We start from the raw sequence: 57,671 nt of genomic DNA, 5'->3' as shown, positions 1-57,671 counted from the left end.
TCAGGAGGCCGCGATTGGTGCGGGCCAAGTTGTGACGCTGCGCCATGAATACTTAGCCGGCAGCACCGGAACGGTCAGCTTTGCCTTAACGAATGTCACGACCCAATCTGCAGATGCCTTTGCCGCGACATTGTTCATCGACACGAACTGCGATGGCACACCGGACGCCGCGCTGAGCGGGCCGCAACTGGTGACGGTGGGTACCCAGCTTTGTGTGATCGCGCGGGTGGCGGCAAGCTCCAGCCTGGGCGACAACGCGGCTTATGCTTTCGATGTGTCGGCGGAAACGATCTATACCGGGATCGCGGTGCGGGAAACGGACGTGAATACCGACCGACTGACCAGCACATCGGGAAATGGTTACCTTGTGCTGACCAAGACCGTGCGCAACGAAACCGAAGGCACACCAGAGGACCAGTCCAACAAGGGGTGGGTCGGCGATGTGCTGGAATACCGCATCTACGTCACCAACCCTAGTCAGGAAATGGCCATGAATGTGGTGATCCACGACCATACCCCAGCCTATACCCAACTGGCCGAAGCCGTGCCATCGCCGCTGCTGCTGGGACTGTCGCTAAGCTGTACACTTGCCGCGCCTGCGGTGAACAACGCGGGCTATGTCGGTGCCTTGCGCTGGGACTGCACGGGGCCCTTTGCCCCGGGCGAGACAGGCTCGGTCAGCTTCAAAGTCGCAATCGCACCATGACCGCAAGACCTGCGTGCGGCATTCAATCCAAGCCTTTGGTGGATCGGGGTCAGCCTATCTAGGCTGGCCCCGATGTCGAGTTTGATCAAAAGCGCTGACGTGGGCAGCTGGAGCGTTAACCTGCAGCACATCTTTATCTTATACCGGTCTGTCGACCGTTGGGGCCAACGCAATTCCGATCATCAGTTGAAGTGGGATGACGGTGGTTCCGTTGACGTCCAGCGGGGATAGGCGTGCACCTTCTGGGGCAAGCACCGGGATACTGGGTCTTGCCCCATTGCGGCGGGCCTCGCAGTCGGGACACGTTTTAGGCGGTTTATGGATAAAGGCCCCGTTATTGTTGGCCTCTTCCGAAATCCGCAGAATGTCGCGCACAAGGTCCGCGCCCGGCTCGCCCCGCGCTTCCAGCTGTGCGGGCAACGCCGTCAGGTGCCGGATGATACGCGAAATGCGTATGCCTTCGTTGGCGACCCACTTGATCGTGCGGCCGTCAGGGTCGGTCTCTTCATTCCACACGGTTTCGTCCAAGGTGACGATCTGGCCGTTGCCATTCACCGCAGGCACGCCAGAGTGGTGCAGCGCAATCACCTCCCAACGATCGCTGAACACCGGCGATCCCGAGGACCCGGGTTGCGTATCGCCGGTATAATGGGCGACGTGATCGTCATCCTGCGGCAACGCGCTAAGAAGGCTTTCGCGGAAAACGACCTGTTTGCGCCCCCCTAGGGGATGCTGGACGATATTGACGGGCTGCCCCTTTCGGATTTTGCCCTCTGCACCAATCAGCGGCAACTGTCCGCAATCGCTCAGCAATGCGCCATCCAGCGCGACAGGCGCAACGGCGACGATGGCCATATCAAGGTCCGCGCTGGCATAGAACAGACGGTCCGGTTCAAGCTCGAAGACGTGGCCCGGCGCTTCGCGGCTGTCAACTTCCAGCTCGAACATGAATTGGACGGACGCCGCACGCGCCTCTTGCGCGGATCGCAAAACGTGTTGGTTCGTCATCAGGATACCCGGCGCAATCAGGAACCCGGTGCCAAAGCCGCGATGGGTGTCCCGCGTCACAATCCGCCCGACAGATGCCGCGGCGACCACCGCGCGTTTTACGAACATCACGCTTAGGAATTCCTCGGCCTCTCCGATGATCCGTTCTAAAAACGCCCTCTCTGCCGCTGGCAGCGCGTCGCTTTGGGGACTGACCTGTCCGGTTGTCCGCACCGCAGTTTCAAGGTCGGCCACGATGCCGGGATCGGGACTGCGCTGGGATGCCTTAACTTGGGTCAGCAGCCGCTCGGTATAGGCTTTCAGGCGCGGCGCGCTTTCCGTTTCAAGCGGTTTGGCGCTTGCCATTTTGGCCACGACGTTGTCGCGCTCTTCTTTCGATCCGTCCCAACGGATCCGTGCGGCCTTAATCACGCTGACCGGATAGCTGTATGACGGACCGGTTGCGGGTGCGGTGCCGATCACGGCGGTGCGCGGCGGCGCGTCATCGTCCGGTGCCCAATCGGACGACAGGAAAGAGCCTGCAAAATCCGTCTCGCGCACCGGCGGCTGCTGCATATCGCCGAACCTTTGCGCGGCAAGGCTTTCAGCGCTGATCTCGACTCCCGCTAGGCTTTCGGTTGTCACCAAAGGACGGGTCTGCGGCAGGTGCGCCGTCTGCCCCGTGCCGATCAGATCAATGGTCGCAGCGATGACATCGCCGCGGTTGCACAGACTGCCGTGGGTGCCCCGCGTGTAGTAGCGCGTGATACCGTCCGTTTCGGCCAGATCACGCGGCACGGTGCCGTCACCGTCACGCTTCATTTCAAAGACAAAGCCATCCGCGCCGCGCCGCGCGCCCACCACGGTGTCTTCTGACCAGCCGACGATCTGGGTAAAGCGGTCATCAGGGCGTTGCAGGCCGCCCGCCCCTGCCCGCGCCGCCGTCAGCGCCGCCTTAAGCGGCCTAACGGTCCCGCTGGGCCAGGTTGCCGGCGCAAAATAGTCCGCGTCAGGGCGCTTTGCATGATCAGGCAGCATTTCCAGCAGACCGGGCATATGGCGCAACACATCGCTTGCGATGTCGCGCGCAGTGCTGCCCAAATCGACCCCGGCGATGGAGCGCAACGTCCCGTGCGACAGAGCCAGGATCTCGAGTGGCGCGTAAGAGCCGTGGTTCGGTGTGCCGAAGGTGATGACCTGCGACACGACTGATTCGCCCGGATCGCCCGCGGCCATGGCGCGGGCCACCAGCCCGCCCATAGAGTGCCCCAAAAGAACGACATCACTATATCCTCTTGCCTGCATCTGCCCCAGCAGTGCGTTGCCGGTGTCGGCAGGCGATAGCCGCCAGTCGTAAGGCAGGAACGACGCGTCATAGCCCGCAAGGGTCAACCGCAACCGCATGCGCAAATAAGGCGCGAAAACGGTGCCTGTCGCGGCGATCACCGTGTCCGCCGTGGCGGGCCACAGCTTTCGCAGACCGCCGCCAAGGATATCGAAGGGATCGATCCAGATCAGATCCTGCAAGCCGTTGCTGACAGCACTCAGCCGCGACCCCATAATTCCGGGCAGAATGAACACCTTGCGCCGCGCGCGTTCCAGCGCGGGTGGCTGGCGGCCAATCGCATTCGCGAGCTGGGACAGATCCTCGTACAAGGCATCCCCGAACTCGCGGCGCAACTCGGGCTCTTTTTCGCCGCTCCGCAGATAGGTTTCGATTTCCGTGTCTGAATATTGCATGTTGAGAGCCTCTTGATTGCCGCGCACAAAGGAGTGGTGCGCCCGACCCGCACAGGGAGGGTGGCAGGTCAGGCGCTGTCATCGTCACTCCATGACGATTGCGAATTTCATCCACTTTTCGATGCTGTCGACGGGGCTGCCGTCGGGCATGCGAAGCGGACTTTGTGAAGGTGAAAAGTCGCGGGACAACGCCGATTCAGGGTCATCGAGCAAAACGCCGATAAACGTGCTGGCGACGATCCAACTGCCCAGCGGCCCCATCCGGTCGCCCGGCGTGCCTTCGGCTTCTGCCAGACAATAGAACCACAGCGGCGTGGCGGCGTTCAGGTTCGCGCCATCGTTGTGCAGGAAATCCACCAGCGGATCGTTGCCGCTGATCATGGCGGACACATCCGCAATCGGGTCCGTCGCAACGGCCCCAACCGCCTTAAGGTGGGCATGCAGCGCCTGCCCCGTCGGCAGCCGCAAGCTCAGACCGCGCCGCAGATTTCGGCGCGCAAGGTGGCGGAACATCTTGTGCAGGTCCGATCCCGCCGGATGCCCCCCGCCTTCGTTGACCATATCGCCCAGTGGCGGGGCAAGACTGGTGTCCACCGCGCGGGTGACGCGCTGGTTGCCCCCGTCGGTAAAAGAGGTATCGGCGGTCACAAAACGCGACCAGTCGATGATCCAGTTTTGCGGAATGGCGTTGTTGTTTAATCCAAATCCCGCGCCAAGCCCGCCGCCGCCAGTGAACGCAAAGATCTGATCGAATGGGGCCTCGCCGTTGGGGCGACCAAAGGTGTTGTTGTAGTCATAGGCCCTGCGCACCATCGAATGCCCGAACCGGTAGGCTGCGGCGGAAAATTCAATCGGTATCGCATTGCCAAGCGTGCGCGTGCCGTTGCGCGCGGCATAGGCTGCGCGAAATTCAAAGAAATGGCGCGCGCGGTTGGCGAGGATGGTATCGACGACATCCGGGTCGCACATCGTTTTCAGGAAGCCTTCAACCGCAAGCCATTGGTAATGCAGCGTCGTCAGGGTCTTGGCTGCATCGAAATCGGGAATCCAACCGGTGTCGTTCTCGGCTAGGAAATCGACGACTTTGTTGTGAAACCGCAGCACGCTGAGGTGGAATTGCGCGACGATGATGTTTTCATCGTTGCGCATGTCGCCAATAAGCGCGCGTTTCGGCAATCCAGCTTCGAATTTGGCAAAACCGGCATCATCCATTCGTGCGCGGGCGATGGCCAGCATCGCATCACGCACCCGTTGTGCGACTTGGTGAAAGCGCGGCAGATCGCGGTGGCGGTCTAGCCCGTCAGGCATGTTGCCTTGCTGCACCGCCGATCCGACGCGCATCTTGGCCGGGTTTGCGGGGTGACGCATGCCGCTGCTGACGGTCGCGGCGTGGCGTTGCAGATCGTCTGACGCGAACACCCCGATCGGCACACCGCCATAAACGCTATCAAGGTCGAACCGCGGCGTGCGCGCGTTTTTCAACAGACGCTCGATCTCCGCGCCGGTCCGCGTTGGTGCGGGGTTTTCGATGCGGGACAGATCGGTTTCACGATCTGTCCGCGCCGTCAGCTCGTGATCCAGAAACTGACCCCAATAGGTCATGACCGGCGGCATTTCCCCGTCCGGGGTGTCGACGCCGCGGGCGGGCACCATCAGATCGCCCAAGCGATCCAGATCATCAACCGCGCCGGGTGCCAAATAGTCCGAAGGATCGTCGCTCGGCGGCAAAAGAAAACCGAAGTCAGCCGCCTCGTCGACACCGATATCACCGTCGGCGGGCAGCAGCGCTTCAATCCGCACATCGCTGCGGGCGCGTGGCTGGGTCTTGCGGTCAGGGCCGCCATGAGACTGAAGAATGATTGCCATGTGAAATCTCCTTAATGAAGGGAAAGCGCGTCGTTTAAACAAGCGCCTGCCCCCCAAACGTTAGATCCCGGGGCGTCTGTGCTGTGAGTGAATAAGGTGTGAATTAAGTGTGAACGCCCAAAGCCGGGTATTCATCATGGAAAAATTGACGTAAGGTCAGCCTGTATTTAGATTGCAGAGTTTGAGGTTCCCGACAGCGAAAGAATTGTTCGGAAAGGCGAAACTTGCCCAATGCGAGATTCCACTTAACGCTCTTTGGTGCGGTCGAATTGCATGCACCATCAGGGGATGTCGTCACGCCGCGTCTGCGCAAGTCGCGGGCGCTATTGGCGTATCTGGCCTTGTCAGGTGGCCGCCGGATCGAACGCGCAGCGCTGGAACAATTGCTTTGGGCCGACCGGGCACCACGGCAGGCGCGCGATAGCCTAAAGCAATCGCTAAGTGATATTCGCCGCGCGTTTGGTGATGCCAGCCCCTGTCCCCTGCGGACCCAAGGGGGGGCTGTGCATTTATCGATGGATCGGATCACCGTCGATGCAATGCAAGGCGAGGTCGTCAATGCGCCGCAGCTTTTGGAAGGGATCGACATCGATTCCGTAGCGTTCAAGGGTTGGCTGGCCCAGCAGCGCCGCGCGCTTGACCCGGCACACAGCAATGGCGGCCCGGTCGCCGCGATTGACGAGACATGGCGCAGCACACCCCGCCGCTTTACGATCGAGATCGCAGCATCCTGCGGCGCGAACGGCGCGCCCCCCGATCCATGTCAGTCAGCCGTTAAGGGACTGATGACGATGACACGGGACTGTCTGGTGCGCGGATTGGATCAAACAGGGTTCTTTGAACCGGTGATCGCGGGATCCGTCGGCAGTGCTGCCCCCCCGGACCTGCGGTTAACGGCAAATGCCTACGTCATCGGCAACGATGTGATGATCTCCTTGGCGGTAACACGCATGGATCGCGGCACCCCGGTTTGGGGCTGGCTTGAAAACATCACCTTACCAATCCGCGATTCCTCTCGGATTTACACACTGATCGCGCGATCCATCGAACAATTGTGCGATGCGGTCTGGAAGGAAAACCAGAAATCACCCTTTGCCGCGACCAAAGGCCCCGCGCTTGCTGCATTGAATGCCATTCGGCTGATTTCCAGGCTGACACCGGAAAACATCGCCGCCGCAGAAGTCGCGTTAAATGACGCGATGGACGGCTCCACGGCGCCGTCCCTTTATGCATGGCGGGCCTACCTGACGGCCTATCAGCTGGAAAAGAATAGCGGTGCCAACCTTGATGGCCTGCGCGATATTGCGTTGCATTATTCGGCCCACGCAATGGAAATGGACTGCAATAGTCCGCTGACGCGCGCGCTGGTGGCGCATGTCTACGGATTTGTGCTGAAAGATTGCGACCGTGCACACGAACTACTGGGCCCTGTGCGCGGATTGGTCGGGCAGAATGCCATGCTGGCCGATACGGTCAGCCTCGCGCACTTTTATGCCGGTCGCTACGACGAAGCCGGCGCCCATGCACAACTGGCCGGCAAGCTGGGGCGGTGGAACCCGATGCAATATGCGTTCACGACAGTGCTGTCCGCCAGCCAGTTGATGCTTGGGAAATTCGATGACGCCATCCTGAATGGCAAACGCGCGCTTGCGCAGCATCCGCCGGGGATCGGGTTTCAATATGAGCCGACCCTGCGCACGCTTGCGGCCGCTTATTCCTTTGCGGGCCGGAAAACCGAAGGCCGCGCCGCGATTGATGTGTTGGAACGGCAGACCGGCACAGACACCAACGAGACGATGAAAGACCTGCCTGACACCTTATTCCCCAACCCGGACGTCTTTCACCGGGTCCGCGACGGCATCAGAGGATTGGGACTTTGACATGACATATGACATTCCAGAATTTCGCCTGACCGCGAAGGGGGACCTGTTTATGGGCGAAAGGGCGGCGCACACAGCGGCAGCATCAATCCCGGACGACACAAACCCCGACGACACCGCGGCCCCTGCCCTGCGGTCGTTCCAGCTGCAAGCAACTGCGGTCCAGATCAGCAACGGTGCCGCGCTGTCACGTTCGCGCAGCCGGTCACGGTCCCGTTCGCGGTCCAGATCACGCAGCCGCTCGACGACTTTTGTGCAGGCCCCGGGCACCGACACAGAAGGCGGCGTGACGCTTGGCAATGCGATTTGGGAAGAGCTTCGCGAATTAACGCTGTCGCGCTTTCCCTTTGACCGCCCCGGCGCGCTGCCTTGGGAAAACCTGCCGCTACCGCTGCCCCCAGGCCCCGAACACACGCAAAAAGAGGTCCTAGACCTGCTTTACAAAGAGGCGGCGCTGGCTAGTGATCCGTTACGGCAGGCCGAAATTGTCGATCAGGTCTCGTCCGCGCGCTATTCGGAAATCCTGCATCCGCTGGGCATCACGGACCCTGCGAATGCCCCCGCGACGGCAGCGCTGATCGACACGGTGCTGAACATGACCGAACGCGTGGGATACGTCTATAAACGCAAGTTCGGGCGCGCGCGTCCCAATCAGGTCGCGACACACTTACGGCCGTTTCTGGGGAACCCCGCGCACGAAAGCTATCCGTCCAATCACAGTTTCCAGATGTTTTCGGTGGCTGAGGTCATGACGCGTCTAATGCCCGAACTTCCGGCCACGGTAGAGCTGTTCCATGTTGCGCAGCGGGTCGCCGAAAACCGCGAGATGGCCGGCATTCACTACGCGTCGGACAGCATGGCGGGCCGAGAGCTGGCGCGCATGTTCGCGCCCTACCTGATTTATGCGTGCCGCCGTCTGATGCGCGACGCGCTGTCCGAATGGGGAGCTTGAGGCATGTCCGAACGTGACGTCTTTTATCTGTGGCATCTGGAACATCTTGGACTAATCACCCGCACGGCGGATGGCTGGTCTGCACCGCTGTGGGACGACGCAAGCTGCGGTGATGCCGTCACCGTCGCGATCATCGATAGCGGTCTTGATCCAAGGCATCCCAATCTAGAAGCGGCGCTGGTCGCGCCTCAGATCGACTTTGGTCCGCAGATCACCGGGGCCGTCTATCGCAGCGCGGTCCCGACCGTTTCTGCCCTGCGGCAGGCCCTTGCGACGTCGCAAAGCGACCTGAAAGAAATCGTGCAGCGCGTGCTGGCAGAGGTTCGCGCGCATACGGTGCGCGCTGGGCTGGATATCGAAAAACTTAACGTGTTGCACGACGCAGTACAGGCTGCGGGCAACCCGGCATCCGCGGCGCAAGCGTTCCTAGAGGCCCTCTCTGTCCAGCCACCCGGCCTTTCCATGGCTGATGCTGGCTTTGGCGACGCGGCGGCCAAGATTGCAGACCTTGACCTGGACGCCGATCACAGCGCCACCATCACGGCCATGGCGGGGCAGATGGCGCGCGGTTACGCGCAGATTGATATGCCAGACCCGGCTGCGTTTTTTGGCGCGCATGGTACGGCATGTGCCGGGCTTGTGGGGGGCCGCCCGCCACGTGATCGGCCGCATGAATTCTTTAGCGCGCTGCCATATTACGGCGTCAATCCGTTCTGCCAGATCGCATCCTATGCCACGCCGTACAGCCATGAAATCAAGCCCGTCATCAACGCGCTTCTGGCCGCATACTTCAGCGAAGCGCCGGTCATCCTGATGCCGCGCGGTCTGCCCGACGTTGCTGCCCGCGCAGAATTGCCACCCAGCGCACGCCGCCAGACCCGCATCGAGACATGCAATAGCGCGCATCCGGAAACGCTGGTCGACGATGATCAGGCCAATCTGATGGGCCTTCGACGCGACCAAGAGCTTATCGAGGCGCTGCTTCTTGCGATCGCAAAACGGCGCTATGTCGTGCTGGCCGCCGGGAACGAAGGCCGGGGCAACATGCTGGCCTATCCGGCCAGCGCCGCCGGGCTTGTGGACAGCGCTATCGTGGTGGCGGCTGTGACGCGTGACGGCTTGCGCGCGTCCTATTCCAATGGTGCGCCCGCGCCCGCAACATTGCTACATATGGTCAGCGATGACGCCGAAGTTTTGCACCGCGACGACCAAAGGATCGACGCGGGCACCTTTAACGGAAGCGACTATCAGTTCGGCGATGTCGATATGGCCGCGTCCACGGCAAAATACGTCCCTTGGGCGCCCCTTAGCCTTGATGTACGCGGACCCTACGGATTTACGGCATCGTCGCATCGAGACGTCCCAGACTATGAGGACGGCGTGGACATCGCGTCGCTTTATACCTTGTTCGGGGGCACTTCGGCTGCGGCGTCACAGGCTGCAGGGCTTGTGTCACTTCTGATCCAAGCTGGAAAATTACCCGTGACGCCGGCTGGTGGAGCTGAGCCCGTTATCACCGCCATGCAAGCGGAAGGACTGCGCCACGTCCGTCCGTTGCCGTGACCTCACAAAGAACAAGATGGCAGATCATACGCATCGACCAAGATGCTTCGAGCCGCACAAATGGTGCGTCTTGGCTTTGCCACACCGTGCAATGATGGTGTTCAGCCTGCGGATGCCCCGCAGGCACAGGTCCAAAGACAAGCCAAAGCGCGAGCTTGCAGCATCACCGCGCTGGATCTAGCGGTACAATCCGGGCGACTGGGGTCTGACATGCGAATGCCAGACGTCAGACGCTTCACTTCTTACGATTGCGTCTCGCTTGATAGCGCCGGTCACGTTCGGCTTTCTTCTCAGCTTCGGTGGCTTGATCCTGATCGATGATTTTATCAGCGGTGTTTTTGCGCTCTTCAATCAGTTCAGCCTCTTTGGCCGCAGCGGCTTCAGCAGCGCGTGCGTCAGCCTCGGACTTGATCCGCGCTTGCTCTTCCTGCTGCTTTTTAAGCTCGGCTGCTTTGGCCAATCGCTGCGTTTCGCGCACGGCGGCTTCAGCTTTTTTCTGAGCGATAGCAGCTAGGCGTTCGGGATCCTGCGCAGCCTTTTTGAACCGTTCAAGTTGGTCCCGCTTGGCCTGAGAAGCGTCTTTGATGCGCCCATCAAGGCTATTCCCATTGGAGTTCTTCATATTGTCGCTGCTTACCTGATTGTCGCCGTGGGCTATGAATGGTTCTCGGGCGCCCACGAGAAGCCAAAGTATGCCTTTCCGGTCATCCGAACGGGTTGGCAACTATCGTAGAGTTGCCCTTCTCGCAAGGGCCAAGCCGATCGAATGCGGGCAGAGCGGGTTTGTGACGACCGCGTTGCGCTCGGGTTGCCTTACTGCGGAACTTTTTTGTTGGTTCTGACAAGTGTTTGCCATCAAAGTAACCTGAACAGGTTATTCGAAAGCGAACATCATGCTCCAGACACTTGGACTTCTTCTAGGCTGCCAACTGCTGGGCGAAGTCACCGTACGGGGCTTTGGCCTGCCAGTGCCCGGTCCTGTGCTCGGTCTTACGCTGCTCGTGCTGTTGCTCGCCGCCATGCCGCGGCTTGCCGAACAGCTCCGGCCGACCACCACGGTCATCTTGGCGAACCTGTCTTTTCTGTTCGTGCCAGCGGGTGTCGGTGTGATCGGCAACCTTGGTGTCTTATCTGACGACGGGGTTGCCCTGCTGGCAATCCTGACGCTCTCAACCGTGCTCTCGATGTTGGCTGCTGTGGGAACGTTCATCGGCGTGCGGCGCGCAACCGAACGCTGGGCGGCATGACAGACGTCGCAACCCTGTGGAGCTACCTGTCCACAACGCCGCTGATCTGGCTGACCACCACAATCATCGGATATTTGATCGCTGATGGCGTGGCGCGGCGGCTCGGCAACCCACCTTGGGCCAATCCCGTGCTTTTGTCGGTGCTGCTGATTGCACCAGTACTTTGGCTGACACGCACAAACTACGCGACGTATTTCGAGGGTGCGCAATTCATTCACTTCCTGCTTGGTCCCGCGACGGTGGCTTTGGCCCTGCCGCTTTGGGACAACAGGGATACAATCCGAACCTCGATCGCGCCGATCGTGCTGGCTTTGCTTGCAGGCTCGATCGTCGCGGCAGGATCGGCCATTCTACTGGCCCGTGCGTTTGGTCTGCCCGTGGACATTTTGCTGTCGTTGGCACCGAAGTCCACGACCGCGCCAGTGGCCCTTGGTATTTCCGAAGCGATCGGAGGGATACCGGCGCTCACGGCCGTGTTGGTGATCATGACAGGGATCATCGGGGCCGTGACAGTCACCCCTTTGATGAACCTGCTGCGGATCACCGACTGGCGCGCGCGCGGTTTTGCAGTTGGCGTCGCCGCACATGGCATTGGAACGGCCCGAGCGTTTCAGGTGAACCCTGTGGCAGGGGCTTATGCCGGCATCGCCATGGCCCTCAACGCTTTGTTGACAAGCCTCATTGTGCCGCTGCTGGTGCGTTGGCTGATTTGAAAGCGCTTTACCGATTTTCGGCAACGCAGTTAATGTCAGCTATCCGGTGAGGGTCAAAAACCTTCAACAACGGCTTGAGTTTTGAGCGGTTTTTTTGAAGCGTCAATCGAGGTTGTTTGCGCCCATTCCAAAAACGAGGGTTTTTGGCGAGATGCTAAATTCAGTTCCACGAATTTTTCCACCGTTGCTTCGATTTGAAACGGTGCGGGAAGGGTCATACATTCGTCAGATTGTGGGTCACAAAAGAAGTATGGATATAATTAACCTTAAAGACCCTGACGCCCTCTAGCGGCATATATAAAACTCTCCGCCGAGATTCTGGGCAGGGGAGTTTCGGAGATCGAAATTGATGTTCGAGTGGATACTCTTTTTAGGAGGAACCGTGAGTGGCGGCAGTTTTCATATGCTCATTTGGCTCTCGCCCAGATTAGCGAAGTTGATGCTGAAGCGCTGATGAAGACCTCCACCTCCTATCATTAGGACAATGAACGCATTGCCGAGATTAAGTCACTTCAGATACTTTCTGCGTTCTCCAGCCTCGCGCATGAACTTTTAGAAAAGCGGCAAAAACGATTGGAGGTTCCGACACTCAGGTCGCTTGCGATGACCTACGCAAATCGAGCGTTCTCACCAAGCGGCATCACATAAGTGCCCTATCCGCCACGACTCAGAAAACTTGTGGTAGGTGCTGGAGCCTTGTTGACGATAACATTTCTTAGCCTTGCCGCGTTTGTCTAATGGTGGGATTGTAAAACTTCGGTTTGTCGACATCAAGCGTTTCTGCGGCAATTCATTTCCTTATCGCTGACCTTCGGACTTTGTTTTTCGCACTAATATCAGGAATCTATTTTGTGCGCGGAGCAAGAACACATCGGGTCGAGCAGGTCCGGCAAAGGTAAATATGGGCATAGTTCAGCTTTAAAACCGCCATAGGGTGGCCTTTCGCGCCTGCGCTACTGTTCCAAACACCACCTTTTGTTGAACGTCGCAAATGTGGCTAGGCCGATGCACCCTTCGTCGAAGCGGTGATTGAACCATTAAGGTCAAGTTCCGCAATACGCTATTTTAGATAATACGGTGGTTACTTTAACTAACGCGTCTGACAGTCCTGCATTCGTGTTTAGCCAGTAACACTGCTAAAATTCGATAGAGTGCTTCCACCTTGCCTTCACGCCGCGAGATTAAATCTTAAAATATACCACAGGGTGGCCGTTATTCCTCTATCATAGTACCAAATTTTACTCTCTGGAGTTGGATTGAATATACCCATTCAAACTGTACGCCATAAATATCGAAGGACGCAAACAGGAAAATTTACTCACTTTCTGATGCGTACCAATAACATATCGCGAAATAAGGATGTCATAAAGGGTGACGCCTAATGAATTAGCCTTCAGCATTTATATTACTTACAATAATTTGCCGAAATATATGTGAAGGACTAGTTCTCCCCCGGTTAGCTCCGTCATTCTTCTATCCTGCAGATGCCCCCTGCGCATATTGCAATCTTGGTTTGCCGTTGTTGCGCCGCATGCGTATCCCTAAATGTTCGGGCTGTATGCCCACGGTTTCAGACGATCGCAGCACTGGCCCAGGCTAAGTTTACGAGGATAGTGCCTTCGCCACGGGAACATCGACATCGGGGTATGTTCGCAACAGCAGGTTTTTGATCTCAGCCGCGGGAACCGGTCTGCTGAAAAGGTAACCCTGCATCTGGTTGCAACCCTGCTGGGTAAGATAGTCGCGCTGGCTAGCAGTTTCGACCCCTTCAGCTGTCGTGACCATCCCCAACGACCGCCCCAGATCCAGCACCGTTCTGACAATCGACGTCGCGCCAGAGCTTTTACCCAGTTCTTGCACAAAGCTTTGGTCAAGTTTGATTTTGTCGAAGGCAAACATTTGTAGATAGCTCAGACTCGAATAGCCGGTGCCGAAGTCGTCCATCGCGATTCGGACGCCAAGTTCTTGCAAACCCCGCAATGTCATCAAGGAATAGGCGGTTTGTTCAAGCAAGACGCCTTCGGTAATTTCCAACTCGAGCCGATTGGGAGTAAGGCCAGTGTCATGCAGAACTTGCTTCACTAACCCGATCAGATCTTGTTGCTTGAACTGTGTTGGTGACAGATTGACCGCCACGAACAAATTTGGCCATTCCGTGGCCTGCCGGCAGGATGTGCGCAAAATCCAATCACCAAGCGGGATGATCAGGCCAGTTTCTTCGGCCAATGGAATAAAGTCACCGGGCGGCACCATACCAAAGCCCGGCCTATTCCACCGCACAAGTGCCTCTACCCCTTGCATCGCGCGGCCATGGGTTTCGATCAAAGGCTGGTAGTACATTTCAAGTTCGTTGTTTTGAATCGCAACCCGCAGGTCTCGTTCCATCGCTTTGCGTTCTTGCAATTCAGCGTCCATCCCCGCCTCGAAGAATCGAAAGCTGTTTCGGCCGTCCTTCTTTGCGCGGTACATTGCGACATCGGCATTTTTCAGCAGTTGTTCGGGGTCCAGACTGTCGATTGGCGCAAGCGACACACCAAGGCTGGCACCGATGTATAGGTTCTGCCCCTCAACCTCGAAGGGCTCTGATATGACTTGCAAGATACGCCGGCAAAGCACTTCTGCGCCGCTAGGCTGGATCGCTTCCGACTGGACGATGACGAATTCATCGCCGCCAAGCCGCGTCAGCGTATCGGTGATCCGCAGCGTACTTTCGAGGCGCTTTGTAACTGATTTCAGCAAGGAATCACCCGCTGCGTGGCCAAGGGTGTCATTCACTTCCTTGAAGTGGTCCAGATCAAGACAGATCACGCTGACCGCCCCGCCGTGACGCAGGATTTTTGCAAGGTTTTGATCTAGTCGTTCCGCCATAAAGATCCGGTTCGGCAGTCCTGTCAGCGCATCGTGAAGCGCCAGATGTTCCGCGATATCCTGCGCTTCAACCTCGGCAGTGATGTCGCTGGCCGTCCCGCGGTAGCCCATGAAGGTGCCCGTCTTGTGGAACAGTGGCTTGCCAGACAAACGGCAGATGCGGGTTTGGTTTGTGATATCGCTGTAGCGACAGCGCATGTCGCGGATAGGTGCGAGGCCGTCCAGCTCTAGGTTTTCGAAACAGTCTGCAGTTGCGGTCCGATCTGGGGTCAAAAACTTGCTGATTGGCTGTCCGATCACAGCCCTGGCCGACAACCCGGTGACGTCAAAGAAACGCCCGGACACAAAGGTAATACGGTAGTCAGATCCAATTTCCCAAATCCAATCCGATGACGCTTCTGCCACGTCGCGAAAGCGCTGTTCACTGGCCAAGGCATTGTCCGTCGCCTCTTGATGGCGGCGGATCATATTTTGCAAATTTGATGACATATCGCTAAAGGCATTGGTCAACGCACCGATTTCATCGTTTTGCGTGACCTTGGGCAGTGGCGCAAAGTCACCTTTGGCGATGCGCACCGCAGCGGCCGTCAGCCGCTCGATCGGTTTGATAATGCGCAAGGACGACAGAATAACCAGCGCCGTAATGCCAAACGCAGCAAGTGCAGCACTGATCATCAGGTTATCAATTGCGTCGACTATGCCCTGTCGCAAGGCGGCCTGACGCAAGCGCAGCGCACGGCGTTCATCTGTAATCTGGCCAATGATAAGGGATAAAATGTCAGCTTCAGCGTCCTCCATCACCTCTTTCATCTCAAGAACTTCAGCAGTCGACGCATTGTTTTCTAACGCGGCCTCTAACCTTTGACTGATATCGGTTAAGGCAGTGCCATTGCTGCCAATCAGATCGCGAATTGCGCCATCTGCCGAATCGTACAGATCAACTTGGTTGCTATAAATCTCGAAGACGCGTTCAAAATCTGAAATGCCGATGGCAGTTTCATGGACTTCGTGGGCGTCCGGCGTGGGCATATCACTATCGACTGGGGCAACGTCCGAATTACGCTGCAGCGCCATAATCATCGCGTTTTCGCTGGTTGACGACACGATCCGCAGGGTCGCGAAACGCAGTTCCTCTAGCGAGAGGATGATAGGAAGCGTTTCGTCCACGGTGCGGGTATATTCCGATTCCAGCTGTTTCATTGTGCGATAGGACTGACCCAGTGTCCCCGCCCAGATGACCAGAACGCTGATCAGTCCAATTAGGATTTTATAGTTCAAACGCATGCAGCGGTGCCCTTTTCGGCGTCAATCAAAGCAAGCCATGCACCCCATATTTGGCGAAGGGCAAAAGACCACACCAGCGATCCCGCAACCGGCCTTGCAGCGTTAGGCATGGCCCAAAGACATTAATAAAAAGTGCCATCTCGCCCAGTTGCGGCGAAGATCATGGCAAATCGCGCCCCCAGCCTTGATCAGGCGGTAGCCGACAGCCGACAGCCGCCTTATACACGGCGCATGCCGTGATCCTGCCGTGCAGGCTGTCATGGACCCAATGGATTAGACACGAAAGAGAATACGATGAAGATAATTGTCGCTGCGCTTGCTGGATCTTTGCTACTGGGTGCCTGCGCGGCCCCCGTGCCGCCAGCGCCCGCCGCCCCGGCGCTGCCTAGCCCAGAGCAGCAGATTCAGGATCAGATCACCGCAATGGCCGCGCCGAACCAAAACCTGGCCACAGCGCGCGTGCACGATGATGATAACTGTTTCTGGTTCAGCTATGTCGGCCCGGTCGAGACGACAGAACTGCCGCTTCTGACCCGCGAAGGCCGCCATATTTGTGCGCCAAAGCCCGCCGCGGCCGAAGCCCCGGCAGAGCCTGTGACTGCAGCTTAACTTTGGGCGGTGACAGTGTTTTCGGTCGGGTACAACACGGCCGTCGACCCTGTCGCCACCTGGTCGTACAGACCAATGATATGCGCCATCACCATGCGCACACAGCCAGAGCTGGCGCGGCTACCGATGGACCGCGGCGACGGCGTGCCGTGGATGCGCAGATAGGTGTCGCGGTTGCCAGTATAAAGATACAGCGCGCGCGACCCCAGAGGGTTGCTCGGGCCGCCATCCATGCCGTCCTTGTGCTGCTCATATGATGCCGGGTCACGCTCGATCATCGCAGGGGTCGGTGTCCAAGTTGGCCACTTGGACTTGCGCTTGATCGCGTAGGAACCAGGTTCGTACAGGTTGCCCTTGGCAATCGCCACGCCGTAGCGCATCGCTGTGCCGTTGGGCTGGATGTGATAAAGGTAGCGCGCAACCGCATCGACGTGGATATCGCCTGATTTCAGACCGTCATTCGCCTGCACCAGCTGCGGCAAAAAGCGGTCGTGAAAACCCCAAGGGTTGGTGGTCGCGGGATCATAGTTCGCAGGTGTCACGCGCGAGTCCCAAGCGGACCACTGCGACTGCTGCGACGTCGGGGCGGCAAATGCGGGGCTGGCGATCGGAAGTGAAAATAGCGCTCCAGTCGTCTGGATAAAGTGGCGTCTGGTCAGCATTTCGAATTCCTTGGCAATTTGGGAGCAGCGATATTAAGTCGCGGAGACTTTAGGCACATATCTGCCATTATCCAATGCAACTTTTCGCTATAACCCTGACATCGGGCAAGATGAGCACAGTATCCGCGCGCCAGCGGCATACAAACCAAGCAATTCAAATAGAAAGGTTTGTGGCGGACAGACAGGGATTCGAACCCTGGAGACGGTTCCCCGCCTACACACTTTCCAGGCGTGCGCCTTCGACCACTCGGCCACCTGTCCACTGAGGGCGTCTTTAGCCAAGGGTGCGGGGGGGTGCAAGAGGCAGAAACGGAAAATTCGCGCCGATGCATTGAAACCTGCGCCCCGGCTGCGCATAAACATTGTAACCGCATAGAGTTAATACCCATGAAGCACGTCCCGCCCCCCGAAGACACCAACGCCCAGCGGTTCGAGCTGGCGCGCGTGCAGACCGCTGCGCTGGTGATCATCGCCTTTGCGGTGGTGCTGTTTTTGCTGGTGCAGGCGCAGTTCATTCTGATCAGCCTTGCCGTGGCGATCATCCTGTTTTCGCTGACAGCGGATGTGATCAGCTTTATCGCCCGCCAGCGGATCGGGCGGCTGCGGGTGCCCAATTGGCTGGCGTCGATTGTCGCGCTTTTGCTGATCGGCGCGGCGCTGCTGACCATGACATCGATTGTCGTAGCGCAGATCAACACGGTGCTGCAAATCACCCTCGCCTACGCCGAACGCGCGCCAGAGGCGATTGCCGCCCTGTTTTCATGGGCTGGCGACGATACAGAGGCCGCCGTGCTCAATTCCATGCGGTCAATAGAGCTGTCGGGCTATCTGCGCGGGGCAGCAGGCGGCGCGACAAGCCTGACGCAAGCCTCGGTGCTCGTGATCCTATTTGTCGGCTTTTTATTCGCGGAACGGGTCTGGTTCCAGACCAAGCTGCTGGCCTTTACCGGTAACCCAGCGCAGGCCAAGCGCATCGGTCTTATCATTTCGTCCATCATTCACCGGGTAAACTATTACCTGCTGGTCAAAACGGGAATCAGCCTTGTGACCGGGGTGATGACCTATGTAATGGCGCAGGCGTTTGGGATGGAAATTGCGATGCCCTTGGGGGTGATGACCTTTGTGCTGAACTTCATCCCGAATGTGGGGTCCATCGTCGCGACAGGGCTGGTCGCACTGGCGGCCTATGTGCAGTTTGGCGATCCGACCCTGACCGTGGTGATCTTTGTCATCTCGGGGGCCATTCAGTTCATGAACGGCTCTGTTATTGACCCGATGCTGATGGGGCGCGCCCTGCGGCTGTCGTCCTTTGGCATTCTTGTCAGCCTTGCGTTCTGGGGTGCTGTTTGGGGCATTCCCGGCATGTTCCTGTCGGTGCCGATCATGGTGATGATGCTTGTCGTGTGCAGCCATGTCCCCGCGCTGCGCCCCATCGCGATCCTGCTGTCCCGCGAAGGTCTGCCCGATAGCGAAGATCAGCTAGACAAGTCCTAACGCGCCAGCACAAAGGCCACGGCAATCGCAGCCTCGAACCCTGCTGCCACCAGAATCGCGAAACTGGCAGAGCCTGCGGCGTAGGACCAAATCCCCGACGCAGCGATGCCCGCAAAGGTCACAGCCGCGGCCAATGCGGTGCCGTCTTGCAATGGCCCCGGCCCTGCGTCCCGCAGCAGCCAAAAGAACACAGCCAACCCCAAGAATAAGGGTGACGCGCGGCGACCGATGAACACAGCGCTGGCGTCCGCCGTGACGCCGTACAGGCCCATATAAGCGCCCGGCGCGATCAGGAAGACGGCGAACAGCACGGCGCACAGGACTGCCGTTCCGATACAAAGCAGCGTAAACATCACGCGTCCTCTAGATGCAGATAGACCCGGCGATTTTGCCGGCCCTTCTTTTCGATCTTACCGATCCGCACGCGGCCAATTTCGCTGGTCCAGCCGACGTGGGTGCCGCCGCAGGGTTGCAGATCGACGGCTGTGTCACCCTCTCCAATCCGGATCAGGCGAATGGGGCCTTGGCCGCGCGGCGGCTTGACCGTCATCGTCTTGATCAGTTCTGGCTGTTGATCCAACACAGCCTCGGGGATCCATTCGGCGGTAACGGCCAGATCGCGCGCGATCATGTCGTTCAGCAGTCCGGTCAGCGCATCCTTGTCTTCGGGTGCGTTTTCCATATCGAAATCCAGCCGCCCCTTATCAGCCGCGATCTGCCCGCCGGTGACGGGGCGCGGGATAATAACTGACAGCAGGTGCAGCGCGGTGTGCACGCGCATCATGCGGTGGCGGCGATCCCAGACCAGCGATTGCTTCACATAGGTGCCAATCTCTGGCAGGCGCGCAGGCTCTGCCGGGACAAGGACGATATCGCCGCCCTGCCCCTTTACGGTCGTGCCAATGTCGATGCCGCCGCCGTCCCACACCAACCGCCCCGCGTCCCCCGGCTGCCCACCAGAGGTCGCGTAAAAGATCGACGCATCCAACACGATACCGCCTTCCAGCGTATGCCCGGTGACGCGGCCCGTCGCCTCGCGCAGGTAGGAATCGTGCAAGAAAAGCGGCTCGGTCATCAGGTAGGCCCATCTGGATCGGCATCGCCGTCCGTATCAGTGTCGTGCAGGTCGCTGGCGTCCATCATGCTGCTGGCCTCGCGCGCGGTGCTAGGACCGTCGCTGGGGGCTTCCACAGGCTTGGCCGGGGCGCTTGGCTGCGCGGGGTGCAGCTTTTCCGGATTACGCAGCCAGATATCGGTCTGGGCAAAGGGCACTTCGATCCCTTCGGCTACAAAGCGGGCGTTGATCTGGCGCAGGATTTCGTCGGTGGTGACGACCTTCCAGTTCACATCGCGCAGGATCATCCGCAGCTCAAAGTCCAAGCTGCTGGCACCGAAGGCGGCAAAAAGCGCCTGCGGGCCGGGATCGGCAATCACCATCGGATGCGCCTCGGCGATCTCAAGCAAAATCGCGCGGACCTTTTCCACGTCAGTGCCATAGGCCACGCCAATTGGCAAAATCAGGCGGCCCACAAGGTTGCCGCGCGTCCAGTTCGTGACCTGCCCGCTGACCAGATCAGCGTTGGGGATGATGACATCGGTGCGGTCAAACGTCTCGATCCGGGTGGACCGGACCGAGATATTGCGCACGAAACCAACGTTGCCATTCACCTCGATCATATCGCCTTCGCCGATGGGGCGTTCGATCAACAGGATGATGCCAGAGACAAAGTTCTGAACGATGGTTTGCAGGCCAAAACCGATACCAACCGACAGCGCACCGGCGACAATCGCAAGGCTTGATAAATCAATGCCCGCCGTCGTGATCGCGATCAGCGCGGCCAGAAAGATCCCGACATATCCCACCCCGGCCGAGACGGCATTCTGCCCGCCAAGGTCCATTTTCGTGCGCGGCAACACCGTTGTTTTCAACTGCCGCTTAACGAATTGCGTCAGCAAGTAGCCGCCGCCAAAGATCAGCACGAAGGTCAGGAAATCGCCGGGCGAAATCGTCGTCTCGCCGACTTGGAAACCGGCGCGGAACTGGGCCACGACCTCTGCCAAGTCGGTGACACTTGCGCCCCAGACCAGCGACAAAACCGGCACGGCCAGCAAAAACAGCCCAAAGCCGATGACGACGGGCATCAGCGGCCCTGCGCCTTCGGTTTCGCTGGACGGGGCGTAGATGTCATAGACCAGCTTTTGCAGCACAATGATCACGCCAAAAATCGCCAGCGTCATGACCGACGGCGCAAACAGCGACGCCGATGCCGCAGCAAAGCCGGCCGCCGCCAGCAGCGGCGACGCAATGGCCACGATAATGCAAAGCAGCCCGACGGACACACGAATGCGCCCGCTTGATCCCGCCTTGCCTGCCCGGTCCATCGGCGCGTGCCGCAGCAAATAGCCAAGGCGGAACAAGATCGCGGCCAGCAAGACCTGCAATGGCAGCGTCACCACCCCGGTTGATGCGTCAGAGGCCCCCGCATTCGCCATCAGCGCCGCAACAATCAAGATCGCGGCAAGGCCAATGCCAAGCGCCACACCGCTGCTGCGGATTTTGCTGCGCACATCAGCGGGATAGCCCAGCGGGCCGCCCTGTTCACCCTGCGGGAACAGCTGCCCGTTCAGCCAGCGCGCCACGATCACAATAAAGCCCGCGCCAAAGATCGCCTGCGACAGCGCATCCCCGGACCGGGCCAACACGCCAAGCTGGCGCAGACCCAAAATCAGCGCGGACAGGCCAAGCGTCGGCAGCACGATCTGCCACAGCGACAACAGGAACGACCAAATCGCACGCCCCCGCGCATGGCTGTTCTCCACCCGGTCCTGCAGCAACGACACCCAAGACCGTGACCGCGCCAGCAGCACAATGGCCACGGCCAGATACATGATCGACAGCGGCACGCCCGGCCAGATCGACCCGGATGAGAAGCGCGACGATATCCGCGCTGCTGCCGATGCGACCACAGTATTCAACGCCGCGTGCCCGCTTTGCAGTGCCTCGCCCCAGTTGGACGGGTTCAGCGGCGACGGGCCGCGTGTGGTCAGCCGTGCGGTATCGCGGGCGCGCAACTGGCTATCGACCTCAGATATCAGGCCATCGGCGCGGGCATAGGCTTCACGGGCCAACACGGCTGGGGCGCTAATCTCGTCCAATTGGCGGTTCAGCACGATACGGCGTTCCGCGATGGCGGGCTGTTCCTCGCCGCTTTCTGGCGGGGTTCCGAGCGCGCTAATCTGGCCTTGCACGGTGGCGATGCGGCCCGCGTTAAGTGATCCCAGCGCCTGAAAACGTTCTCGCCAACCAAACAGCGTCTCGCGCGTGCGCGACAGGGCCAGCGATGATCCGGTACCCGTGCCCAGCAGCGCCTCTGCTGCGGCAACGCGCGATTGCCAGTCGTCCAGATCAGGCACGGCATTAGCCAGCGCCTGCTCGGCTGCGTCCAACGCCTCTGGATCGGCAACCTCTGCCGCGGCCGCCTCGGCCTCGCCTTGCTGGGCGGTGGTTTCCGCATCAGCTGGCGCTGTCACTAACCCGTCAAGGGCCACCTGCGCGGTGGCACCCTGCCCGGCCAGCCAAAACGCCAGCGCAATCCCAAGACCAAGGCGCGGGGTCATGCGTCTTGGAAAACGCCGGGAATGGACTGCGGTCCGGTGGACAGCCAAGACGGCACTGGCAATCCTTTGGAGCGCAAGAACTCCGGGTTCCACAGCTTTGACTGATAGCGCGTGCCATAGTCACACAGGATGGTCACAATGGTGTGCCCCGGCCCCATGTCCCGCGCCATACGGATCGCGCCCGCAATGTTGATGCCGGACGATCCGCCAAGGCACAGCCCCTCGTGCTGCAGCAGATCAAAGACGATCGGCAGCGCTTCTGCGTCGGGGATGTTATAGTTCATATCGGGCGTGAACCCTTCAAGGTTCGCCGTAATCCGGCCCTGACCGATGCCTTCGGTGATGCTATCGCCCGACGATTTCATCTCGCCGTGCTCGTAGAAGTTATACAGCGCGGCACCGTCCGGATCAGCCAGACCGATTTTCACGCCTTTGGGCTGCAACGCCATGCCGACACCCGCAAGCGTGCCGCCGGACCCGACCGCGCAGATAAAGCCGTCAACCTTGCCGCCGGTTTGTTCCCAAATCTCTGGCCCGGTGGTTTCAATATGGGCCTGACGGTTGGCCACGTTATCGAACTGGTTCGCCCAGATCACGCCGCCGGGGGTGGTTTTCGCCAGCTCTTCGGCCAGACGGCCGGAATAGCGGACGTAGTTGTTAGGATTTTTGTAAGGCGCAGCAGGCACCTGCACCAATTCCGCACCCGCAAGGCGCAGCATGTCTTTCTTTTCCTCGGACTGGGTTTCCGGGATCACGATGACGGTCTTAAAGCCCATCGACGCACCCACAAGCGCAAGGCCAATGCCCGTATTGCCAGCGGTGCCTTCGACGATGGTGCCGCCGGGCTTCAGCAAGCCTTTGGCGACGGCATCTTTGATGATGTAAAGCGCGGCGCGGTCCTTAACGGACTGGCCGGGGTTCATGAATTCAGCCTTGCCCAGAATGGTGCAGCCGGTCAGCTCTGACGCGGCGCGCAGCTTGATCAGGGGCGTGTTCCCAACGGTATCGGCCAGATCGGATTTGATATGCATGGCAAAGCCCTTTCGAATGCGCGTGTTACGTACTGTCTAGGCGTCAGCGGGGGCGAACTCAAGACGCAGGGCGTCCCGGTTCAGCGCCAGCCAGTAAATCAACGTCACGCAAGGCCCAGCAGCGATTTCGCCGCTTTGGACAAAGGCCAGCGCGTCATCCAGCGGCAGCACATGCAGACGCAGGTCCTCTTGTTCTGATTCCAGCCCGCCAGCGTAGCGATTTACATCAGGAAGGTCGCATAAGCCGATGTAACAATAGAAGTAATCCGTCGCGTTACCCGGTGACGGATAAAAGGATGTGACATGGCGCAGGGTGACATCCAGCCCGGCTTCTTCTTGCGTCTCGCGCAAGGCGGCCTGCTCTGGCGTCTCGAAGGCGTCGATCATGCCTGCGACAGGTTCCAGCATCCACGGGTTCGGATCGCCCCGTTCCAGCGGGCCCATACGCATCTGTTCAACCAGCACAACGCGGCCGCGCACCGGATCATAGGGCAGCACAATCGCGGCATCGATGCCAACCAACACCTCTCGCGGTAGCGGGCCTTGATGGCCGCCGTCAAACCGGCGGTGGGACACATCGAAGCCCTGCATCTTGAAAAACCGCCCCACAGGCGCGGCGCGGTCAGACACGGTCACGTCGCCCGCCTGCGCCGCATAGCGCAGCGCATTTGGCCGATCCGTCACTGCCGCCTGCGCCTGCGCCCAAGCGCGTTTCAGGAACATCGGCCACTGCCAGCGCAGATCAGCGGGCGCGGGCAACGGGTCTTGCGCAAACACTGCGCGCGCCGCCTGCGCCGTGACAGCGCCGTAGTTTTCCTGCCAATCGGCGAGCGACCATTCCCCCTGTGCCGCTTGCAACTGCGCAGGCGGCAGCCACACTTGCGCGAGATGCGTTGTGCCATCTGTCAACGTCACGGGCACAGAGGTCAGGGTGTAGTCGTAAGCGTCCTCGAACAGAGTCATCCGCGCGATCTGGGCGGCGCTCAGGTTGCGCCATAGCAGCCCCTGCGCCGTGCACCCCGGGACCTGCGTGATCATTGGGGCCACGTCACCCACCGCAGGCTGCACACTGTAGCCGTCCAGCCGCGCAGGCGTCACATCACCTGCGATGCCAGACACAGCTATCCGCAACGCTTCGTCGCGCAAGGTGCCGTAAACAAAGATATTCATTAGCGGTAACGCGATCCGAATATGTCCGTCAGCAGCCCCGCGACCAATCCGCCGCCCAGCCAGACGAGCAGGTTCAGCGGGGAATAAAACACCTTGGCGTAATCCAGCATAATGGAGAACACGCCAATGACTGCCTCCATCGGGCCACCAAAGCGGCCGCGCATGGCCACCTGAATCATGTCATAACCCGACAAAAGCAGTAGCACCCAAAACGCAAGCGCCGCAGCGCCGGTCAAGGCGGTGCCCATTGCAGCCCCCGTGCCTTGCCCGCTGCGCGAGCCGACAATGATCCAACCGACCAACACGCCAACGATGATAACCAAAGGATACCAATACTTTGGCGCGCGCGCTTCATCAAAATACGGCACCAACAAAAAGGCGAGTACCGCCCCCAGAACCGCATAAAACACGGCCCCCGCAAGGCGTCCGGCAGTTGGCATGGTCGTTCCTTTCCGGCCCCTTAGGCGGGGCGCGCGATCGTAATTTGCGTTACGTCGCAGTTTTCACTGGCAAAGGTCGCAGCACAAGAGGTCAGATAAAAGTTCCACATCCGCCGAAACCGGTCGTCAAAGCCTAAGGCCGCGACTTTGTCCCATTTGGCGTTAAAGGTGTCATGCCAGCGGCGCAACGTCTGGTCGTAACTGTGGCCAAATTCGATAGAGGTTTCGACCAATAAACCATGCTTGGCAATGACCTCTCTCAGCTTGCTGGGGCTTGGCAGCATGCCGCCGGGAAAGATGTATTTCTGAATGAAATCGGGTCCGCGTTTGTAAACCTCCCACCGGCGGTCAGCGACAGTGATGATCTGCAATGTGGCCTTGCGACCGGGCTTCAGCCGCGCCCGAACGGTCTTGAAATAGGCCGGCCAATATTGCTCGCCGACGGCCTCGAACATCTCGATGCTGGCGATGCCGTCATAGGTGCCCGTTTCGTCGCGGTAGTCTTGGAGCTTGAAGGTGACCTTGTCGGAAAGCCCTGCCTTTTCAATGCGGTCGACGGCGTAGTTAAACTGCTCTTTGCTGATCGTCAGGCAGGTGACACGCAAGCCGCGCTCTGCTGCGGCGTATTCCGCAAACCCGCCCCAACCGCAGCCGATTTCCAGCACATGATCACCGGGCTGCACGCCCATCTGATCCACCATAGAGGCATACTTGGCCGTCTGCGCGCTCTCAAGGCTCTCTTGGCCGCTTTCAAACAGGGCAGAGGAATAGGTCATCGTGTCGTCGAGCCAAAGGCCGTAGAAATCGTTGCCAAGATCGTAGTGATATTCGATGTTCTTGCGGGCCTGCTTTTTGGAATTACTTTGCAACCAGAAGCGGATACGCTCGAAAGTTCGCACAAGATACTGGCCCGGAAACCCGTCATAAATCTCTTCTGCGTCGTCGTGAATCAGGTCCATGAACGCCATCAAATCGGGCGTTGACCACCAGCCATCAAGGTAAGCGTCACAAAACCCAAGGTCGCCTTCGCGCACGATACGGGCAAACAGATCAGCGTTATGCACAGTGATTTCAGCGACATGACCCGCTGCGGCCCCTTCAGAACGGAATTGGCGACCGTCAGGCAGAATCACATCGATCCGGCCCCGTTTCAGGGCGCCCATCATCTTGAAAACCGCAGTGAAATAACGTGGCAGCCCGGTTTGGCCGTCAGTGGTCGTCAAAATCATCTATTACCCTGTCTGTCGTTTTTGCCGGTTCTTAGGCCCGGTGTTGATCTAATTTTAAGGTGTCGCACCCGAAAGTCACGCGTCAGAGGCGAAATAGTTGCGACCTACCCGCGACAGGGTGCCGCGGTTTGCCTGTCTATTCGCCGGATGTCGCCGAATTTACTTGTTTATAACTACATCTCGTTTATCGCATGCAACACACCACAAAGGACTGATAACAGAATGCCTTCGACGACCCACCTACCGCCCGACACTCCTGCCGCGCGTGATTGGGTCCGCATTCTTGCGGCCTATCGCGATCCTAACACATCACGCAGTTTTTTCGAACTTGGCGTCACAGTCGCTGGTTTCGTCGCTTTGTGGGTCGCTGCCTGGTATGCAGTGCAGGTCAGCTGGTTGCTGGCGCTTGCGATTGGCGTTGTGAATGGTGGCTTTTTGGTGCGCCTTTTTGCAATCCAGCACGATTGCGGGCATGGGTCCTTCTTTAACAACCGTCATCTTAGCGACTGGGCCGGCCGGATCTTGGGCGTTGTGACGCTCACCCCATATGACGTCTGGCGCCGCACACACGCGCTGCACCATTCGCATGCGGGCAATCTGGATCGGCGCGGCATCGGCGATGTCACGACGCTGACTTTGGACGAATACAACGCGTTGCCGCCGCTGCGGCGTTTCATGTACCGCCTTTATCGTCACCCGCTGGTGATGTTCGGTCTTGGTCCGACATATTTGTTCTTTATCCAGAACCGCGTGCCACTGGGTCTGATGACCGCGGGCAAGGTCTACTGGATTTCCGCTATGGTAACTAATGTCGCACTGGCCGTGGCTGTGGCGCTGATCGCTTACTTTGGTGGCTGGCAGGCTGTTGCCTTTGTCTTTGTGCCGCCGGTCTTTGTCGCTGCATCCGCTGGCGTGTGGCTGTTCTATGTCCAGCACCAGTTCGAAACGACGATGTGGGAACATGACCCCGACTGGCAGTTGCACGAGGCGGCGCTGCACGGCAGCTCTCATTACGATTTGCCGCTGGTTCTGCGCTGGATGACCGCCAACATCGGCATTCACCATGTGCACCACCTGTACAGCCGCATCCCGTTCTATCGCCTGCCCGACGTGCTGCGCGATCACAAGGAACTGGTCGAAGTCAGCCGCATGACGATGCGCGAAAGCCTGAAATGCGCCTCGCTTGATCTGTGGGACGTCAAGCGGAACCGCCTGATTTCCTTCCGTCAGGCGCGCCTCGCCGCTTAAAAATCACGGTCCTTATAGGCGGCAAGCGCCGCCTTGCGGCCGTCTTCGGCGGTCACAACCGGATCGGGATAGGCATCATCAGGTGCCATATTCCAGCGCAGTGGAATGGCATCGTAAAAGGCCAGCGCGGTCTGTGACGGGTTCTTATAATCCTCTGCCAGCCACGCCTTGGCGTAGTCGCGATTTTTGTCGAACTTATCCAGCTGAGTAACCGGATTGAACACCCGGAAATAGGGCGTTGCATCCGGGCCAGATCCTGCGGACCACTGCCATCCCATCGCGTTTGATGCGGGGTCCCAGTCGATCAGTTGGTCCTCGAACCAATCCAAACCGATTTTCCAATGACACATCAGGTGCTTGGTCAAATAGCTGGCGACGATCATCCGGCCCCGGTTGTGCATCGTCCCGGTCACCTGCAATTCGCGCATCGCCGCATCAACAAATCGGATGCCGGTACGCCCTTGCTTCCAAGCCTTCACCTCGGCCAGCCGCTCGTCGGTTTTCCACGGGAAAGCATCCCAATCCTCGCGCCAGTTGCCCGTTGTGATGCGCGGCGTGTGGTGGGCCAGGTGGTAGGCAAACTCGCGCCAGACCAGCTCTTTCAGAAATACTTCGGCATCGCCCTTGCCGTCATGGAGCGCGCGCCATCCTGCGTGCCAGCAGGCCAGCGGGCTGATTTCGCCATAGGTCAGGTTTTCCGACAGGCCGGATGTCCCCTTGATCCCCGGAATATCGCGCGCGGCTTTATAATCTGCGACACGGTTTGCGATAAAGGCACCCAGCCGGTGGCTGGCAGCGGTTTCGCCAACGGTGCAATGCGGCAGCACAACGTCGTGGCCGCGCCGCATATCTGCGCCCATCGCCCAGTCGTCCAGCGCATCGCTTGCGGGCCAGCTATCAGGCGCAGGGATTTTGCCGGGCGCAGGCAGGGTATTGGGAAGTTCGCGGCTGCGGACAGATTTCCACATCGGGGTGTAGACTTTGTAAAAGCCACCGGTCTGCGTCTCCACGCTCCAAGGCTCGAACAGCAGATGACCGCGAAAACTGACGGCGTCGATGCCGTCATCTTTCAGCCCCGCCTTTACGGCGGTATCGCGGGCCTTGCTGATGGGATCGTACAGGCGCGACCAATAGACGGCCCCGGCCCCAGTCTCTTTGATCACGTCACGCAAAACGCTAAGCGCATCGCCGCGGCGCAGGATCAGCTTGGCCCCCTTGTCAGCCAAGGCATCCCGCAGCGACGCGACCGACAGCCCAAGGCGAAAGCGCGGTGCGGCGCCCTGCCCGGCCACCACATCGTCGTGGATGAAAAGCGGGATGACCGGGCGGCCGCTGTTGCAGGCTTCGGTGAGTGCGGGGTGGTCGCCAAGGCGCAGGTCGCGCCGGAACCACATAATGATGGGGGATTTATCAGTCATGTCCCGAACTTAGCGGGGTCCGGGCCGGGATCAACAGGCGGGTTGCAAAACAACCCGCCTGCCGCGTTTTTTTACGTATTCGCGCGTTCGGACTTCAGGCCGCGATAGATCGCGACACACATCACCAGCAGCACCACGGTGAACGGCAAGCCGGTCGAGATCACCATGGATTGCAATGACCCAAGGCCGCCAGCCGACAGCAGCAGCACGATGGCCACCGCGCCTTCAAAGATGCACCAAAAGACGCGCTGGGGCACCGGCGCGTCGACCTTGCCGCCTGCGGTGATCGTGTCGATCACCAGCGAGCCGGAGTCAGACGATGTCACGAAGAACACGATGACCAGCACGACGCCGATCAGCGATGTGATCGTGGTGAGCGGCAGGTCTTGCAGCACCTTGAACAGCTGCAATGGCAGCTCTGCGTCTTGGGCTGCGGTATAGCCTTCTTGGACGACCTGCGTGATCGCAATGCCGCCAAAGACCGACATCCACAGCACGCAGACCAGCGACGGAATCAACAGCACGCAGGTGATGAATTCACGCACGGTGCGGCCCCGGCTGACGCGGGCGATAAACATGCCGACGAAAGGCGACCAGCTGATCCACCACGCCCAATAGAAGGACGTCCAGCCTTGCAAAAAGTTGGTGTCATCGCGCCCGATGGGGTTCGCAAGTTGCGGCAGATATTCGACATAGGCCAGCAAGCTAGAGCCAAAGATGCCAAGGATCGACAGCGTCGGGCCGACCAACAGCACGAAGGCCAGCAGCAAGAACGCGAGGCCCATGTTGATTTCGGACAGGATCTTTACGCCGCCATCAAGGCCGCGCAGCACAGAGATCAGCGCGACTGCGGTGATGCCAGAGATCAGCAACACTTCGGTCGTGTTGCCCATGGGCAGGCCGAAGACTTCGTTCAGGCCAGCGTTTGCCTGCGTTGCGCCAAAGCCAAGGGATGTCGCTAGACCGAACAGCGTGGCAAAAACCGCCAAGATGTCGATGATGTGACCCGGCCAGCCCCAGATCCGCTCTCCGAGCAGGGGGTAGAAGGCAGAGCGCATGGTCAGGGGCAAGCCCTTGTTATAGCTGAATAAGGCCAAGGCCAGACCCACTACAGCATAGATCGCCCAAGGGTGCAGACCCCAGTGAAAGATCGTCGCCGCCATGCCAAGGCGCATCGCCTCTGACGCGTCACCGCCGGCCGCGCCAAGCGGGGCCCAATCCGTACGCATGCCGTTTTCAACGGTCGTGCCGCCCAAAGAGCTGGTGAAATGCGACAGCGGTTCGGACACGCCATAGAACATCAGGCCAATGCCCATGCCCGCTGCAAACAGCATCGAAAACCACCCCATATAGGTGTAATCCGCCGTTGCATCCTTGCCGCCCAGACGCACCTTGCCCAAGGGCGAGACGATCAGGAACAGGCAGAACAACACAAAGATGTTCGCCGCGGTCACAAAGAACCAGTCAAAGCCCTTTGTCACCGTGCTGAACAGCCAAGTGAAAACCGAGCCGGATTGTTCCGGCAAGGCCAGCGTGTAAAACACAAAGGCAACCACTGCGGTGGCCGAAATGCCGAACACCGGATTGTGTATGTCGAAGCCGACACTCAGCACCGAGCCTTCGATATTGTCCTGGCCGATTTCGTAGTCCGTATCGATCAGGTCGGCTTTACCGTCCGGGGGCGGAATCCCCTCGTTTGCCGCGTCGCTCATGCGCACGTCCTTTATTGCTATGTTTTGATTAACAAAAACTTAGCACGAATGACGCGGTTTTCACACCGATGTGATCAGAACATTTCGCCAAATCCATTAAACTACTGTTGTAAAATGAAAAAAGGCCCCCGCAATTTCAGCGGGGGCCTTTCTGAGTATCCAAAAGTGATAGGATTACGCGGCAGTCTTGCTCCGCGCTGCTGCGGCTTCTGCATGCGCTTCACGCTTGCCGTCGCGGTACAGCGCCTTGATCAGCGCGATACACATCAGCACCATCACGACGCTGAACGGCAGTGCCCCGATGATCATCGCCGTGTTGATCGCGTCCAATCCGCCCGCCATCAGCAGCGCACCGATCACAATGCCAAGGATGCAGCCCCAGACAATAATGTGGATGCGGCCCTTCTCGCTCTCGTCACCAGCGGCGGCAATCGTGTTGATGATCAAAATCGCCGAGTCCGCCGAGGTGACCAGATAGGTCAGCAATAGAACAACGATCACGATGCTCATCAGTTTGGCCAGTAGCGGCGACAGCATAAAGTTGATCATCGCAAACAACTGGCTGGAAATGCCCGCACCGGTGATTTGATCGCCCGCGCCGCCATTCAGCGTCAGGTCAATCGCCGTGCCGCCGGCAAAGGCGAACCAGACGAAACACATCACCGACGGCACAATCATCGCGCCCAGCACGTATTCCCGCACCGACCGGCCCCGGCTGATCCGCGCCAAGAACAGGCCGACGAAAGGTGCAAATGCAATCCACCATGCCCAATAGAACACGGTCCAACCACCCTGCCATCCGGCCAGTTGGTTGGTCACGTTATCCGCGCCCGTGCCATCGGGGCTAAAGATATGAACAGACATATAAGGCAGCGCGGTGATGTAGTCCCAGATGCCGACGAACAGCGCCTTGAACGCAAACAAGGTCGAACCGAAGACCAAAAAGAACGCGAGGATAAAGAACGACAGCCCCATGTTCAGGTTGGACAACCACTTGATGCCCTTGCCAACACCGGACAGCGCCGACAGCACCGAACACAGCATCACAATCACCAAGGCAGCCAACATGGCCGCGACCGTGGGGGCCCCGTCTTCGGTCATCAACCACTGGGCACCGGTGATGTTAAACACGCCCGATGCGAACTGCGACACGCCGTAGCCGATGGTCACAGCGACGCCAAGAATGGTGGCGACGACCGACACGATATCAATGACATGGCCCAAAGGCCCTTCCAGCGTTTTGCCAAACAGCGGCGTCAGGCCCGACCGGATCGTCAGCGGCAAGCCGCGCGCGTAGGAAAAGAACGCCAGCGCAAGGCCGACGATCGCGTAGCACGCCCAAGCCGACAGGCCCCAGTGCAGAAACGACCACTTGAACGCATCGCGCACATTGTCCGCCGCGCCGCCTGTGGTCAGGCCTTGGATCGTCTCTGGGTTGGTGCCGAAGTGATAGATGGGCTCTGCCGTGGCATAGGTCAGCATGCCGATGCCGATGCCTGCGCCGAACATCATGGAAAACCACGAAAAGCTGTCGAATTCAGGCGTATCGCCGGGCTTGCCCAGCATCAGCTTGCCTGTGCGCGGATACAGCGCAAGGCCAAAGCAGGTCACGATAAACAGCGCGACGACATACATGTACCAAGGGCCGGTATAGGCATCGATGGTCGACCGGATCGCACCCAGGGTGCTGCCTGCGTTTTCAGACCAAACGGCGGCCCAGATGATCAGCAGGACGATGATGACCTTGGCACCCAAGGTCACGTAGGTGTTGTAACCTTCGTAAAACCCGGTGTCAGCGGTATCGATATCAAGTTTCCGCAATGGCGGTTTAAAGGGCATCTGTCAGAGTCTCCCATGCTTTTATTAATTATGAAGCACGCCACCTAACGCGGTCAGAGGTACCGGCAACCTTATGCCGATACCTCTTTTCACCACCGTTGCCTTAATACCCTATGAATTGACGTCCACAACGACCCGTCCGCGGACTTGGCCTTGCAGAATATCGGCACCTAAACGCGGCAAATCAGACAAGGTTGCGGGGGTGATCATCGCCTGCAGCTTGTCCATCGGCAGATCACTTGCGACCCGCTTCCATGCCCGCAAGCGGTTGTCATAGGGCTGCATCACGCTGTCGATGCCCAGCAGGTTCACGCCGCGAAGCAAGAACGGAATGACCGTCGCAGGCAGACCCGCGCCCCCCGCCAGACCGACTGCCGCGACAGAGGCACCGTATTCCATCTGCCCCAGCACCCGCGCCAACATCGCGCCGCCCACCGCATCAACGCAGCCGCCCCAGCGCTCGCCCTCAAGCGGGCGCTTGACGGTCTCGGCTAACTCTTCGCGGGCGATAATCTCGGTTGCGCCCAGATCGCGCAGATAATCCGCCCCCTCTGGCCGCCCGGTGACCGCGGCCACCTTATACCCTAAATGCGACAAGATTGCCGTCGCAACAGAGCCGACGCCGCCAGAGGCGCCGGTCACCAGAACCGGCCCCGCCTTGATACCATGATCCTCCAGCGCCATCACCGCCAACATCGCCGTCAATCCAGCAGTGCCAACAGCCATCGCATCACGCGTGCTCAGCCCCTCTGGCAGCGGCACCAGCCAATCGGCCTTCACCCGCGCCTTTTGGGCGTAGCCGCCCCAATGCGCCTCGCCAACGCGCCATCCAGTCAGCACGACCTTGTCGCCGGGTTTGTACCGCGCGTCATCCGATGCCTCGACCGTGCCGGCAAAGTCGATGCCCGGGATATGCGGATAATTCCGCACCAGCCCGCCGCCCGGCCCAAGGCACAGCCCGTCCTTATAATTCACAGTCGAATAATCGACCGCAACCGTCACCTCGCCTGCGGGCAAACGATCCAGATCAATCTGCTGCACCGATGCGCTGGTCTGGCCTGCGTCATCCTTCTCCACGATCATCGCATTGAACATTCGGTTTCCTTTCTGCACAGCGAGGCTTTCACCTTGCCAAATAAACTCCCGCCGGAGGCTCCGCCCCCCGCATGACACCTTAGACCTTAGCCCCGGCAACGCTCCACTCGCCGCAATCCATCAGTCCCGCGGCATCAAAAACAGCGCCGTCGGCGGCAACGCCTGCCCCATCCCAACCAGCACAAGGCGCACCTGCGCGCGCAAATCAGCCTGCTGGTTAAACATATGCATCACGCAGATGTCGCGCGGCGCGATGACGTCGCTTTGGCTGGTCAGCGACCAAAACGCCAAATCCCCATGCAGATCGACACTGGCCAGCGTATCCGCCCACATCCGCAGCGCACCGTCCGCCCGGAACCGTTCGGCCCACCATGCGGCGGTGGTCGGTGTCATCTGTGCGGTCTTGTCGTGTGCCACATCGGGCGTTTTGACCTTGAACAATCGCGACAGCCACATCTGATCCAGCCACAGCAAATGGTTCAGCGTGCCCAGCACCGACCCCTGCGGCAAACCGCGATCCGCGGCCAGATCAGCCTCGTCCATTTGCTTCAGGACGTCCCATAAGCCTTTGTTCTGCCATGCATTATAACGGGACATGGTACGGCAATAGGTACGATCGGTCACGGCTTTGGTCCTTTCCAGTCAATCGGGCAAATCTCGGCGGATTTCCCGCCAAAGTCCCAGACCCGGCCGTAATCACGCACCTTGGATTTCACGCCCGTCGCGGCAATGATATCCGGCCCCATCCAGTACTTCGAATTGCTGACCATGACGGGATGATCGGGGTCGGCCCCTTTCATCATCTCGATCTCGCCTTGGATTTTCCGCCCGATATAAATGCCCCGCTTGGTGCCATCGCGCACAATCTCGACCTTTTCCCGTTCAGCCCCGATGATCTCGGACACCAGCATGGTGAACAGCCCCGTCGTGCCGCCCGCCTGACCCGAAAAGATCTTGAGCAGCCCGTTATACGCCTTCTGAGACGAGCGATCATCGACGTAGGCCGCGACCTTCCAGTTCCCCTCGGCCATGCGGCCCGGAATATCGACCAGCAGACCAACGTTCAGGCCGGACAAATCCTCGCCCTCAAAATGTCCCTCATCAATCGCGATGGCCATCCAAGCGTGGCAATGCCCTTCGGTCGGGGGATGCGCGCCAAGCGATACCACGCAGGGGCAAAACACCGTGCAAGAGCAGTTCAAAAATAGCTCGCCTTTGATCGCCCAATTGGTCGGCTGCATCTTGGCGCGGCGCGGATTGGCGACACGGCTGTCGATGCGCTGTGATACCGGAATGCGGTCGGCGGTGGTTTCTGTCATAACAGGCTCCTTCAAAGTATCGACATGGCGGCGGCCCCGCAGCCCGCCACGATTAAAATAACGCCCGCAGGCTTGATCAGGCGGTGTCCGATGGCAGGCAGCTTTTCCAGCACCATGAAAAGTGTCGCAGCGCCCATCCACAGCAGTGACATGGTGCCGGCCGCAAACCCCAGCGCCATAAAGCCCCAGCAACACAGGGTGCAAAAGCCGCCCATCCGCAGCCCCATATCCAGCCCGCCGCCAAAGCCGGTGCGCCAACGGCCCAGAAAGAACGTCATCGGCGCATGGCAGCGGCCATGACACACCGCCTTCGTCCGGCTGAACTGGAACGCACCGACGGCGATCAACAATGCGGCGGTCAACAGGCGCGATGTCAGCGCCCCCAAATCATTCACCCAACCTGCCGCAATCAGGGCAGCCTGCACCGCCGCGATCATGGCGGCAAATACGGCCCATGCGACGCTGTACCCCAGCAAGACGCCAAACCAGCCCGCGCGCGTGCCATCAGCGGACACCATCAACCGCTCATAGGTGCTCAGCGTTGGCACCATGGTCGGCAACATCATCGCCGCCATCATGATCGCCCACATCCCAAACAGCGCGCCGAACTGCGTCATCGGCATCATGTTCATGCCAACGGGCCGGCCCCACACATCGATCCCAGACATCCGCGCCATCATGAACATCGCCGCCCAAGCCACCAGAATGACGGCGAAAACCGCAATCCACGACAGGCTGCGTAAATCTAGGCGTAATGCGGCCGGTGTCATGGTGTGCGGTGTCCTCCCAAACATATGCTGCAGGTATGCTGGCACGATGGTGCCTGCATGCCAAGCCGCTAAGCGACGCTATCGCCTGCATTTTCGGCGCGGCCTGCGCGAAAGGGCGCGCCCGTGCGTTTCCACCTTGCCCGATGCAAAGGTGCACAATAACGTCACGGGCAAAGCAACATCACGGGAGTTTTCGATCATGAATACCAAGACCTTGCTGGGCGGCACCGCCCTTGCCCTTTTCGCCACCGCTGCCATGGCGCAGGACGGCGGCCTGCTGGTGCTAGACTATCCCGGCTTCGAGCTGCCCGAGTATCACACCGCCTATCTGGAAAAGCACGGCGCAGAGCCGACGTTCAGCTTTTTCGGCGACGAAGAAGAAGCGTTCCAGAAAATCCGGTCCGGCTTTCAGGCCGATGTGGCGCATATCTGCGCTGGCTCTGTGACCAAATGGGTCGAAAGCGGAATTCTGGACGAATGGGACACCGACCTGATCGAAGCCTATGACACCCTTGATAGCGACCTGACCGGCACCGATGTTGCCGCCACCGACGGCGTCTATTTCATCCCGACCGATTTCGGCTCGACCGCGATCGCCTATAACCCCGAAGACGTCCCCGCCGAGGATGTCGCATCCTTGCAGGTCTTCAAAGACCCCAAGTACCAAGGCCGCATGTCCCTGCCCGACAACGTCGATGACGCTTACGCGCTGGCCTACCTCGCGACGGGCGTCGACAACTGGACAGAGGCCACGGACGAACAGTTCGAGGCCGCGTCCCAGTGGCTGCGCGACGTGCACCCCAACCTGCGCACCTATTGGACCGACCCGGCAGAGCTGGCACAGCTGATGGCCTCTGGCGAAATCCAGATCAGCTGGGCCTGGAACGAAACCTATCCCACCATGGTCGATGAAGGCCGCCCGATTGGCTTTCAACGCACCGCGACCGAAGGCTCCTCGCTGTGGCTGTGCGGCTATGTAAACCTGAAGGACGGCCAAGGCGTCGAGGAAAACGCCTATGACTACCTGAACGCCATGCTCGCGCCCGCCTCGGCGATCCCGCTGCTGGAAAACGGCTTCGGTACCGCGAACAAAGCCGCGCTGACCTCCGAGATCACGCAAGAGCAGCTGGTCGCCGCCGGACTTGAAGAAATCGACGTCCCCGTGCTGGCCCAACTGCCCATGAGCAACGAGATGCGCGAACGCCAGGCCGAAACCTTCGAGCTGATCAAAGCCGGCTTCTAAAGCCCGCCAGCCACAACCACACCACCAAAGGCGGCGCCCCAAAGCGCCGCCTTTTCATGTCCAATCCTTCTTCTGGTCAAAAATACCTCGGGGGGTTGCCGGTTGGTGCGCCACTGGTTCAAGAACCAGCCGGCGACGGGCTGGCCCCCGCCCAGCACTGGCCAAACGCGCCGCGCCTGCTACCTTCCCAGCAACATCTTAAAGGAGCGCCCGCCATGGACATTCTCAACATCCTCTTCGCCCTCGCCAGCATCGGCCTTGGGGCTGTCGGCTGGTTGGCCCCCGGCTATACGATGACCCTGCTTGACCTGAAAAAGTCGGGTGACAGCAATATGGGGCCAAGCGAGGTCCGCGCCGCCTCTGGTGCGCTGTTCATCGGCCTTGGCCTTGGCGCGATCATCATTGGCGACCCAATTGCCTACGGCATGATCGGCTGTGCGTGGACTGGGGCGGCGATTGGCCGGGCGACGTCACTGGTGCTTGACGGCACCAGCCCGCTTAAGTGGAAGTTCTTTGCCACCGAATCCGTCGTCGGCCTTGGCGCGCTGTGGGTCAACTTCGGCTGATCGCAGCCAAAAGCGCGGTAGCGGCCAGCGGCGGCGCGGGTTAAAAGGACGCCTGAACGACGGGGGATCCTATGGCGCTGATTTTCAAGTGGCTGCTGCGGCTGGCAACAGGTGTGTTTGTCTTGGCCGTGGGGCTGGTCACGCTGGCGTGGTATTTTGCCTCGCGCTCGCTGCCCGATTACGACGGCACCTATAGCGTCGCTGGCATCACCGCCCCCGTAGAAATCGTGCGCGATAACGCGGACGTGCCGCATATCTTTGGCCAAACGGACGATGATGTGTTTTTCGCGCTGGGCTATGCGCAGGCACAAGACCGCCTGTGGCAGATGACGATGCTACGCCGCACAGTGCAAGGCCGCCTGTCAGAAATGTTCGGCCCCCGCACGCTGAAGATCGACATGCTGATGCGGCGGCTGGACCTTTACAGCCTCGCCGTCAGTTCGGTCAAAGCGCAGGACGCCCCGACGACCGCCGCGCTGACCGCCTATGCCGCCGGCGTGAACGCTTGGCTGGACGAGATTAACACCGGATCACGCGGGCGCGGCGCACCAGAGATGTGGATCTTCAACGCCCCCATCGCGCCATGGCAGCCTGCCGATAGCATTGCGATCCTCAAACTGCTGGCCTTACAACTGTCCGGCCAAGCGACAGAGGAAGTGCTGCGCGCGCGCACCTCTTTGATCGTCTCTCCAGAGCGTCTGGCCGATATCCTGCCCGACGATCCCACGGGCGGCATCGCCGCCCTGCCCGATTACAGCGCCCTTGTGGGTGATGTGCCCAAATACGCGGCCAACACGCGCGGGCCGCGCGATCCGCTGTACCCGATTGCGCCGCGCGGCCTGCAAGGCGCGTCTAACGCTTGGGCCGCCGGGATCACCCGCTCTGCCACCGGGTCCACGTTGCTGGCCAGCGATCCGCATCTGCAACTGACCGCGCCGACGGTGTGGTATCTGGCGCGGCTGCAGCTTGCCTCTGGCGATGTGATCGGCGGGACCATACCGGGCCTGCCCGTCGTGTTGTCGGGGCGCAGCGCCGATCTGGGCTGGGGCATCACCAGCGCCTATGTTGACGACCAAGACGTGCATATCGAACAGATGAACCCGGACGATGCCAACCAATACCGCACCGCGGACGGGTGGAAGAATTTCCGCAGCCGCGACAGCATCATCACGATCAAAGATGCGCCCGCTGTCACGCTTAAGCTGCGCTGGACCGATAACGGCCCCGTGCTGCCCGCCGATACCTTTGATCTGGGCACGATCACCCCGCCGGGGCATGTCACCAGCCTGTCGTGGACCGCACTGACTGGCGACGATCCATCCTTATCCGCGGCGATGGCCATGATGCGCGCCCATACGATCGAGGATGCAATCAAAGCCGCCGAACCCTATGTCGCGCCTGCGCAAAACCTGACGCTGGCCGACCGCACCGATGTCGCGATGAAAACCATCGGCGCGATCCCGCGCCGCGACCCCGCACATCAAAGCAAAGGCCGCTTGCCGTCCTATGGCTATCTGCCGGAAAACCAGTGGCAGGGCATAATGCCCTATGTGGACAACCCCGAATTCGTCGCGCCTGACGGCGGCATCGTCGGCAACACCAACAACAAGACCGTGGATCGCCCGTTCCCGAACCACGTGTCCTATAACTGGGGCGACACCCAGCGCGTGAACCGCTGGCGCCGCCTGATGCAAAGCCGGCAGGTCCACACCCGCGACAGCTTTATCGAGGCGCAGCTTGACACCGTCAGCTTTACCGCCCGCGCATTGCTGCCCCTGATGGGCGCCGACCTATGGTTCACGGGCGACGCGGCTGCTGACGGCACGCCAGAGCGCCGCCGCCAGATCGCGCTTGATCTGCTTGCCAACTGGAACGGAGAGATGAACGAGCATCTGCCAGAGCCGCTGATCTATGCCGCTTGGCTGCGCGCGCTGCAGGACCGCCTGATCCGCGACGAGCTTGGCCCTCTCTCGTCCGAATTCACACACGTCGATCCGGTGTTTATCGAACGCGTCTTTCGCGATGTGGATGGCGCAGCCATCTGGTGCGACGTGCTGCAATCCGCCCCGGTGGAAACCTGCACCGATATTTCGCGCCAAGCGCTGGACGATGCGCTGATCTGGATCGGCGAAAACTGGGGCCAGAACCTGGAAACCCTGCGCTGGGGCGATGCCCACCAAGCGACCCACGACCACCCGACGCTTGGCACCGTGCCTGTGCTGCAATGGTTCGTGAATATCCGCCAGTCCACCAGTGGCGGTGATAATACGTTGATGCGCGGCCAAACCCTTGGCACCGGACCCGACCCTTTCCTGAACGTACATGCCGCAGGTTACCGCGGGGTTTACGACTTTGCTGACCCGGACAGCTCGGTCTTTGTGACCGCCACGGGGCAATCGGGGCACTTCCTGTCGCGCTATTATGACAATCTGGGCGAGCTGTGGCGCCGTGGCGAATACATCCCCATGTCGCTTGACCCCGATTTGGCCCGGGCGGCTGCCCTTGGCACGATGGTCTTGCAACCGCGAACAAGTTCAAAATCGCCCTAATATTCCGCCGCCAGTTAAGCATTGGAAAAGAGGTTGCGGGGCATGCTTGGCCCCATGACAAAAGACACCCTTTTCCTTTGGCTTTTTCGGGTCTTCGCGCTGAATCAGCGGCGCGATTACGTGCTCAAGCCGCTTGGCGTAACAACCGCGTTTCTGGCGATGTATAGCGCCGTCATGCTGCTGATCTTGCGGCAACCGCTGGCGTCCTTACCCGGCCTCGTACTGACAGCGGGGCTGGTGCAACTGCCGTTTACCGCGCTGGCCTTTACGATGTTGACCTATATGAACCGGATGCAGATCCATCTGGCTGAACTGGCGATGACCGATGTGTTAACGGGGCTGCCGAACCGCCGCGCCTTTGTCGCGCAAGCAGGCCGCGCGCAGGCCGGCGGGCATGCGGGGTTCATGTTGATTATCGACGCGGATCATTTCAAACGCATCAACGACACCTATGGCCACGCTGTCGGGGATCGTTGTCTGCAAGCGATCGCCAAACGCCTGAACGACGTGCGCCGGCCAGAGGATTTGATCGGCCGGATCGGCGGCGAAGAGTTCGGGGCCTACCTGCCCTATTGCACGATGCAAGAGATTGATCAGCTTGGCAAAAAGCTGTGCAACGCAATCTTGATCAACCTGCCCGACCTGCCCGTGCCCCTGCGTCTGACGATGTCCGTGGGGGCCGCCGAAACCCGCCCCGACGAGATGATAGAGGCGGCTTTGTCCCGCGCGGACGAGGCGCTTTATGCCGCCAAAGCAGGCGGGCGGGCACGCTTGATTGTTTGGACCCGGTCGGCCGCTTTGGACGTCGCATGAAGCGGGAAATCTTCAGGTTTTATTAATCTTTGCCCAACTAGAGTGCGCGCATGGTGTCCTACAGTCGAACCTTGGCAATGCGGTTGATCCGCTGGACCACGCCAAGAGGCGGGTTCGATACGGCATTCAAATTCGTATTTTTTATGCTTGTGATCCATGCTGTGTCCATGACGACCGAATACCTTCTGGTCGGTAAAATCGGGCTACCCCCCCTAACGCGCTTTGCCTTGTCCTTCTTGACCGCTGCGCCCTTTGTCGCGCTGACCCTCTTCGCGGTGCACCGATCCTATGTCCTGCATCTGCGACTGGCGGCGCTGGCCAGCACCGATATGTTGACGGGGCTCAAAAATAGACGCGCCTTTGTATCGCTAACAGAGGATCATTTTCGATCGGGGGATCAAGGCTATGTCATGATCGCTGACGCGGATCACTTCAAAGACATCAATGATACCTATGGGCATGCGGTCGGGGATCTGTGCCTGCAGGCTGTCGCGGATCGCCTGCGCGGTGTGATCAACCCCGATGACATTGTTGCCCGGATCGGAGGAGAGGAGTTCGGCATATATGTGCGCTGCGACCCCGCTGCGATCAGGGCCTTGGGGATCGCCGTTTGTAGCCCTATTTGTGTCACCCACGATCCGGCGCAATTGCCAGTGTGCCTCACGCTGTCTATTGGCGCTGCGACGACCATCCCGGGTGAGACATTGGAACGCGCGATGCGGCGCGCTGACGAAGCGCTTTACCAAGCGAAACTAGGCGGTCGCGGGGCGTTGGTGACATGGGCCGGGCCGCCCAAACTTCCGCAGGACGACCCGGTTCAATCACGCACCTCTTTTAGCCCGGTAGTCGGCTAAAGCGTTCCTTTTGGATCGCTGACCAAAAGACATCCATACGATACCCGTCTTCGGTCTGCGCATCGGCGGTCACGACACCTTGTTCAAAGAGCCATGCCCGCGCCTTGCCGTCAGCAAAGCCCAGATTCAACACCTCTGCGGTGCGCGGGTCTTTGGTCTTTTCGGTGATCGCCTCAAGCAGCGCCTCGATCCCTTCGCCTGTTATGGCAGAGGTGGCAAAGATATCCTCGGTCCGCGCCGACTGGGTCATCATGCCTTCGCGCTCTTCTTGCGACAGGCGGTCGACCTTGTTCCAGACTTCCAGCATCGGCGCAGTATCAGACACACCCAGCGTCGACAAAATCGCCATGACGTCGTCGGCCTGCTCTTGGCTTTGCGGATGGCTGATGTCGCGGACATGCACGATCAGATCAGCGTCGAGCACTTCTTCCAGCGTCGCGCGGAAGGCGGCGACCAGTTCCGTCGGCAGATCAGAGATGAAACCAACAGTGTCGGACAGGATGATCTTTTCGCCGTGGGGCAATTCGATCTGCCGCATTGTCGGGTCCAGCGTCGCGAACAGCATGTCCTTGGCGAACACCTCTGCCCCGGTCACCCGATTGAACAGCGTGGATTTGCCAGCGTTGGTATAGCCGACCAATGCGACGATGGGATAAGGCACTTTAGCCCGCGCGGCGCGGTGCAAGGCGCGGGTTTTCACGACCTTGGCTAGCTGCGCCTTTAGGCTTTGCAGTTGCAAATCAATGGCACGGCGGTCGGCCTCGATCTGCGTCTCGCCGGGGCCGCCGACGAAACCAAGCCCACCGCGCTGGCGTTCAAGGTGGGTCCAGGCCCGGACAAGGCGCGTGCGCTGATAGGACAGCGCGGCCATTTCGACCTGCAACACGCCTTCGGCCGTGCGGGCACGGTCCGAGAAGATTTCAAGGATCAATCCGGTCCGGTCCAGCAGCTTAACGCCCCACGCCTTTTCCAGATTGCGCTGCTGCACCGGCGTGACGTGACCGTCCACCAGCACCAATTCAGCTTCCTCAGCCTTCATCCGCTCTTTCAGCTCTGCGATTTTGCCTTTGCCGAACAGCATACCGGGATGCAGTTTGGGCAGGCGCACGACTTCGGCCCCCACGACCACAAGGTCGGGAAGCGCGGCAGCCAGTGAAATTGCTTCTTCAAGAGCAGGTTCGGCATCCCTGCGATCCCGGTCTGTTTTCAGATCGGGATGCAGTACAAAAGCCCGTGTGACGGGCCGTTCGCGTTCGAACAATTATTCCTCGCCTTCATACAGGCTAATGGGCTGGGCCGGCATGATCGTCGAGATCGCCGATTTGTAAACCAGTTGGGACTGACCGTCACGGCGGAGCAGCACGCAAAAGCTGTCAAACCATGTGATGACGCCCTGCAATTTGACACCGTTCACCAAGAAAATGGTCACGGGGACCTTTGTCTTGCGGACGTGGTTCAGAAACGCATCTTGCAGATTGGCTTTATCGGACGCCATGAAAGTTCACCCTGTCTTATTCTTGCAGCCGCGGACCGGCTGGTTCATTGCGCCTGATTATGTCTTTTCAGGTGGTGATGTTCCACCCCAAAAAGTGAACAGTCTATTTACGCCAAATCTCTGGGTTAAAAAGGGCAACAATCGCCAAAGTTTCCAGCCGCCCCAGCACCATCGCGCCGGCCAAAATCGCCTTGGCCATATTGGGCAGACCGCTATAGCTGATCGGCGCTTCGGCGGCGACAACAGCCAGCGGTCCAGTGGTGGACAGGGACGCAACCGTCAGCACCATAGATGTTTCAAATTGCACGCCTGTTAAGGACATCAGGATCATCGTGCCCGCCACGGACAGGGCGAACAACATGAAGAATATCCATGAAATATAAGCACCTTGGCGGCGGATCATCCGCGCCTCGCGCCCGCCGCCAGCAACGGATGACGGGTGCAAAAGGCGCTCTAGTTCTCGTTCGGAATGGCGGGCCAAGGCGTAAACGCGTAGCAATTTAACGCCGCCCGCCGTTGTGGCCGCGCCGCCACCGATCAAAGAGAGGCCGACCAAAAACAGGCCCGGAGTCTCTAGCCCGGACCAGCGCGTCGCGCCGTCCCAGTAATGCGATTCGAAACCGGTCGTAGTCAGGAACGATGTGACCGTGAAAATACTGCCCCAGATGGACGCGAAAAGCCCACCAATATTCGACGGGCCGCCGTCGTCAATCGTGCCAAGATAATGGCGGGTAAATAGAATCAGCGTTGTGCCCAGGATCAACCCAATGGCCAGCCGCATTTCAGGATCGCGCATCAGGCGCGCGTCGCTGTCGCCAAACATGCCGCGCGAAAACGTCAGCCGAGAGATCGCGAAGATGAAGAAGGCAAAGATCACCACCTCGCCCCAGAATCCAGCGACGGCATAATACAGGCCGCCAATGGGCGATATGCCAGAGGTCGAAAGTACCGACATCGCATGACACAGCGCGATATAGGGCACTTCCCCCGCGATGATCAGCAGCACCCAAAGCACGAAAGTCAGCGCGACATAGATCGGTACCAAAGTTGCACCGTAACGGAATAGGCGGTCTTGGACCTGCGCGGTCTGCTTGATTTGGCTATAGCCGCCAGCGGATAAACTGCCGATGCCGCCAGCGGCGCGCACCTCGAATCCGCCAAGGTTCATCGGGGCAAAGATGGCGGCGGCCATGATCCAGACCAGCAGCCCGCCCATCCAGCCAACCGTCGCACGCCACAGGTGCAGCGATGGCTGTAAGCGGCCTGCATTCTCGTACAGGGTCGCGCCGGTGGTGGTGAAACTGCTGACCATTTCGAACCACGAATCAAAGAACGTCAGGCTGCGCCCCGCCTCTTGGAACGGAACGGCAAACATCACGGGCAGCAGGCCAAAGGCCAGCAGCAGCGTCAAAAGCTGACTGCGCGCGGCGGATCGCGGCTGGGTGCCAGCGGTGGCAAGGCCGATCAACACGGTCAGCGCAAAGAACAGGATCGCCCCGTAAAAGAACGCGCGCATGGATACGAAATCGCGCAGCGCCAGCGCATGGATCGCAGGAACCAGCATCGCCAGCGCGCCGATTCCCATCAGCAGCACAAAGAAAGGCAGAGTTTTCAGCCGCTGCATCAGAAAAAGTCGATCGACACCTGAAGCAGGCGCTCGATCTCTGGCACGTCGTCGGCCATGGCGAAAATGACGATGATGTCGCCTTCTTCGATCCGCGTCTCTCCGGTCGGTTTCACGAGGCCGGACGGTTTCAGCAAGCCGCCAACAAGCGCGCCTTCGGGAAAGGCCACGTCGCGGATTTTCTGCCCGGCCATGGGCGATGTGCCCAGCACCTGCGCCTCTAGCATCTCTGCCTCGGCGTCGCCGATGGAATAGACGCCGCGCACCCGGCCGTGGCGGACGTGGCGCAGAATGGACGACACGGTGGTGGATCGCGGGTTGATATAGGCGTCGATATCCAGCGGGCCCATCAGCGGCACCAACGTCGGATCGTTCACCAAACAGATCGACATTTTGCAGCCCATTTCCTTGGCGCGGACAGAGGCGAGCAGGTTCGTCTTGTCGTCATCCGTGACCGCAAGCACCGCATCGGCAGAGGTGATCCCCGCCTCGTCCAGCAGCGCGGAATCAAGGCCGTCGCCGTTCAAAACGATGGTGCGGTCCAGCGCGTCGGCAGCGGATTCGGCCACGATGCGGGATTTTTCGATCATCCGCACGCGCAGGCGTTCCGGGCGGGACTCCAGCGCCAGCGCCACGGCGCGGCCCACATTGCCGCCACCGATGATGACGATACGCTCTTGTTTCGTTTGGGTTTTTCCGAAGATTTCCAGCGTGCGGTTCATGTCGTCACGGTGGACAAAGATATAGGCGTCGTCGCCCGCGAACAGCTGATCCTTTGCCGTCGGCACCCACAACACGCCATCGCGGCGGATGCCGACGACGACCGCGCGCAGGGTGGAAAACAGGTCCGTCAGCTGGCGCAGCGGTGTGTTAATCACCGGGCAATCAGCACCCAGCGTGATGCCCATCAAGGTGCCCTGCCCGTCAAGAAAGCTTTCGGTGTCAAAGGCAGCAGGCGAGGCAAGACGCTGCAAGGCCGCCTCGGCCACCTCACGCTCTGGGCTGATGACGACGTCAATCGGCAGATGATCGCGGCGGTACAGGTCCGAGTAGATCGCATCAAGATAGCTTTGCGCCCGCAGGCGGGCGATCTTGCGACGGATGTTGAACACCGAATGCGCCACCTGACAGGTGACCATATTCACCTCGTCAGAGTGGGTCGCGGCGATGATCATATCAGCGTCGCGTGCCCCGGCCCGTTCAAGGATGTCGGGATAGCTGGCAAAACCGGAAATGCCTTGCACATCAAGGGTATCCGTGGCGCGGCGCACCAATTCGGGGTTGTTATCAACGACGGTGACGTCGTTGCGTTCACCCGCCAGATGGCGCGCAATCTGCCAGCCGACCTGCCCTGCACCACAGATAATGACCTTCATGCGCGCCTATCCTTTGAAACCGTTCCCCTCGTGACAGAGCCGCGCGGGGTCGTCAATTCAGCTGTCTTCTTCGACGTAGGCGACGCGCGCACCCGCCTTATTCGCCGTGGCGACGCCCAGCGATTTCAGCTTGCGGTGCAGCGCACTGCGTTCCATCCCGACAAAGGACGCGGTGCGGCTGATATTGCCACCAAAGCGGTTGATCTGCGTCAGCAGGTATTCGCGCTCGAACAGCTCTCTCGCCTCGCGCAGGGGCAGCGTGGCAAGGCCGCCAGACAGCACGATGCGGCCGTCGCCCGCGGGGGTATCTTCGGACGATGGCAGTTCGCGCGCGCTAATCGGATCGGTGGATTCGCCAAGGATTAGAACACGTTCCACGACGTTCTTCAGCTGGCGCACGTTGCCGGGCCACAGCATCGTTTGCAGCAATGCGCGGGCGTCATCGGCTAGGCTGCGCAGCGGCAGGCCTTGGGTCCGGTTCAGCATCTCGATGAAATGCTCGGCCAGCACGGGGATATCCTCGCGCCGTTCTTCTAAGCTGGGCACGGGGATGGGCACGACGTTCAGGCGGTGAAACAGCTCTTGGCGAAAGCGGCCTGCCTCGATCTCGACCGCCAGATCACGGTTGGTGGAGGACACAAAGCGCAGATCGACCTGCACCTTTTCCGTGCCGCCAACGCGCTGAAAGGACTGATCGACCAGCACGCGCAGCATTTTGGCCTGCGTGCCTAGCGGCATTTCGGCGACTTCGTCCAGATAGATCACGCCGCCATGCGCCTGTTCCAGCAGCCCTTTTTCCACGCCGCGGCCCGGTGTTTCGCGGCCAAAAAGCGTCTCTTCCATCCGGTCCGGTTCGACGCTGGCAGAGTTAATCGTGACGAAAGGCGCATTGGCGCGGGCGGAATGGGCGTGGATATAGCGCGCGGCGATTTCCTTGCCTGCGCCCGCCGGGCCAGACAGCATCACGCGGCCATTGGATTTTGTGACCTTATCCAGCTGCGCCTTGAGCCCGCGGAACGCGGCGCTATCGCCCAGCATTTCGGTGGGGGCAGCGTCGCCCCGCTTAAGCTCGACGTTCTCGCGGCGCAGGCGGCTGGTTTCCATCGCGCGCCGGATCACGACCATCAACTGGTCAATATTGAACGGCTTTTCGATAAAGTCATAGGCGCCCTGCTTGATCGCCGCGACAGCGATTTCGATATTGCCGTGGCCAGAAATGATAACAATCGGAATATCCGGGTGGTCGCGCTTGACGGATTTCAGGATGTCGATCCCGTCCATCGCACTGTCTTTAAGCCAGATATCTAGGATCATCAGCGCGGGCTTTTGCTTTGCAATCGCGCTCATGCATTGTTCAGAGTTCGCGGCCAGCCGGGTTTCAAAGCCCTCATCTTGCAAGATGTCGCCAATCAGCTCGCGGATGTCACGCTCGTCGTCGGTGATCAGGATATCGCTCATACTACAAACCTCATGCTGGTATTTTTGTGGCCGCCGCGCCCACAGGGGGAAGCGGCAGCAGGATAACGGCGCAGGCACCGTGGCGCCCGCTATCGTCAAAAGGAACGGCATCCGTCAGGGACAGGGTGCCGCCGTGTTCTTCGATGATCTTGCGCACGATCGGCAGGCCAAGGCCGGTGCCTTTATCGCGCGTGGTGACATAGGGCTCAAACAGGCGCGCGCGGTCTTCTGGCAGGCCAATCCCATTATCGGAAATCGTGATGCGCGCTTGAAGGGGAGTTTGCGTCAATTCAACGCGTATTTGAGGCGCGACCTCGGCTCCGGTGTCTTGCAGCGTCTCAATCGCCTCGCCTGCGTTCTTAATCAGGTTGTTCAGCGCCTGCCCGATCATCGTATCGTCCATATCGGCCAGCACTGGATCGTCTGGCAGATCGACGCTAATCGCAACCCCCGGCTGCCCGGCCTCTTGCAAGGTGACCGCGTCACGGATCAGGCGGGTCAGATCGCTTTGCGCCAATTGCGGTTCTGGCATACGGGCGAATTTGCTGAATTCATCGACGATACGCCGCAGGTCATTGGTCTGGCGCACGATCACATCGGTCATCTGCTCCAGCTTGTCGCTTTCCTTCACCTCGCCAGAGAATTTGCGCTTGATCCGTTCCGCCGACAGCTGGATTGGCGTCAGCGGGTTCTTAATCTCGTGGGCGATGCGGCGGGCGACGTCGCCCCAAGCGGCCATGCGCTGCGCACTGACCAGATCGGTGACATCGTCAAAGGCCACAACATAGCCATCCAGCGTGCCATCTGTCCCGGTGCGCGGGGCCATGCGCACCAGCAAGCTTTCCTGAGAACCGCCGCGCACAAGGTTAATCTGTTCCTGCACCACAGCCCGGCCTTCACGGCGCAGGCGTTCAAACAGCGGGCCGAATTCGGGCACGGCCACAGACAACTCTGTCGCGGCCGCCTCGCCCTGTGCCACAGACAAAAGCCGCGTGGCGGACGGGTTCATAAACGCCACGCGCCCCACCGCATCAAGGCCAACAACGCCAGAGGTGACAGAGCTAAGAACGGAATCAAACAACCGGTTGCTTTCCATCAGATCATCGCGCTGCCCCTTCAGGCGGCTGGTCATCTGGTTGAAATAATGGCCCAATTGGCTGATTTCGTCGTTGCCGTCATCCTCGATCACGCGCACATCCAGATCGCCCGCACCTACGCGCTGCGACGCCGTCACCAATCGCCCCACGGGACGCGACAGGCGTTCAGCGAATTGCAGGCCCATCCATGTGGCCGCAAGGATCAGGATCAGCGCAAAACCAAGGTACAGAAAACCGAACTGGAACAGCAGCTGGCCACGATCGCGCTCTAATTGCTCGTACAGCGCCACCGTTTCTTCGGTATCGTCCAGCAACGATAGGATCTGCCCATCGACACCGCGCGTGACGTAAAGATAGCGGTCCTGAAACGATCCCATCGCGATCAAGGCGCGAAATTCGTTATTCGCGCCGTCCTCGATCACTTTCACGCCGGTCTCAGTCGCGGCGGCGAAATCTTCGGGGGTTGGGCGTTCGTAGTTGAAATCATAGGACTTGCCCCCGCGAGTCATGATCTCTCCCGCGCCGTTGAGAAAGAAAACCTCGGTCAGGCCGCGGTCCAGCTGGTTTTGCACGGCGGCAATCGCTTGGCGCACATCGCCGTCGTCCATAAAGAAATTGGTCTGTCGTTCTAGATTAAGATAGGCCGCTAAGGCATTGCCATCACGCAACAATTCGCTGCGCTCTTGGTTATCATAGGCCTGCGCCGTGGTCAGCGATGTGCCCAGCACATTCTGCACCCGCTCTGAAAACCAGCCTTCAAAGCCAAGGTTGATAGAGAGCACAGCAAAGACCGCGACCAGCACCGTCGGGATCAACGCCAGCGCAACGAAGACGCCCGTCAGCCGCAAATGCAGCCGAGAGCCCGCAGATTTATTGCGCCGCGCTACGATCATCGACGTGACGCGCTGGATCACCATCCCCGCGACTAAGATAATGTAGACAAGATCGGCCAGCAAAATCAGCCGCAACACCGGCGACGACGCACCCTGTTCCAGCGGTCCGCCTAGCACGACAAACGTCAAAATGGTCAAGGCAGGGCCCAGTACGACAAGACCAACGGTCGTCGCATTCTGAACGGCACGCTTGCGCCGCCAACGGGCAAGCCGTTGGAAATTCATACCCAAAAGGGAACGCTCCACGCGCTTCGCCCTGTCACCATGGCAGGTTTAACCCCGCCGTTACCGCCATATTGTGTGGTCCTGCCGGAACAATGTCGTTCCGGGGCCACGATTATGTTGCGGTTTTACATCAATTTGCGGCGCCGTGTCACGCGAATATCGAGGTCGGTGATCTTCTTTCTGAGGGTATTACGGTTAATCCCCAGCAAATCGGCACATTTCGCCTGATTTCCGCCTGTGGCGTCCAAGGCGATCTCGATCAGCGGGGCCTCAATTTCCCGAAGGATGCGATTATATAGGCCAGGCGGTGGCAGGGTCCCGCCGTGCAGGTCGAAATAACGCTGCAAATGACGGCCCACGGACACCGATAGCTTTTCGCCCTCGGCCCCGCCGCGCATCGGCTCCATCGCGGGCTGATTGCCCAAAACGGCGTCGACTTCGGCGCGGGTGATCTCATCCGCGGCAGCAGTGAACACAAGGCGGCGCACGGTGTTTTCCAACTGCCGTACATTGCCGGGCCAGCTATAGGCGCGGACCATGTCCATCGCGCCGGGCGACAGGCGGCGCAGGGGGGCACCGTCACGCTCAGCTGCGCCAAGGAAGTGGTCAGCCAGCAGCGGAATGTCGTCGACCCGCTCGCGCAACGCGGGCACGGCAATGGTCACGCCGGACAGGCGATAGAACAGGTCGTCGCGAAACCCGCCCTCTTCGATCAAGGCGCTTAGGTTGCCTTGGGACGTCGCCATAATGCGCGGCGCGTTATCGCCCAGTGTATCCAGCAGCCGCACGATCCGCGCCTGCGCGCCGGCGTCGAAATCGCCGACTTCGTCGAACAAAATCGTGCCGCCCTTGGCCCGCGACAAGATCATGCTGGGACCGTCCGCGCCCGCCAGATCGCTGGATGTCGCCGTCACGAACGGCAAGGATCGGCGGTCAGAGAAGTCATGCACGGCGCGGGCAATTAGCGATTTTCCGGTGCCGGATTCGCCGGTGATCAGCACAGGCAGCGCGGTGTTCATGACCCGCGCAACAAGGCGGTATAGCGTCTGCATCGCCGGCGTGCGCCCCACCAGTGGCAAATCAGACGTCGCATCAGAGCGTTCAATCTGGCGCGGCGTCGCATTGGCGTGGCGCTTGACCTCTAGCGCGCGGGCGGCGCGTTTCATCAGGTCGGGCAGATCGAACGGCTTGGGCAAGTAGTCGTAGGCGTCCGCCTCTGCCGCTTGGATCGCCGTCATGATCGTATTCTGCGCCGAGATCACGATGACGGGCAGGCCGGGCCGCGCCTTGGCGATCAGGGGCAACTGTTCCAGACCATTGCCGTCGGGCATGATGACGTCGGAAATGACCAGATCGCCCTTCCCTTCGTCCACCCAGCGCATCAGCGTCACAAGGCTGGACGTCGCGTGCACCTTGCACCCCGCCCGCGTCAGCGCCTGCGTCAGCACCGTGCGGATCGTGCGGTCATCGTCCGCAACCAGAACCGTTCCATCCATCAGTTTTCTCCGTCGTCGTTTGAGTCTGCCAGCGGCAAGGACAGGCGAAACACGGTGCGGCCGGGGCCAGAGTCTACCGTGATCCAGCCGCCGCCGTCGTGCATCAGTTTGCTGACCAGCGCGAGGCCCAGTCCGGTGCCGTTTTCACGGCCCGACACGAAGGGCTCGAATACATCTGCCGCGATATCGGGCGGCAGGCCGGGGCCGTCGTCGATCACCTCGATCTGCAATGGCAGGCGGGCTTGGGTGCCATCGGCCTGCATCACGCGCAAGGATGCGTCGTAAAAGGTACGCAGGCGGATGGTGCCGCCGGGGCCGCCTGCCTCTGCTGCGTTTTTGATCAGGTTTTGAAAGACTTGCTGCAACTGGTCCGCATCGGCCAGCGCACGGGGCAATGACGGATCGTAATCCGTCAGGAACATCATATGCGCGCCAAACCCGACCGAGGCCGACTGCCGCGCGCGGTCCAGCGTGTCGTGGATGTTGATTGATTTGCGCAAGGCGGGGCGCAGGTTGCCGAACTGTTCGACCTGCTCCAGCAGCTTCACAATGCGGCGCGATTCCGCGACGATCAGGTCGGTCAGCTCTTGGTCCTGCGGCTCTAGCCCCATCGACAGCAGCTGCGCCGCACCGGTGATGCCAGCAAGGGGGTTCTTGATCTCATGCGCCAGCATTTCGGCCATACCGATGGCGGACCGCGCGGCCTTGCCGGACATGGCGTTCTGGTTCAGGCGGCTGACGATCTGTTGCGGGCTGATCATCATGATCGTGACGCCGTTCTGGCCCGTCAGCGGCGCGAATTGAATGTTGCAATGCAGCGGCGCGCGCATGCCCGATCCGACATCAACGTCGTTGATAAAGAGGGACGTGCGCTGTTCGCGGGCCCGCTCGAAGGGGATTTCCAAGGGCGCGTCGATCAGGACCTTTTCCCAGACGACCTCGCCCACCAGCGTTTTGGCGGACAGGTTCAGAAAGCTTTCTGCCGCTGGATTGGACTGCAAGATGACGTCATTGGCGTCCAGCAAAAGGGCTGGAACAGGCAGCGACGTCCAAAGGGCTTCGTCTTCGATCATGCGGCCACCTGTGCGGGCTGGATCAGGGCATCTGGAAGCAAAGCCAAGACCTTAGCCGGATCAGTTAATGTTAAAACCGCACCGCGCAAATCGCGCGGGGTATGCGCCACGTCCATATACCATCCTAGATGTTTGCGTGCGACGCGGCTGCCAAGTTCATTGCCGTAGAACATCAACATCGCCTCGTAATGATCTGAAACCATGTCACAAAATGCCTTGCCTGTCGGCACGTCGGGCGCGGGTGTGCCGTATAGATCGCTGCAAATCTGCGCGAGCACCCAAGGCCGCCCCTGCGCGCCGCGCCCGATCATGACGCCGTCTGCGCCGGATTGGTCCATCGCCGCCCGCGCCGTGGCGCTGTCCGTGATGTCGCCGTTGGCAATGACCGGGATCGTGACCGCATCGCGTACCCGGCGGATAGCAGCCCAATCGGCGTCGCCTTTGTAGAATTGGCAGCGCGTGCGGCCGTGGATCGTGACCAGCGCGATGCCCGCATCTTGTGCGCGGCGCGCGACGTCGGGGGCGTTCAAGCTGTCGTCGTCCCAGCCAAGGCGCGTTTTCAGCGTCACGGGAATATCGACAGCGTTCACCACCGCCTCGATCAAACTGAGCGCGTGGTCCGGCGTGCGCAGCAAGGCTGAGCCGGACAAGCCGCCCGTCACCTTTTTCGCGGGGCAACCCATGTTGATGTCGATCACAGCAGCGCCGTTATCGGCGACCATGCGCGCGGCCTCTGCCATCCAATAGGCGTCGCGGCCGGCCAGCTGCACCGCGGTGGCGCTTTGGTCAAAGCCCAGTTCGGCCCGGTCGCGGACCGACGGTTTTGCCTGCACCATGTCCTGCGATGCAATCATTTCCGACACCACCCAGCCCGCGCCAAAGCTGGCGACCAACTGCCGAAATGGCAGGTCGGTAATCCCCGCCAGCGGCGCGAGGGCCACCGGTGGATCGGGCAAGAAAGAGGGTACTGCTGTCAAATTCATCTTTTGCCTAAAGGCTGTGCGTCTGCGTTCTGATTTAGACGCTGCGGCGCAGGGTGACAACGCGGCGCGGCCGAAACGCCCGACTTTCGCAGGCATTCGCCTAAAAAATAGGCGGCAGTCTAGTGATTGCGCAGCGTTTGGCTGATCGTTAGTCACAGGACGTGCCATTTCAGCCAAAACAGGAGCCGACCTTGCCAAGCACCACCGCAATCATCGTGGCTGCCGGACGCGGCATACGGGCCGGAGGCGCCGCGCCGAAGCAATGGCAAAGCCTTGGCGGTCAGACCGTTCTGCACCGCACCGTCGCAGCCTTTGCGCGGCACCCAAAGATTGACCAGATCGTGCTTGTCCTGCACCCGGACGAGCTGGACCGATGGACAGACGACAGCATGACCATCGTCGCAGGCGGCGCGACGCGGCAGGCGTCGGTCATGGCGGGGCTGACGGCGGTGACCAGTGACCATGTCCTTATACATGACGCCGCGCGCCCGCTGATCAGTGCCGCTGTGATTGACCGGGTTTGCGCCGCGCTTGATGGCGCGCCGGGCGCTGCCCCCGCGTTGCCCGTCACCGATGCGCTGTGGCGCGGCGATAGCCATGTGACCGGCGTGCAGGACCGCGAGGGGCTGTTTCGCGCGCAGACGCCGCAAGGGTTTCACACCAACGCCATCCGCGCCGCCCACGCGGGCCACACCATGCCCGCCGCCGACGACGTCGCCGTGGCCCGCGCCGCAGGGCTGGACGTTGCCATCGTGGCGGGGGATGAGGATAATCTGAAAATCACGCACCGCGAGGACTTTGCGCGGGCCGAAAAACTGCTGAGGGAACCGATGGATATCAGGCTGGGCAATGGCTACGACGTGCACCGCTTTGGGCCGGGGGATCATGTGATGCTGTGCGGTGTGGCCCTGCCGCATGGACGGGGGCTACAGGGACACTCTGACGCTGACGTGGGCATGCATGCGGTGACGGATGCGATTTACGGCGCGCTGGCGCAGGGCGATATTGGCGTGCACTTTCCGCCGTCCGATCCGCAGTGGAAAGGCGCTGAAAGCCAGATCTTTCTGCGCCACGCCGTGCAGTTGGCCGCCGAAATGGGCTTTGCGATTTCCAACATCGACTGCACACTGGTGTGCGAATATCCCAAGGTCGGCCCGCATCAGGCGGCCATGAGAGCCGCGATGGCTGACATCATGGGGCTGGAGGCCGGGCGCATCAGCGTCAAGGCGACGACGTCGGAACGGCTTGGGTTTACAGGACGCGAGGAAGGCATCGCTGCCATCGCGACCGCAGCATTGGTGGCAAAATGACACGACTGATCGCGACCGTCTTTTATATCGGCTACCTGCGCCCCGCGCCGGGGACATGGGGATCACTGGCCGCCCTGCCCCTTGGGTTGCTGCTTATGATCCTCGGCGGGCCGTGGCTGTTAATCATTGGCACCGCCGCGCTGTTTGGCCTTGGCTGGTGGGCGACCATGCATGAAACCCGCAGGTCAGGAAACGAGGACCCGTCCGAGATCGTCGTCGACGAAGTCGTCGGCCAGTGGATCGCCCTTTGGCCACTGGCGATCGGTGCGGCCAACGTCGGCGCATCCTATACGGCGCTGTGGCCGGGCTGGGTCGTGGCGTTCGCGTTGTTCCGCCTGTTCGACATTAAGAAGTGGGGCCCGGTGGGCTGGGCTGACCGCCGCGGCGATCCGCTGGGTGTGATGCTGGACGATGTGATCGCGGGCGTCTTTGCCGCCATCGGCGTCGTGCTGTTTGCTGGAATTTATCACGGGATCATTTTGCAATGACGGGTGCAGCGCAGCTTTTGGACCTCGCCCGCGCACGCGGGATCAAGATCGCCTTGGCCGAAAGCTGCACAGGCGGGATGATCGCGGCGGCGCTGACAGAGATTGCAGGCTCTTCCGACGTGTTTGATCGCGGCTGGGTCACCTATTCCAACAGCGCCAAGATGCAGATGCTAGGCATCTTGCAGGACACGCTGGACGACTTCGGTGCCGTATCAGAAGAGATTGCCCGCGAGATGGCGCAGGGCGCGTTCGATCAATCCGACGCGCAGATCGCCCTGTCCGTGACGGGCATCGCAGGCCCCGGCGGATCAGAGCATAAGCCCGAAGGCCGGGTCTGCTTTGGCATCGCGACAGGCGACGGCGTGCATATGGAAACGGTAGAGTTTGGCGCCCTTGGCCGCGGCCAAGTGCGGGCTGCGGCCGTGGCCCATGGGCTGGGTTTGCTGACCGCTGGCGTCGTTCAATTTTCGATTGATAATTAGGCACAGCCCTCAAAAACAGCACATTTGGCAGGCGCTTTGCGCATTGCCTTAAAAAGTCGCGCATCTAAACGCATCTGCCTCTTTCCTTAGCGCTGCCGTGTCCGTCATTGCGGCCGGAACCAAGTTGGAGGGGTTTGAGATGAATGCTGCGGATACCGCCTGGATTATGGTCGCGACTGCACTTGTGCTGTTCATGACGCTGCCGGGACTAGCCTTGTTCTATGGTGGCCTTGTGCGCGCCCGCAACGTGCTTAGCGTGTTCATGCACTGCTATGCCATCGCCTGTTTGATGAGCGTGCTGTGGTTCGTGGCAGGCTATTCCATCGCCTTTGGCGGTGATGGCCCCTACTGGGGCGGCTTGGACAAGCTGTTCCTGAACGGCGTCACGTTGGACAGCCTGACCGGGACGCTGCCGGAAATCCTGTTCTTTGCCTTCCAGATGACATTCGCGATCATCACCCCCGCGCTGATTGTCGGTGCTTATGTCGAGCGGATCGGCTTTGGCTTTGTGCTGCTGTTTTCCGCGCTGTGGATGCTGATCTGTTATGCGCCAGTGGTGCATTGGGTCTGGGGCGGCGGGTTCCTGGCCGATGGCGGCATCTTTGGAGAGGTCGGCGTGCGCGACTTTGCGGGCGGGATTGTGGTGCATGCAACCGCAGGTCTGGCGGCCTTCATTCTTGCGATTTTCCTTGGCGCACGGCGCGACAAGGCCAAGCCGCCGCATAACCCCGGCATGGTGATGATTGGGGCTGCGATGCTGTGGGTCGGCTGGTTCGGCTTTAACGGTGGCAGCCAACTGGCCGCTGATGCGGGCGCTGCCATGGCGATCACCGTGACGCACCTGTCCGCCGCCGCCGCGTCCCTGACCTGGGCCCTGTGGGAGCGGATCAAGTTCGGCCGTGCGTCCATGGTTGGCCTTGTCACCGGCACCATCGCGGGCCTTGCCAGCGTCACCCCGGCGGCCGGCTTCATCACCCCGATTGAGGCGCTGATCATCGGCGCTGTCGCCGGTGTGCTGTGCCAAGAGGTCGTGAACTTTGTGCGCGGGAAACTGGTTGTCGACGACACGCTGGACGTTTTCGCAGTGCACGGCGTCGGCGGTATCTTTGGCACGATCATGATCGCGGCCTTTGGCGCAGGCACGTGGACGGCGCAGTTGGGATCGCTGGCGATCGTTGGGATCTGGACGACCGTCGTGACCGTCGCGCTGATCTATATCTGCCGCGCGATCACCCATCTGCGGGTGGACGACGAGACAGAGACAACAGGCCTCGACCTTGCTGTGCATGGCGAGCGGGCCTACGATCTGAACTCTTAAACGACAGTGTCCGCAAATCTAGGGGCCGCCAAATTGGCGGCCCCTTTTGCGTCTTGGCCTGAATTTAGGCGGGCGTGCCGTAAAGCGTGGCGGCGCGCTTTTCAAAGGCTTTCACGATGGTCTGCATGGCTTGGTTAAAGAACATGCCCGCCGCACCTTGCAGAATCCGATTCTTGAATTCGAAATCGACGTGAAAGTGGACTTTGCAGCCGCCAGCGGCGTCTTCAAATGTCCAGCGGCTGTTTAGATGTTTGAAAGGACCGTCGATATAGGCTGTGTCGATCTGCTGTTTCGCAGGCCACAGCGTGACCTTGCTGCCGAACGTTTCGCGGAACACTTTGAACGACACGACAAGATCGGCCAGCAATATCGTGTGATCGCCCTGATCATCGCTGGATCGCAGGCGCGCAGCCGCCGTCCAAGGCAAAAACTTGGGGTAATTTTCAACGTCCGCCACAAGGGCATACATCTGATCAGCGGTATAAGGCAGAACGCGGGTTTCGTCGTGGACGGGCATAGATGACTTTCACGGTGTGACTTCACCCTGTGATGTCGTAAAAGGTGCGCAGAAATCAACCCTTGCCTACAGGTATTGCATGTCTCGTCCCTATGTTATCGACCAGATGATCAGCGCCAAATCCATCGCCGCCCGGATCGAGGCGTTGGCGCACGACATTCACGCCGCCTTTGAAGGCACGGACAAACTGGTGGTCGTCGGCCTGCTGCGCGGGTCTTTTGTTTTCATCGCCGACCTTGTGCGCGAACTTGATCTGCCCGTCGAAGTCGACTTCATCGAGGCGTCATCCTACGGCGACGGCATGGAAAGCAGCCGAGAGGTGCGAATCCTGAAGGACCTGCGCGGCACCAT

Annotated in this window: 49 protein-coding genes and 1 tRNA gene (2 of these 50 cut by a window edge); 19 read left to right on the top strand and 31 right to left on the bottom strand. The window is 60.1% G+C overall.

From position 1 onward, the window contains the following. Nucleotides 1-706 carry the 3' portion of a DUF11 domain-containing protein gene (locus BM131_RS02310; RefSeq protein WP_175499130.1) on the top strand. Its footprint begins 3,113 nt before the window's first position, so 706 of the gene's 3,819 nt are visible here — the last part of the coding sequence; the start codon falls outside the window, past its left edge; it ends in the stop codon at nt 704-706. Nucleotides 707-844: 138 nt separating this feature from the next. On the opposite strand, the gene BM131_RS02305 is transcribed toward BM131_RS02310, so the two are convergent. Both BM131_RS02305 and BM131_RS02300 read right to left on the bottom strand, forming a co-directional pair. Beyond that, the gene (locus tag BM131_RS02305; protein ID WP_090185053.1) at nt 845-3,433 is read right to left on the bottom strand and encodes a trypsin-like peptidase domain-containing protein; all 2,589 of its coding nucleotides are present in this window, start codon (nt 3,431-3,433) and stop codon (nt 845-847) included. An 84-nt stretch (nt 3,434-3,517) separates the two neighbouring features. After that, the gene (locus BM131_RS02300) at nt 3,518-5,299 is read right to left on the bottom strand and encodes a peroxidase family protein (RefSeq protein ID WP_090185050.1); all 1,782 of its coding nucleotides are present in this window, start codon (nt 5,297-5,299) and stop codon (nt 3,518-3,520) included. A gap of 224 nt (nt 5,300-5,523) precedes the next feature. Here BM131_RS02300 and BM131_RS02295 point away from each other — a divergent pair, with 224 nt between their 5' ends. The 3 genes from BM131_RS02295 to BM131_RS02285 are packed head-to-tail and all read left to right on the top strand — an operon-like array spanning nt 5,524 to nt 9,694. Next, on the top strand, nt 5,524-7,179 hold the full coding sequence (locus tag BM131_RS02295) for an AfsR/SARP family transcriptional regulator (protein ID WP_090185047.1): 1,656 nt from the start codon (nt 5,524-5,526) through the stop codon (nt 7,177-7,179). Nucleotide 7,180: 1 nt separating this feature from the next. Further along, complete coding sequence (locus BM131_RS02290) at nt 7,181-8,131, top strand: phosphatase PAP2 family protein (RefSeq protein ID WP_090185045.1); 951 nt, start codon at nt 7,181-7,183, stop codon at nt 8,129-8,131. Nucleotides 8,132-8,134: 3 nt separating this feature from the next. Next, complete coding sequence (locus BM131_RS02285) at nt 8,135-9,694, top strand: S8 family serine peptidase (RefSeq protein ID WP_090185042.1); 1,560 nt, start codon at nt 8,135-8,137, stop codon at nt 9,692-9,694. Between the two features lie 235 nt (nt 9,695-9,929). Here the strand turns inward: BM131_RS02285 and BM131_RS02280 are convergent, their stop codons facing one another. Then, on the bottom strand, nt 9,930-10,418 hold the full coding sequence (locus BM131_RS02280) for a DUF6481 family protein (RefSeq protein WP_245754109.1): 489 nt from the start codon (nt 10,416-10,418) through the stop codon (nt 9,930-9,932). A 169-nt stretch (nt 10,419-10,587) separates the two neighbouring features. Here BM131_RS02280 and BM131_RS02275 point away from each other — a divergent pair, with 169 nt between their 5' ends. Beyond that, nucleotides 10,588-10,941, top strand: coding sequence for a CidA/LrgA family protein (locus BM131_RS02275; RefSeq protein WP_090185036.1), 354 nt, complete (start codon nt 10,588-10,590; stop codon nt 10,939-10,941). Next, nucleotides 10,938-11,654, top strand: coding sequence for an LrgB family protein (locus tag BM131_RS02270; protein ID WP_090185033.1), 717 nt, complete (start codon nt 10,938-10,940; stop codon nt 11,652-11,654). The genes BM131_RS02275 and BM131_RS02270 overlap by 4 nt, the downstream gene beginning before the upstream one ends. 53 nt (nt 11,655-11,707) lie before the next feature. On the opposite strand, the gene BM131_RS20185 is transcribed toward BM131_RS02270, so the two are convergent. Both BM131_RS20185 and BM131_RS02265 read right to left on the bottom strand, forming a co-directional pair. Further along, entirely contained in the window at nt 11,708-11,872 is a 165-nt protein-coding gene (locus BM131_RS20185; RefSeq protein WP_175499129.1) for a hypothetical protein, read from the bottom strand. 1,384 nt (nt 11,873-13,256) lie between these two features. Then, on the bottom strand, nt 13,257-15,806 hold the full coding sequence (locus tag BM131_RS02265; protein ID WP_090185030.1) for a bifunctional diguanylate cyclase/phosphodiesterase: 2,550 nt from the start codon (nt 15,804-15,806) through the stop codon (nt 13,257-13,259). 294 nt (nt 15,807-16,100) lie between these two features. Between BM131_RS02265 and BM131_RS02260 the strand changes: the two genes are divergently transcribed. Further along, nucleotides 16,101-16,415, top strand: a complete 315-nt coding sequence (locus tag BM131_RS02260; RefSeq protein ID WP_090185028.1) for a hypothetical protein — start codon at nt 16,101-16,103, stop codon at nt 16,413-16,415. Here BM131_RS02260 and BM131_RS02255 read toward each other — a convergent pair. Both BM131_RS02255 and BM131_RS02250 read right to left on the bottom strand, forming a co-directional pair. Beyond that, nucleotides 16,412-17,077 carry a L,D-transpeptidase gene (locus BM131_RS02255; RefSeq protein ID WP_090185026.1) on the bottom strand — a complete coding sequence of 222 codons (666 nt, stop codon included), beginning with the start codon at nt 17,075-17,077 and terminating at the stop codon, nt 16,412-16,414. The two genes, BM131_RS02260 and BM131_RS02255, sit on opposite strands and share 4 nt — an antisense overlap. A gap of 171 nt (nt 17,078-17,248) precedes the next feature. Beyond that, nucleotides 17,249-17,338: transfer RNA gene (locus BM131_RS02250), tRNA-Ser, on the bottom strand. 126 nt (nt 17,339-17,464) lie between these two features. Here BM131_RS02250 and BM131_RS02245 point away from each other — a divergent pair. Next, the gene (locus BM131_RS02245; protein WP_090185023.1) at nt 17,465-18,571 is read left to right on the top strand and encodes an AI-2E family transporter; all 1,107 of its coding nucleotides are present in this window, start codon (nt 17,465-17,467) and stop codon (nt 18,569-18,571) included. Here BM131_RS02245 and BM131_RS02240 read toward each other — a convergent pair. Genes BM131_RS02240 through BM131_RS02210 form a run of 7 tightly spaced genes read right to left on the bottom strand, consistent with a single transcriptional unit; the run spans nt 18,568 to nt 26,059 of the window. Continuing rightward, complete coding sequence (locus BM131_RS02240; protein WP_090185019.1) at nt 18,568-18,924, bottom strand: hypothetical protein; 357 nt, start codon at nt 18,922-18,924, stop codon at nt 18,568-18,570. The genes BM131_RS02245 and BM131_RS02240 overlap by 4 nt on opposite strands. Continuing rightward, the gene (locus tag BM131_RS02235) at nt 18,924-19,646 is read right to left on the bottom strand and encodes an alanyl-tRNA editing protein (protein ID WP_090185016.1); all 723 of its coding nucleotides are present in this window, start codon (nt 19,644-19,646) and stop codon (nt 18,924-18,926) included. The genes BM131_RS02240 and BM131_RS02235 overlap by 1 nt, the downstream gene beginning before the upstream one ends. Continuing rightward, nucleotides 19,646-22,189, bottom strand: coding sequence for a DUF3772 domain-containing protein (locus tag BM131_RS02230; RefSeq protein ID WP_090185013.1), 2,544 nt, complete (start codon nt 22,187-22,189; stop codon nt 19,646-19,648). Before BM131_RS02230 ends, BM131_RS02235 begins: the two co-directional genes overlap by 1 nt. Continuing rightward, nucleotides 22,186-23,220: a cysteine synthase A gene (locus tag BM131_RS02225; RefSeq protein WP_090185010.1), complete on the bottom strand. Its 1,035-nt coding sequence runs from the start codon at nt 23,218-23,220 to the stop codon at nt 22,186-22,188. The genes BM131_RS02230 and BM131_RS02225 overlap by 4 nt, the downstream gene beginning before the upstream one ends. 36 nt (nt 23,221-23,256) lie before the next feature. After that, complete coding sequence (locus BM131_RS02220) at nt 23,257-24,390, bottom strand: NUDIX domain-containing protein (RefSeq protein ID WP_090185007.1); 1,134 nt, start codon at nt 24,388-24,390, stop codon at nt 23,257-23,259. Then, nucleotides 24,390-24,830: a TrgA family protein gene (locus BM131_RS02215; protein WP_090185004.1), complete on the bottom strand. Its 441-nt coding sequence runs from the start codon at nt 24,828-24,830 to the stop codon at nt 24,390-24,392. Before BM131_RS02215 ends, BM131_RS02220 begins: the two co-directional genes overlap by 1 nt. 20 nt (nt 24,831-24,850) lie before the next feature. After that, complete coding sequence (locus BM131_RS02210) at nt 24,851-26,059, bottom strand: SAM-dependent methyltransferase (protein WP_090185001.1); 1,209 nt, start codon at nt 26,057-26,059, stop codon at nt 24,851-24,853. Nucleotides 26,060-26,281: 222 nt separating this feature from the next. Here BM131_RS02210 and BM131_RS02205 point away from each other — a divergent pair, with 222 nt between their 5' ends. Then, entirely contained in the window at nt 26,282-27,307 is a 1,026-nt protein-coding gene (locus tag BM131_RS02205) for a fatty acid desaturase (protein WP_090184997.1), read from the top strand. Here the strand turns inward: BM131_RS02205 and BM131_RS02200 are convergent. The 7 genes from BM131_RS02200 to BM131_RS02170 all read right to left on the bottom strand — a co-directional run bounded on the left by BM131_RS02200 (nt 27,304) and on the right by BM131_RS02170 (nt 35,460). Continuing rightward, nucleotides 27,304-28,725 carry a cryptochrome/photolyase family protein gene (locus BM131_RS02200; RefSeq protein WP_090184994.1) on the bottom strand — a complete coding sequence of 474 codons (1,422 nt, stop codon included), beginning with the start codon at nt 28,723-28,725 and terminating at the stop codon, nt 27,304-27,306. The genes BM131_RS02205 and BM131_RS02200 overlap by 4 nt on opposite strands. A gap of 71 nt (nt 28,726-28,796) precedes the next feature. Further along, the gene (locus tag BM131_RS02195) at nt 28,797-30,437 is read right to left on the bottom strand and encodes a BCCT family transporter (RefSeq protein ID WP_090184991.1); all 1,641 of its coding nucleotides are present in this window, start codon (nt 30,435-30,437) and stop codon (nt 28,797-28,799) included. 174 nt (nt 30,438-30,611) lie between these two features. Beyond that, on the bottom strand, nt 30,612-32,276 hold the full coding sequence (locus tag BM131_RS02190) for a BCCT family transporter (RefSeq protein WP_090184987.1): 1,665 nt from the start codon (nt 32,274-32,276) through the stop codon (nt 30,612-30,614). Nucleotides 32,277-32,387: 111 nt separating this feature from the next. Beyond that, the gene (acuI, locus tag BM131_RS02185; RefSeq protein WP_090184985.1) at nt 32,388-33,371 is read right to left on the bottom strand and encodes an acryloyl-CoA reductase; all 984 of its coding nucleotides are present in this window, start codon (nt 33,369-33,371) and stop codon (nt 32,388-32,390) included. Between the two features lie 120 nt (nt 33,372-33,491). Next, nucleotides 33,492-33,995, bottom strand: a complete 504-nt coding sequence (locus tag BM131_RS02180) for a DinB family protein (RefSeq protein ID WP_090184982.1) — start codon at nt 33,993-33,995, stop codon at nt 33,492-33,494. Beyond that, nucleotides 33,992-34,690, bottom strand: coding sequence for a DUF1326 domain-containing protein (locus tag BM131_RS02175; RefSeq protein ID WP_090184979.1), 699 nt, complete (start codon nt 34,688-34,690; stop codon nt 33,992-33,994). The genes BM131_RS02180 and BM131_RS02175 overlap by 4 nt, the downstream gene beginning before the upstream one ends. Before the next feature lie 11 nt (nt 34,691-34,701). After that, nucleotides 34,702-35,460 (bottom strand): DUF2182 domain-containing protein, encoded by a 759-nt coding sequence (locus BM131_RS02170; protein ID WP_090184976.1) that lies wholly within the window; start codon nt 35,458-35,460, stop codon nt 34,702-34,704. Between the two features lie 199 nt (nt 35,461-35,659). Between BM131_RS02170 and BM131_RS02165 the strand changes: the two genes are divergently transcribed. The 5 genes from BM131_RS02165 to BM131_RS02145 all read left to right on the top strand — a co-directional run bounded on the left by BM131_RS02165 (nt 35,660) and on the right by BM131_RS02145 (nt 41,485). Further along, nucleotides 35,660-36,703 (top strand): ABC transporter substrate-binding protein, encoded by a 1,044-nt coding sequence (locus tag BM131_RS02165; RefSeq protein WP_090185357.1) that lies wholly within the window; start codon nt 35,660-35,662, stop codon nt 36,701-36,703. Between the two features lie 215 nt (nt 36,704-36,918). Beyond that, on the top strand, nt 36,919-37,269 hold the full coding sequence (locus BM131_RS02160; protein ID WP_090184973.1) for a DUF4345 family protein: 351 nt from the start codon (nt 36,919-36,921) through the stop codon (nt 37,267-37,269). 71 nt (nt 37,270-37,340) lie between these two features. After that, on the top strand, nt 37,341-39,818 hold the full coding sequence (locus tag BM131_RS02155; RefSeq protein WP_090184969.1) for a penicillin acylase family protein: 2,478 nt from the start codon (nt 37,341-37,343) through the stop codon (nt 39,816-39,818). Nucleotides 39,819-39,872: 54 nt separating this feature from the next. After that, nucleotides 39,873-40,631: a GGDEF domain-containing protein gene (locus tag BM131_RS02150; RefSeq protein ID WP_175499128.1), complete on the top strand. Its 759-nt coding sequence runs from the start codon at nt 39,873-39,875 to the stop codon at nt 40,629-40,631. A gap of 50 nt (nt 40,632-40,681) precedes the next feature. Next, nucleotides 40,682-41,485 (top strand): GGDEF domain-containing protein, encoded by an 804-nt coding sequence (locus BM131_RS02145; RefSeq protein WP_090184963.1) that lies wholly within the window; start codon nt 40,682-40,684, stop codon nt 41,483-41,485. Here the strand turns inward: BM131_RS02145 and hflX are convergent. The 9 genes from hflX to dusB form a co-directional block, all read right to left on the bottom strand. After that, nucleotides 41,466-42,746, bottom strand: coding sequence for a GTPase HflX (gene hflX / locus BM131_RS02140; RefSeq protein ID WP_090184960.1), 1,281 nt, complete (start codon nt 42,744-42,746; stop codon nt 41,466-41,468). The genes BM131_RS02145 and hflX overlap by 20 nt on opposite strands. Continuing rightward, nucleotides 42,747-42,980: an RNA chaperone Hfq gene (gene hfq, locus BM131_RS02135; protein WP_072899168.1), complete on the bottom strand. Its 234-nt coding sequence runs from the start codon at nt 42,978-42,980 to the stop codon at nt 42,747-42,749. Between the two features lie 103 nt (nt 42,981-43,083). Further along, nucleotides 43,084-44,604: a TrkH family potassium uptake protein gene (locus BM131_RS02130; RefSeq protein WP_090184957.1), complete on the bottom strand. Its 1,521-nt coding sequence runs from the start codon at nt 44,602-44,604 to the stop codon at nt 43,084-43,086. Beyond that, entirely contained in the window at nt 44,604-45,980 is a 1,377-nt protein-coding gene (gene trkA, locus BM131_RS02125; RefSeq protein ID WP_090184954.1) for a Trk system potassium transporter TrkA, read from the bottom strand. Before trkA ends, BM131_RS02130 begins: the two co-directional genes overlap by 1 nt. Nucleotides 45,981-46,037: 57 nt before the next feature. After that, on the bottom strand, nt 46,038-47,438 hold the full coding sequence (gene ntrX / locus BM131_RS02120; RefSeq protein WP_090184951.1) for a nitrogen assimilation response regulator NtrX: 1,401 nt from the start codon (nt 47,436-47,438) through the stop codon (nt 46,038-46,040). A 10-nt stretch (nt 47,439-47,448) separates the two neighbouring features. Next, complete coding sequence (locus BM131_RS02115; RefSeq protein ID WP_090184948.1) at nt 47,449-49,653, bottom strand: sensor histidine kinase NtrY-like; 2,205 nt, start codon at nt 49,651-49,653, stop codon at nt 47,449-47,451. A 125-nt stretch (nt 49,654-49,778) separates the two neighbouring features. Continuing rightward, nucleotides 49,779-51,149 carry a response regulator gene (locus BM131_RS02110; protein WP_175499127.1) on the bottom strand — a complete coding sequence of 457 codons (1,371 nt, stop codon included), beginning with the start codon at nt 51,147-51,149 and terminating at the stop codon, nt 49,779-49,781. Next, the gene (locus BM131_RS02105; protein WP_090184941.1) at nt 51,149-52,222 is read right to left on the bottom strand and encodes a two-component system sensor histidine kinase NtrB; all 1,074 of its coding nucleotides are present in this window, start codon (nt 52,220-52,222) and stop codon (nt 51,149-51,151) included. The genes BM131_RS02110 and BM131_RS02105 overlap by 1 nt, the downstream gene beginning before the upstream one ends. Then, nucleotides 52,219-53,205, bottom strand: coding sequence for a tRNA dihydrouridine synthase DusB (dusB, locus tag BM131_RS02100; RefSeq protein ID WP_090184938.1), 987 nt, complete (start codon nt 53,203-53,205; stop codon nt 52,219-52,221). Before dusB ends, BM131_RS02105 begins: the two co-directional genes overlap by 4 nt. 191 nt (nt 53,206-53,396) lie before the next feature. Between dusB and BM131_RS02095 the strand changes: the two genes are divergently transcribed. The 4 genes from BM131_RS02095 to BM131_RS02080 all read left to right on the top strand — a co-directional run bounded on the left by BM131_RS02095 (nt 53,397) and on the right by BM131_RS02080 (nt 56,803). Then, nucleotides 53,397-54,515, top strand: a complete 1,119-nt coding sequence (locus BM131_RS02095) for a bifunctional 2-C-methyl-D-erythritol 4-phosphate cytidylyltransferase/2-C-methyl-D-erythritol 2,4-cyclodiphosphate synthase (protein WP_245754108.1) — start codon at nt 53,397-53,399, stop codon at nt 54,513-54,515. After that, a complete protein-coding gene (locus BM131_RS02090; RefSeq protein WP_090184935.1) occupies nt 54,512-55,003 on the top strand; it encodes a phosphatidylglycerophosphatase A family protein in 492 nt (163 codons plus the stop codon). The genes BM131_RS02095 and BM131_RS02090 overlap by 4 nt, the downstream gene beginning before the upstream one ends. Beyond that, on the top strand, nt 55,000-55,485 hold the full coding sequence (locus tag BM131_RS02085; protein ID WP_090184932.1) for a CinA family protein: 486 nt from the start codon (nt 55,000-55,002) through the stop codon (nt 55,483-55,485). The genes BM131_RS02090 and BM131_RS02085 overlap by 4 nt, the downstream gene beginning before the upstream one ends. A gap of 139 nt (nt 55,486-55,624) precedes the next feature. Beyond that, nucleotides 55,625-56,803 (top strand): ammonium transporter, encoded by a 1,179-nt coding sequence (locus BM131_RS02080; protein WP_090184929.1) that lies wholly within the window; start codon nt 55,625-55,627, stop codon nt 56,801-56,803. 64 nt (nt 56,804-56,867) lie between these two features. Here BM131_RS02080 and BM131_RS02075 read toward each other — a convergent pair whose 3' ends face one another. After that, the gene (locus BM131_RS02075) at nt 56,868-57,320 is read right to left on the bottom strand and encodes a type II toxin-antitoxin system RatA family toxin (protein WP_090184926.1); all 453 of its coding nucleotides are present in this window, start codon (nt 57,318-57,320) and stop codon (nt 56,868-56,870) included. 79 nt (nt 57,321-57,399) lie between these two features. Between BM131_RS02075 and hpt the strand changes: the two genes are divergently transcribed. After that, nucleotides 57,400-57,671: the 5' portion of a hypoxanthine phosphoribosyltransferase gene (gene hpt, locus BM131_RS02070; RefSeq protein ID WP_090184923.1), read on the top strand. 271 nt of this gene lie beyond the right edge of the window; 272 of the gene's 543 nt are visible here — the first part of the coding sequence; it begins with the start codon at nt 57,400-57,402; the stop codon falls past the right edge of the window.

The sequence above is a fragment of the Loktanella salsilacus genome, from assembly GCF_900114485.1.
Lineage (GTDB): Bacteria > Pseudomonadota > Alphaproteobacteria > Rhodobacterales > Rhodobacteraceae > Loktanella > Loktanella salsilacus.
Note: the sequence above shows the minus strand (reverse complement) of the source record. Positions and strands in the feature narration are given on the sequence as shown.

Excerpts from the sequence above, each read along its gene's own strand:
- trkA (WP_090184954.1), bottom strand. The coding sequence starts at position 45,980 with ATGAAGGTCATTATCTGTGGTGCAGGGCAGGTCGGCTGGCAGATTGCG.
- BM131_RS20185 (WP_175499129.1), bottom strand. The coding sequence starts at position 11,872 with ATGACCCTTCCCGCACCGTTTCAAATCGAAGCAACGGTGGAAAAATTC.
- BM131_RS02300 (WP_090185050.1), bottom strand. The coding sequence starts at position 5,299 with ATGGCAATCATTCTTCAGTCTCATGGCGGCCCTGACCGCAAGACCCAG.
- BM131_RS02130 (WP_090184957.1), bottom strand. The coding sequence starts at position 44,604 with ATGCAGCGGCTGAAAACTCTGCCTTTCTTTGTGCTGCTGATGGGAATC.
- BM131_RS02170 (WP_090184976.1), bottom strand. The coding sequence starts at position 35,460 with ATGACACCGGCCGCATTACGCCTAGATTTACGCAGCCTGTCGTGGATT.
- BM131_RS02175 (WP_090184979.1), bottom strand. The coding sequence starts at position 34,690 with ATGACAGAAACCACCGCCGACCGCATTCCGGTATCACAGCGCATCGAC.
- BM131_RS02225 (WP_090185010.1), bottom strand. The coding sequence starts at position 23,220 with ATGCATATCAAATCCGATCTGGCCGATACCGTTGGGAACACGCCCCTG.
- BM131_RS02080 (WP_090184929.1), top strand. The coding sequence starts at position 55,625 with ATGAATGCTGCGGATACCGCCTGGATTATGGTCGCGACTGCACTTGTG.
- BM131_RS02165 (WP_090185357.1), top strand. The coding sequence starts at position 35,660 with ATGAATACCAAGACCTTGCTGGGCGGCACCGCCCTTGCCCTTTTCGCC.
- acuI (WP_090184985.1), bottom strand. The coding sequence starts at position 33,371 with ATGTTCAATGCGATGATCGTGGAGAAGGATGACGCAGGCCAGACCAGC.
- BM131_RS02115 (WP_090184948.1), bottom strand. The coding sequence starts at position 49,653 with ATGAATTTCCAACGGCTTGCCCGTTGGCGGCGCAAGCGTGCCGTTCAG.
- BM131_RS02205 (WP_090184997.1), top strand. The coding sequence starts at position 26,282 with ATGCCTTCGACGACCCACCTACCGCCCGACACTCCTGCCGCGCGTGAT.
- BM131_RS02090 (WP_090184935.1), top strand. The coding sequence starts at position 54,512 with ATGACACGACTGATCGCGACCGTCTTTTATATCGGCTACCTGCGCCCC.
- dusB (WP_090184938.1), bottom strand. The coding sequence starts at position 53,205 with ATGAATTTGACAGCAGTACCCTCTTTCTTGCCCGATCCACCGGTGGCC.
- BM131_RS02230 (WP_090185013.1), bottom strand. The coding sequence starts at position 22,189 with ATGACCCCGCGCCTTGGTCTTGGGATTGCGCTGGCGTTTTGGCTGGCC.
- BM131_RS02235 (WP_090185016.1), bottom strand. The coding sequence starts at position 19,646 with ATGACCGAGCCGCTTTTCTTGCACGATTCCTACCTGCGCGAGGCGACG.
- BM131_RS02305 (WP_090185053.1), bottom strand. The coding sequence starts at position 3,433 with ATGCAATATTCAGACACGGAAATCGAAACCTATCTGCGGAGCGGCGAA.
- BM131_RS02200 (WP_090184994.1), bottom strand. The coding sequence starts at position 28,725 with ATGACTGATAAATCCCCCATCATTATGTGGTTCCGGCGCGACCTGCGC.
- BM131_RS02220 (WP_090185007.1), bottom strand. The coding sequence starts at position 24,390 with ATGAATATCTTTGTTTACGGCACCTTGCGCGACGAAGCGTTGCGGATA.
- BM131_RS02085 (WP_090184932.1), top strand. The coding sequence starts at position 55,000 with ATGACGGGTGCAGCGCAGCTTTTGGACCTCGCCCGCGCACGCGGGATC.
- BM131_RS02275 (WP_090185036.1), top strand. The coding sequence starts at position 10,588 with ATGCTCCAGACACTTGGACTTCTTCTAGGCTGCCAACTGCTGGGCGAA.
- BM131_RS02260 (WP_090185028.1), top strand. The coding sequence starts at position 16,101 with ATGAAGATAATTGTCGCTGCGCTTGCTGGATCTTTGCTACTGGGTGCC.
- BM131_RS02210 (WP_090185001.1), bottom strand. The coding sequence starts at position 26,059 with ATGATTTTGACGACCACTGACGGCCAAACCGGGCTGCCACGTTATTTC.
- BM131_RS02195 (WP_090184991.1), bottom strand. The coding sequence starts at position 30,437 with ATGAGCGACGCGGCAAACGAGGGGATTCCGCCCCCGGACGGTAAAGCC.
- BM131_RS02240 (WP_090185019.1), bottom strand. The coding sequence starts at position 18,924 with ATGTTTACGCTGCTTTGTATCGGAACGGCAGTCCTGTGCGCCGTGCTG.
- BM131_RS02255 (WP_090185026.1), bottom strand. The coding sequence starts at position 17,077 with ATGCTGACCAGACGCCACTTTATCCAGACGACTGGAGCGCTATTTTCA.
- BM131_RS02285 (WP_090185042.1), top strand. The coding sequence starts at position 8,135 with ATGTCCGAACGTGACGTCTTTTATCTGTGGCATCTGGAACATCTTGGA.
- BM131_RS02145 (WP_090184963.1), top strand. The coding sequence starts at position 40,682 with ATGGTGTCCTACAGTCGAACCTTGGCAATGCGGTTGATCCGCTGGACC.
- BM131_RS02075 (WP_090184926.1), bottom strand. The coding sequence starts at position 57,320 with ATGCCCGTCCACGACGAAACCCGCGTTCTGCCTTATACCGCTGATCAG.
- BM131_RS02160 (WP_090184973.1), top strand. The coding sequence starts at position 36,919 with ATGGACATTCTCAACATCCTCTTCGCCCTCGCCAGCATCGGCCTTGGG.
- BM131_RS02290 (WP_090185045.1), top strand. The coding sequence starts at position 7,181 with ATGACATATGACATTCCAGAATTTCGCCTGACCGCGAAGGGGGACCTG.
- BM131_RS02105 (WP_090184941.1), bottom strand. The coding sequence starts at position 52,222 with ATGATCGAAGACGAAGCCCTTTGGACGTCGCTGCCTGTTCCAGCCCTT.
- BM131_RS02245 (WP_090185023.1), top strand. The coding sequence starts at position 17,465 with ATGAAGCACGTCCCGCCCCCCGAAGACACCAACGCCCAGCGGTTCGAG.
- BM131_RS02215 (WP_090185004.1), bottom strand. The coding sequence starts at position 24,830 with ATGCCAACTGCCGGACGCCTTGCGGGGGCCGTGTTTTATGCGGTTCTG.
- BM131_RS02150 (WP_175499128.1), top strand. The coding sequence starts at position 39,873 with ATGACAAAAGACACCCTTTTCCTTTGGCTTTTTCGGGTCTTCGCGCTG.
- BM131_RS02265 (WP_090185030.1), bottom strand. The coding sequence starts at position 15,806 with ATGCGTTTGAACTATAAAATCCTAATTGGACTGATCAGCGTTCTGGTC.
- BM131_RS02190 (WP_090184987.1), bottom strand. The coding sequence starts at position 32,276 with ATGCCCTTTAAACCGCCATTGCGGAAACTTGATATCGATACCGCTGAC.
- BM131_RS02155 (WP_090184969.1), top strand. The coding sequence starts at position 37,341 with ATGGCGCTGATTTTCAAGTGGCTGCTGCGGCTGGCAACAGGTGTGTTT.
- hfq (WP_072899168.1), bottom strand. The coding sequence starts at position 42,980 with ATGGCGTCCGATAAAGCCAATCTGCAAGATGCGTTTCTGAACCACGTC.
- BM131_RS02270 (WP_090185033.1), top strand. The coding sequence starts at position 10,938 with ATGACAGACGTCGCAACCCTGTGGAGCTACCTGTCCACAACGCCGCTG.
- ntrX (WP_090184951.1), bottom strand. The coding sequence starts at position 47,438 with ATGAGCGATATCCTGATCACCGACGACGAGCGTGACATCCGCGAGCTG.
- BM131_RS02110 (WP_175499127.1), bottom strand. The coding sequence starts at position 51,149 with ATGGATGGAACGGTTCTGGTTGCGGACGATGACCGCACGATCCGCACG.